The sequence below is a fragment of the Campylobacter sp. RM9328 genome, assembly GCF_012978615.1.
Map to the genome: position 1 here is coordinate 1 of NZ_LIWF01000007.1, position 57,671 is coordinate 57,671.

Sequence of the window (57,671 nt, forward strand, 5' to 3'; positions counted from 1 at the left end):
TTTGAGAAAATTTGAATTTTATTGGTTTTTATAGATTTGTATAGTGGAGAAATTTATTTTTAAAGCTATTTTGAGATTTTAATAAAATCATTTTTAGAATAATAGAAATTTGTAAATCTTATTTTTAAAGTTTTAAATTTTTGCTAATATTTTTAATTTATGAAATATGAAATATTATGTGAATTTGGTAATTTAAATTTATTTTTAGTTGTTTGCGAATTTAAATATTAGATAAATTTTTACTTTGCTAGAGCTAAAGTCTGTATTTGTGATGAAGTTGATAAAATTTAAAATATTAAAGATATTTCTTTTTTAAGTGGGAAGGGGTACCCCATTTATGGGGACTTTAGTGTTTGCTACTTTAGCACGGACTTTGTTCGTGCGTTAAAAGTAGATAAAAATAAAAAGCGCTTTTTTGGCAGATGAGTAGCGTAACAGCAAAACGATGTAAATCATCGTTTGCGATGCTACGAATAATAGTAACACAAACTTTCCCCTTAATAACCTCCTACCCCCCCCCCTGTAAAAGCCTTCTATTTTTTAACTTCGCTAGAGCTAAAGATAATCTTTGTGGCAAAATTTTCGTAATTGTTAAATAAGTTTGATTTGCAGTAGAAGTTTGGTTTTGGTAATTTTATGGTAGAATAAATTTATCTTAATCTGCGTTAAAACTCTATGCTCTCGGTAATTGGGATAGTGTCTTTGGTGAGATTTTTCTTGCTGCGGTTGTAGCTTTTGATTATTGGTTCGGTTGTAATTTCATATCCCTTAATCAAAATAGCAAAATAACCAAATTTAGCCCCATCTAATCTAGCATAGACAAGGTCGCCTACATTACACGCTGTGGAGCTAAAACCTTGGGCTTGTGATAATTTGCCATTGCTAGTATCGACAGATTCTATAGTGTATATATAGCCGTTAGAAACCTTGCTAATTGAGGTTATGGTGCCTTTGATATAGCTGTTTTTGGTGGATTTGACTTCGGTTTTGGTAGTTGTGCATCCAACTACCAAAAACACAAAAAACGCCAAAAATATACTACGCAGTAACATTAATAGCATTACCGCTAAGCTCCATAAGGGCTTGATTAATCCTATCTAGAGTTTTATTCATTGTTTGTTGTGAGATATCTGGCAAGGCCTGACCCCACATAGCTTCAGCTTGAGCGAAGCCATTTTTGACCCCTTCTAAACCGCTTCTTAGCTTCTGGGCATCGCCACCGGATCCATTTATGACAAAGTCGGCTATACGATTTGCGGTATTATTTATTCCGAAATATCCATTATCGCTTATTAGGTTGCTTGCCTCTTGTGAAGTTAAATCACCGATTGGCTTGCCGCTATAGCCTGTGATACCGATATTTTGATTTAATAGATCTTTTAGGCCTTGAGTAAAGCTATTTGCGGTGTTATTTTGATTATTTAAACTAAGGCTAGTAAGGCCAATTTGCATATTAAAATTGCCATTAGAATAGTCAAAGCTTTGTTGCATAAACTGCATATAATACCCGCTTGTTAGCTCTTTTGCGTTAATATTGCTAGTTGATTCTTTAATTTTATCAATATTAGATTTAGAATTTGGATTGATATTTAAAAAATCTAAGCTATTTGTGCTATTTACTTGCATCTTTTCTCCTTTTGAATTTATAATAAAATCGGATATTTAGAAAAATATTTTAACCTTAAAAATTATTAAAACTAATATGAATTTGACTAAAAACATAGCCAAATTCATATTATTGTCTTATTTTTTCATACTTAGATAGCTATTTAATGCGCTTACATAGGCTTTGGCGCTTGCCATCATCGTATCTATATCAAGGCCGTGTCCGATAAATGGAGGCTCGTCAGAGCCAAATGCTACTTTAACTGTAACTTTCGCAAGAGCATCTTTGCCTTGAGATACGGCTGAAACCTTATAATCTTTTAACTCACCAGCGACTTTGCTTATCCTATCAATTGCTTTAAATATCGCATCAGCCGTGCCATTACCAAGAGCTGCTTCACTGATAATCTCATCATTAAATTTAATACTAATAGCAGCGTTTGAGTGGCCTAGATTACAAGTGTTGGCACTTAATTTTTCAATAGTGTAAATTTCAGGAATTTTGATGATTTCACTACTAACTAACGCTCTAATATCATCATCGAAAATCTCTTTTTTCTTATCGCAAAGCAATTTAAAATTATTAAATGCTTCATTGATCTCTTCATCATTTAGATCAAATCCTAAATTTATAAGCTTATCTTTAAAGGCGTGGCGACCACTGTGTTTGCCTAAAACTAAGGCATTTTTCTTCGCACCGATATCTTCGGCTTTGATTATTTCGTAAGTTTGGGCGCATTTTAACATACCATCTTGATGAATTCCGCTCTCATGAGCAAAAGCATTTTTGCCTACGATGGCTTTATTTGGTTGTGGTTCGATACCTGTGATAGTGGCCACTAGGCGACTAGTAGGGTAAATTTCTTTAGTTACGATATCTGTATATAAGCCATCAAACTCATCAGACCTAGTCTTTAAGGTCATCACGATCTCTTCAAGTGCGGCGTTGCCGGCTCTTTCACCTAATCCATTTATGGTACATTCCACCTGTCTAGCACCGGCTTTGATACTTGCTAAGGTATTTGCCACGGCCAAGCCAAGGTCATTGTGATTATGGACTGAGATAATGGCTCTATCGCCCATATATTCGCTCATAACTCTAACCATATCGGCAATCTCATAAGGCAATCTAAATCCCACCGTATCAGGCAAATTTAAAGTTCTAGCACCTGCGCTCACTACTGCATCGCAAATCTCTTTTAAAAATGAAATATCACTTCTACCAGCATCTTCGCAACTAAACTCAACATCATCTACGAGAGTTTTAGCATATTGAACCGCTTCTATAGCTCTTTTAATCACCTCATCTGGATTCATTTTAAGCTTGTGTTCCATATGGATAGGGCTTGTGGCTATGAAGGTATGAATTCTCTTATTTTTAGCCGGAGCAATGGCATCAGCAGCTGCCTTAATATCACGCTCCAAAGCTCTAGCAAGACTAGCTACTTTGATAGAATTTACCTGTTTAGCAATTTGATTAATAGCATCAAAATCCCCAGGACTAGCAGCCGCAAAACCAGCCTCCATCACATCTACACCAAGTCTCTCTAACTGAAGTGCGATCTGAATTTTCTCTTCAGTATTCATTGAAGCACCGGGGCTTTGCTCACCATCTCTTAAAGTAGTATCAAAAACTATAATTTTATTTTTATCCATTTTATTATCCTTAAATTTATTATATTTTTATATTTTACGCACAAAAATTTGAATTAAAAAGAGCTACAGAGCAGATTAAGGAGAGAAAGCTTATAGATGAATATATAAATTTTTTTACTATTTGCTACCATTTTTGTTCCTTTATCTTGATATTCTTGGCGAAAAATCTCGCCCAAATCGCACGAATTATACCATATATAGTATAAACAGAAATCAAAGCAGTGGCTGATTCTAATGGATATAGATATAAAAGTGAAAATATAATCACTAATATAACAAGTGCTTTTATATATTTTGAGCGACCCAAATCCACCTTTTTAAAGCTCGGATATCTTACATTAGAAACCATCAATATCGAAAGTAGCCCCATTAATACTAAAAATACCCACTCATAGCCCTTTACAAACTCATATTTATTATAAATTCCAATCCAAAATCCTGCCACAATAGCAGCCGTAGGAATCGGTAATCCAATAAACATATTTGGCTCATTCTCATTAGTTGTGACATTAAATCTAGCCAATCTAATCGCCCCAAATACCACAAACATAGCCGTAATCAGTGAGCCAAATCTACCAAATTCACTGCCAATGCTAAAATAAAATAGCATAGCAGGTGCCACGCCAAATGCCACTAAATCAGCCAAACTATCAAACTCAACTCCAAATTTAGAAGTAGTTTTAGTAAGTCGTGCCACCCTACCATCCAAGCCATCTAATACAAGCGAGACAACAAGATAAAATATCGCCTTGCCAAACTCACCATTTGAACTAGCTAAAATACTAATAATACCAGTAAATGCACTACCTGCGGTAAATAAATTTGGGAGTATATATATCAATTTATTATTATTCATCTATATAACCTATAACGCTACAAGCTTTGATTTTATCACCTTTACTAAAAGCGATTCTAGTATTTAAAGGCATTAAAATAGCAACCTTGCCATCTTTTAAAAATCCGATTCTACGGCCTGATTTGACATATTTTAAATTCTCTAAATAAATTTTAGAAGTTAGCGCTGATGTGCTAATGCGAATTATAAAATCTTGATTTTTTGATATTATGGTTGCTCTATTGCTTAGTAAATTTAAATTTGGGTCGCTGCTATGGATATTAAGGCCATTACGCCTTTTAATCACAGAAATATCCATATCGCATATAGAACGCAACACACCAGAGTCAAATATTCTATTGCGGATTAGAATTTGAGTATAGGCACGGCCATTATAATTGGATTTTTTAATATCTTCTACAATCCCATCTATCGGTGATAAAATAGCCTTAGGATCTTCACTTTGTGGAAGTTTTTCTGGATTTTTATATATCCACAACGAGATAAGAAACAAAAAGCCAAAAATTAAAGGCCAAAAACTAAAAATCCAAGATAACACAAAAAGTACAAAAGCGATAAAAACACACTTATAGCCGTATTTGCTTATAATTCCTAGATTATCCATCTATTTTAATTCTCTTTTGCCTTTGCGATATCTGAATTATCATCTTCGATGTCAACTAAACGAGTAGGTAAGCCATTTGCCTCTTCAAATTCTTTGATAATAGCCCTTACCTTGCTACCTTCTATGGTCTCTTCTTCATATAAAGACTCCACCATCTTCTCTATAGCACCACGATATAACTCAAGAGTATTTAGAACAGCATTATATCTCTCATTTAAGAAGTTTTTAACAAATTCATCTAATTTTTGTGCCATATCATCGCTATAATCTTTTAATGACTGACCGCCATTTAAAAATAAATTTCGCTGTTTTTCTAAAACCATAAGCCCTGCTACATCGGTCATTCCATACATTGATACCATCGCTTTGATAATATCAGTAGCACGCTCAAGGTCATTACTAGCACCTGTGCTAATCTCTTTGATAAATACCTGCTCAGCGGCTCTACCACCTAAAAGGACATCAACTTTAGCGATAAGCTCATGTTTTTGCATTAAAAATTTATTCTCTTCTGGAGCATTTAGAGTATAGCCCAATGCTGCTATACCTCTTGGGATTACGGAGACTTTAGTAACCTTATCAGCACCCTTTGTAGTCTCAGCTATAAGGGCGTGTCCGCACTCATGATATGTGACTATCTTTTTCTCTTTTGGGTTTATGCGGCGAGATTTTTTCTCAAGTCCCGCTATTGCTCTTTCTACTGCTTCTACTAGATCTTGTTGATCAATTTTGGTTTTATTAGAGCGACCGGCTAAAAGAGCGGCTTCATTAATAATGTTAGCCAAATCCGCCCCAGCAAGACCAGCGGTTAAGCGACCTATCTCATCCATATTTACATCATTTGAGAGTTTAACCTCTTTACTATGTACCTTTAAGATATCAACACGCCCCTTAAAATCAGGTTTATCGACCAAAACTTGGCGGTCAAATCTACCCGGTCTTAAAAGAGCCGCATCCAAAACTTCTGGGCGGTTTGTCGCTGCTAGGACAATTACTGGACTCTTATCGCTATCAAAGCCATCCATTTCTGCTAAAAGTTGATTTAATGTCTGTTCTCTCTCATCATTGCCACCCATCATAGAACCTGCGGCTCTGCTTTTACCTATAGCATCGATCTCATCTATAAATACAATAGCTGGGGCCTCTTTTTTAGCATTTTCGAATAGATCTCTCACCCTACTAGCACCAACACCTACAAACATCTCTATAAAACTAGATCCCGAAACAGAGAAAAACGGCACTTCAGCTTCGCCAGCAACAGCCTTAGCAAGCAATGTTTTACCTGTTCCTGGAGGGCCTACTAGTAATACCCCTTTTGGAATTTTGGCACCAAGACGGATATATCGCTCAGGATTTTTAAGAAAATCTACAATCTCTTTAACCTCATCTTTGGCCTCTTCTACACCAGCAACATCATCAAATTTAACCTTTGGTTTTTCGCTATTTATAAGCTTTTTACTGCTTCCCATGCCTAAAATTCCGCTACCCATGTTTTTTTGCATCCTGCTAGCTAAAAACATCCAAATAGCAAAGAAAATAAATACCGGAATAACCCAAGAAAATATCATATCACTTAGCCAATTACTCTCGTTATAAGCACCATAACTTATGTTATTTTCCTCTAAAAGTGGCACTAAAGTTTGGTCATTTGCTACCTTTTTAACTACATAAGTTTGCGAATTTCCACTAGCTTTGATTGTGGTTTGACCGATTACAACCTCGTTTATCTGCTTTGATTTAATCAAAGATTTAAGCTCTGAATAGCTAATATTTTTTGAATTTCCGCCAGAAATTCCCATATCATCAGGGCTCATACTGCGAAAGATTAGCACCATAATAACCGCAAAAATCGCAAATACTAAGATAGGATTTTTATTAAAAAAATTACCATTATTTCCATTTGATTGATTTTTATTTTCCATTATTTTCCTTGATTTTTAAATACAAAACTCTCCCACTCATTTTGAGTTAAATTTTCCACCAACTCAAAATCGCTAAAGACATTTGTAATTCTGCTTTTATATTTTGTTAAAATTCCAGATAGTATGATTATACCGCCGGATTTGACCTTGGATTTGAGATCATTAGCAAGAAATAGTATAACATCGGCAATAATATTAGCCACCACCACATCATAACGATCTTTGCTATCTGTGACTGAGCCAACCCAAATTTGCTTTATGGATACCATATTTTTTTGAGCGTTATCAATCGTACTTTGGATCGCTAGCTCATCGGTATCGCAACTATAAACACTCAAACCTAGCTTAGCCATAGCTATACTTAAAATTCCACTACCGCAACCAACATCTAAGGCATCTTTATACTCTTTGGAATATTTAGAGATTAATTTTAAACATGAATTTGTACTCTCATGATGACCAGATCCAAAGGCAAGAGCTGGATCTATGATGATATCTATTAATCCGCTTTTTGGTTTTTCCCAACTTAGCCTAATGTAAAAATCACCCGCAATAACCGGAGTTACACCCTTTTTATACTCATTAATCCAATCTATATTATCTTTAATTATCAAATCAGTAGATATATCACAACCTAGACGACTAGCAAACTCTTCAAGTCCCCATTTAATATGATTTAGATCCTCTTCATCTCTTATGATAAAACCATTATCAATCTCTTCTATACAGGTAAATCCAAATTCAAATATGAGATCTTTTAATGGCTCTATTTGTGAAGATAAGACTCTTAATTCGTAGTATTTATCTTTCATTATCCAAGAACATCTTCAAGCTTCTCTTTGAGAACTTGAGGCGTAAAGGGTTTTACTATATAGTTATTTACACCAGCTTTTAATGCTGTGATAACCTCTGCTTTACCACCTTCTGTAGTCACCATTATAATAGGCATATTCTCATATTTAGACTCTGCTCTTACCTTTTTAACAAGCTCTAGGCCATTCATCTCAGGCATATTCCAGTCTGTAATCAAGACACCAATATCTGGATTTTGGCAAAGTAGATCCCAAGCCTCTACACCATGCTCTGCTTGTAATACATCCTTATGACCAAGTCTTTCTAATGTATTCTTTATAATTCTCCTCATAGTAGAGCTATCATCAACAACTAATAACTTCACTAACTATCCTTTCTCAACTTTGGCGGTATTTTATCTAAAATTACATTTAAAATAACTTTAATAACTAAAATTTATTTCCAAAAATATCATTAAGGCTGATTTTGCCTTCATAATATGCCTTGCCGATTATCACGCCAGATATGTCTGTTGCTTTGCTCGCAGCCTCTAAATCAGCCAAACTAGCTACGCCTCCACTTGCGATTATAGGCAAACCGCTAGCCTTGGCAATTGATGAAGTGAATTCTAAATTCAAGCCACAAAGCATTCCATCTTTGCTAATATCAGTAGCGATGATCGCTTCTACTCCAGCATCTGCGTATAGTTTGGCCAATTCCGTAGCTCTCATTTGGCTTATTTGTGCCCAGCCTTCAACTGCTACAAAACCATCTTTGGCATCGATACCTACAACAATTCTATATTTGTTAGACATCTCTTTTACAAAATCAGGATTTTTAAGCGCAACTGAACCTAAAATCAATCTAGTTACACCTGAGCTTAAATAGCTTTTTATACGCTCTTCATTACGAACTCCGCCGCCAATTTGTATATTTAAATTTGTTGCGCTCACTATCTTTTCAATTGTTTTTAAATTTATCGCATCACCAGCAAATGCTCCATCTAAATCTACAATATGTAACCATTTGGCTCCAGCATCGCTAAATTTCTTAGCTAATTCCCAAGGCTCATTTGAGTAAATTTTCGCACTATCCATAAGACCTTTAGATAGCCTAACTGCCTTGCCATCTTTTAAGTCTATTGCCATATATTTTTCCATTATAACTCCATAAAATTTTTGATAATTCTCAATCCATTTTCATGAGATTTTTCAGGGTGCGGCTGAAAGCCATAGACATTTTCATACTCAACAGCACTTACAAACTCATATCCATAATCTGTATAAGCTAGAGCGAATTTATTATCACAAACAGCGTGATATGAATGGACAAAATATAGATAAGCACTATCTTTTAATCCATCTATAATTTTGCTCTGTTTTGTGAATTTAGCCCTATTCCAGCCCATGTGTGGGACTTTTAAATGTTCATTAAATTTGGATTTATCAAACTCTACAATACTCCCTTTAATCACACCCAAACCGCTATGTTCGCCAAATTCATAGCTTTTATCAAACAAAAGTTGCATCCCAAGGCATATTCCTAAAAACGGCTTACCCTTAGAGATGAATTCCAAAATTGCGCTATCAAGATTATTTGATTTTAACTGCTCCATAGCCTTGCCAAAAGCCCCGACACCAGGCAAAAGCAACTTATCATAGCTTTTTAATCTATCTGCGTCGCTTACTAATTCGCTCTTAGCGCCTACAAACTCAAGAGCATTTTGGACGCTTCTGATATTTCCGGCACCATAATCAATTATCCCTATCAATACCACCCCTTTTTAAAACAAATAAATAACAACTCAAAGCAACCATCAAAAGCCCTACCCCACCGATGAGATAGATAGCATATATTATCTGACTTGGATCAGTAATAGCAAATTTAAACACAAGCATCAAAGACTCAATAGCTAGGGCTATAATAATACTTCCAATAAATCTCACCATAGTTCTGCTACCGCCGTTTTGATGGTGATTTGGCCTACCTAAAACCTCAGATTCAAATATCGCTTTGACAAGATCGAATATAGCAAGAGCCAAGGTCAAAACAATTGTAGATTCAAAAACTTCACTAATATTAATCTCATTAAAGCTTTTTAATACAAAACTTTTTATCCCATGGATAAATAAAACTAGCGAAATCACAAAAAGCGCCAAAGAGAAAATCGAGTATATAAGCTTTGTAAATTTGCCAAATATCCCATCAACCGATCCAGGGCTGATGATGGATAGAAGTTCGCTTAATCCGATGTCCATACAAGCTACATAAACTAGCTCTTTTTTATCATCATATATAGGCATTGATGCTGTAACGCAAAGCTGATTAGTAAGACTAGATGGATATGGATCGGTCATCACACAACGCTTTTCACGAACACTTCTGTAATAATATGCTTTGTTGCTTCTATTTATACCCTTTCCAATGCTGTTTTTAGGATCTAGGCTTATGGTGTTTTCTAGTTGAATTCCATTTTTATCCAAGATATAAAAAGCATCGAAAATATCAACTTCATGAGCGATTTTATCAAAGCCATCTTTAATGCTTTGTGCGCTTACACCTGGGAGGTTATTTGGTATATTTCTATTTAATAGATAACATAAATAGGCTCTAGCTTTATAGCGTATCTGACTAAACTCTTCAATCTCTTTAAATGTCACGATAAATTCCTAATTTTTATTATGGTTAAACTCTGGGACTATAGCTTTTAAATTCGCCTCTATCTCTTCATCGTTTTGGCTCTTTATTAGAGTTGAGATTTGAGAATTTAAGATATCTATATTGTATGGTTGGCTAGTGGTTACAAATATACTCTCAAATTTAGTCGCCACATCGCTAGGGTCTATTAACAGCTCTTCATATAGCTTCTCACCTGGGCGAAGACCGATAAATTTGATTCCCAAATGCTCTTTTGAGCTTAATTTTAACATTCTTTGAGCCATATCGGCAATTTTGACTGGCTCACCCATATTTAAGACAAAAAGCTCACCGCCTTTAGCTATACTAGCAGCTTGAAGAACCAATTGGCAAGCCTCGCTAACTAGCATAAAATATCTAGTGATATCTGGGTGAGTTACGCTTAGTGGCTCATTGGCTGCGATTTGGGCTTTAAATTTAGGTATCACGCTACCGCTACTACCAAGCACATTGCCAAATCTCACCGCCACAATCTCAGTAGAGCTGGTATTTGAATTTAACGCATATAACTCGCATACTCTCTTAGTCGCTCCCATAATGTTAGTTGGTCTAACGGCTTTATCTGTAGAGATCAATACCACTTTATGAGTATTATATTTTTTGGCTAAATCTACTACATTTTTAGTTCCAAGTATGTTATTCTCCACCGCAAACAAAGGGTTAAACTCACATAGCGGTACATGCTTATATGCTGCGGCGTGGATCACAATATATGGTTTAAATTTAGCAAATACACTCTCAAATTCATCTCTATGCGTGATATTTAGCATAATCAAGCGATTACGCTCATCAGCGTTTGTGGCTTCATTTATCTGATAGAGATTGTATTCGCTATGATCTATCATAATTATCTCTTTAGCGCCAAATTTTAAACACTGCTTACATATCTCGCTACCAATTGTCCCGCCAGCACCAGTAACCATCACGCTTTTACCGCCGATAAAACTCTCAACCACACTACTATCAAGGTCTTTTGGCTTTCTAGCTAGAAGATCTTCGATGCTAATATCAGTAATGCCCTCGCTCTTTTGTCCTATTAATGAAAATATCTTAATATCTTTAAATCCTAAGGTATCTAACTCATCATAAAGCTCTTTAAGCTCATTTGGCATAAGTGTTAGAGCTATTATAGCACTTTTTACCCCATCTTCTATATAGCTTTTTAGCTCATCTTTATGGCCTACTTGATATCCATCACAATATGTCCCCACAAGCTCATTTCTACCATCTACAACGCCTACTGCGTAGTAGTTCGCATAACCACTTTTTAGTCCTTTTAGAATTTGTAAAGTCTTAGAAGTGGAGCCAATAATCACGCATGGATTGCCATTTTTGCTCTTTTTAAAATCAAGCAAAACTCGCTTTGAAATTCTCAAACTACCAACCATTATAGCTGACAATAGAGCATCAATGATAATAACACTTCTTGGAAAAGGCGCAAAAAGCTCTTCATAAGATAAAAATATACCAAAAAATATCCCCGCACAAAGCAAAGAGGCTAAAACTATCTTTCTAGCTTCATTTAAACCAAAAAATCTCCACGGCACACGATAAATTTGAAACGCCCAAAGCAATGCTATCTTAATAACAATCAAAATCACACCACTATACACCATACCAGGGATAAATATCTCCGGGATATCTCCGCTAAATCTAAGCAAAAAAGCAAAATATATACTAAGGGCAAATATTATCACATCACATAGTAAAAAAAAGGCTATTCTACGCCTTTTTGTCGCTATAATCACAATGCACTCCTAACGATACTAGCGATTTTCTCCACTAGCTCATCACTCATATTAGCCCCACTAGGAAGGCAAATTCCCCTTGAAAAATACTCTTCGCTAGTGCCATCAACAAGGCATTTAGCCCCTTTAAATACCGGTTGAAGATGCATTGGCTTCCATAATGGTCTGCTCTCTATATCATTTTTATTTAAGGCTTCTATCACTTTTAAATGGCTATTTTTCTCTTTAAATAAAAGCGTAGTTAGCCATCTATTGCCGTATGAATTTGGAATTTCAGGCATAAATTCAGCTACATCGCTAAGCAAATTTGAGTATAAATCAAATATCTGCCTTTTTCGCTCTACCCTGCTTTTTAAAACCTCCATCTGCCCAACGCCAATAGCACCTAAAACATTACTCAATCTATAATTATATCCATAATCCAAATGCTCATAATGAAGTAGTGGTTCTCTTGCTTGAGTGCTATAATACCTTGCTTTGGCTACTAATTTTTCATCATTACTAACTAGCATACCACCGCCACTTGTGGTTATAATCTTATTACCATTAAAGCTATAAACCCCAGCATCACCAAAGGTTCCAAGAGCTTTATTATTATAAAATCCACCTAAAGCCTCAGCCGCATCTTCTATAACTTTTATATCTTCATTTTTACAAATTTCTAAAATTTCATCTATCTTAGCCGCTTGTCCATAAAGGTGTGTTAATATAAGGGCTTTTGGCTTTTTAGGGCTTTTGGCTATTGCTTGCTTGAGTAGTTTGGGGCTTAAATTCCAGCTCTCATCACTATCTATAAAAACTGGTTCGCATCTTTCATACATTATAGGATTTACACTTGCTGCAAATGTAAAAGTAGAAGCCAAAACAACATCCCCATCCCTAATCCCAAGTGTGCGAAGTGCTAGATGAAGTCCTGCTGTGGCTGAATTTAACGCTAAGGCATTTGAAATTTGACAATAATCTTTGATACTTTGCTCAAATCTATCGACAAACTCACCAAGTGGCGCTATATAATTACTCTCAAAGACCTCTTTTACATATCTTTCTTCATTACCGCCCATATATGGTGCGCTCAAAAAGATTCTAGGCATAACTATCCTTAAAAATTTTGGTTCATATTTTATCAAAGTTAGAATAAACCTAATATTAATATTAAGATAAAATCCAGTTTTATATGAAATTTTATCAATTCTATTATATATCAAGGTATAATTTGATAAATTATATTAAACATAATATTTAAATAAATTATTTAATACTATTTTTATTTTTAATAAAGTTTTGCTAGGCTACAATTTCCGCTCAAAATCAAAAATAGAAAGAGTATTTTGAAACAACTTAGTTTAGATAGAAATACATTAAAATTTTATTATCAGGTTATATCATCATCGCTTTATTAGGAGCTATAATCTTAAACTCAAGCTGGGCTAGTGTAGCACCAATAAGCTTTATCGATGCCTTTTTCACTAGCACTTCAGCTATTAGTATGACTGGACTTATAGTCAAAATACCGCTATGGATTTTACCTTAGCTGGTCAGATAATCATCTTGATCTTAATACAAATTGGCGGTTTGGGATATATGAGTATAGGGCTTTTTATCTATATATTAATACGCAAAAAATTTGGATTTAATGGCAAAAATTTATTAAAAGAGTCCTTACTATATCCATCTACTGAAGGGATATCTAAATTTTTTAAAAATGTCGTGCTTTTTGTCTTTTTGATTGAGCTAATTGGTGCTATACTCCTTACTATGCGTTTTATGCTTGAGATGAATTTTGCTAAGGCTTTGTGGTTTGGGGTTTTTCACTCAATTAGTGCTTTTAACAATGCTGGTTTTAGTATATTTGAAAGTGGCTTAACCCCTTATAAACATGATTTGGCTATAAATATCATTATAACATCTTTGATTATTATCGGTGGGCTTGGATACTTTGTCTTAGTTGAGCTATATTTTTTCCAAAAAAAGAGAATTCAAAATTTAAGCCTGCATACCAAAGTTGTAATCCTAGCTACAATTTCGCTTATTGTATTTTCAACACTTATTATCTTTCTTTTAGAGTATTCTAACCCAAATTCCATAGGTAACTTCTCTATTTTTGATAAAATTTTAAGCTCATATTTTACCGCTATCAACTACCGAACGGCTGGATTTAACACGCTTGATATGAATGCTTTACATGATGCGAGTTTGTTTTTTGGCTCTTTATTTATGGTTATTGGCGGCGCACCTGGTGGGACGGCTGGCGGAATGAAAATCACCACTTTAGTGGTGCTTTTATTCTATGTTTATTGGAGTATTCGCAATGGGCAAGTAAGGATTTTTAATCAAGAAATTTCACAAGAGACCATATCAAGAGCTTTTATTATAACTGTTGGATCAGCTGTTTATATAGTTATAGCTGTGATTTTGATATCTTTGTTGGAATCTAAATTTAATTTTATCTATATTCTGTTTGAGATATCATCAGCATTTGCTACAGTCGGAATCTCCGTAGGAAATGGCGGAACTCTCTCGCTTTGTGCGTTATTTAGCGATTCTAGTAAAATAATAATTATAATTATGATGTTAAGCGGCAGGATTGGTGTGTATGCCTTTTTATTATCTATTTTTAAAGAGGATAAAAGCACACATATTAAATTCCCTGAAGGAAAAATATATTTATAAAGGTAAGTTATGAAAAATATAAGTTATGGAGTTATAGGGCTTGGTAAATTCGGATCTGTAGTAGCAGATGAGCTCATCGCTAGCGGACACGCAGTCATCATCGCTGATAAGGATGAAGAGGCCTTAAAAAGTATATCAAATTCACCAAAATGCGCTTATATACTAGATTCTACCAATACTCTAGCACTTAAAGAAGCTGGATTTAGCGATGTAGAGATCGTGATTGTAAGTATAGGCGATAATGTAGAAAAATCCATCCTAACACTAATGGCGCTCAAAGATATAGGAGTTAAAACCATCGTAGCTAAAGCAACTTCTAATATCCATGGACAGATTCTATCTAAACTTGGCGCTTCAAAGGTTATCTATCCTGAAAAAGAGAGCGCCAAAAGATTGGTAAAAGATTTTTTCAACAAAAAAAGAAATTTTGAAATTTTCGATCTCTCAGCTAACACTATTAGGGCTGTCAAAATTACAATAGATGATGATTTAGCCGGTAATTCGCTCAAACATATCTCTAAAAATATGAGAGTTATAGCATATAAAAAATCAAATTCAAACTGGGAAATAATGCCAAATTTACAAACCACAATCGTCTATAGCGGAGATATTATAATGCTTTTAGGCACCGCTAAGGAGCTAAGCGAATTTGAGTCTAAAACTATGTAGAATTTTATAAATTATTTGGTATTAAAATCTAATTTATAATAAATATTAATTCAAAAATCTTGCTTACTTTAGGATTTCTAAAAACAGCAAAATAGTCTTTCCAAAGATCAAGAAAACCAATAATAAATTTAAAATAGATTAAATAAATAGAAGATATCAAATGGTGGTTAGAGGCAGAATCGAACTGCCGACACGCAGATTTTCAGTCTGCTGCTCTACCGACTGAGCTATCCAACCACCTTAAAAGTGAGTTGAAATTATATTAAAACAAAGCTTAAAATCAAATAAAATTCAACACAAAAATTAAAATTACAAAATCTGTGATATATACTCTTTAAATTTATCCCCACGCTGGGCATATGAACTAAACTGATCCAAGCTAGCACACGCTGGACTTAGCAAAGCCACATCATCTTTTTCCATCATTTTATCTATCAAATTTACAGCGTTTTCTAATGTCTTAGCATTATATACTGGCGCATTCAAAGACTTAGCAATCTTAGTTATCTCATCACAATTTGAGCCTATAGCATAGATCTTAGCGCCTTGATTTACCGCAGCCACAATGGCCTTTTTGATACTTACACCCTTATCATCGCCACCGAGTATTATGTGGATTTTTTCGCCTTTATATCTTGCTAAGGCTTGAAGAGTTGCGTCGATATTTGTAGCTTTAGTATCATTTACCCATAATCTACATTTGTTATCTCTTAACTCTTCTAACTTGTGCGGCTCAATGATAAATGTATTTAACAGATCTATACTCAATGTGCTAAATATGATATTTTCGATAGCCAAAGCCATAATCGCATCCATCAAAAATGGCACTCGAAAATCAATCCTACCAATATCAATATTAAATTTATTAGCCAGATCAATCTCATCTTCATACCCTATAATCTTAGCGTGAGATTTGATTTTTTCATAGCATTTTGGCACTATAGCCACGCTACCTTCCCTCATCATTGATAGTGGTTTTAGCTTGGCATTTTCATACTCTTTAGCACTACCATGCCAACTTATATGATCATCGCTAATAGGCAAAAGCGCATAGATATCAGGAGAGGCAAATTTGGTATAATGGATAGTAAAAGAGCTAGTCTCTAAAATCCAAATTTTAGCCTTCTTGCCCACTAAATCACCAAGTGCAATTCCCACATTACCACCCATAATTGCCCCACGATCCCTTAATAGATGCTCAGTCATTTTAGTCGTTGTAGTCTTGCCATTTGTACCACTAATCCAAATACTTTTTGGGGTGGAATTTCTAAAATAATCATACTCGCTTATGAGATTTTTAGCCGATTTTATCAGCTTATGAGATGGCGGAAATCCAGGACTTGGAATCTCCAATTCACTAAGATTAGGATCAAATTTATCAATCGGTAACAAAGCATTACCATACTCATCGCTACTAGCTACTTTAAATTTATCATCATAGATATTCCAGCCACCGCTTTTGGCGATAGATTTTGTTGTATTAGCATATCCAAATAGAGATTTTATCATTATTTTACCTTAATTTTAATGCGATTAAAGCGATTAAATTTGCCACCAAAGCTATCATCCAAAACCGCACAATAATCTTATTTTCGCTCCATCCTTTCATCTCAAAATGGTGATGTAAAGGCGCCATTAAAAATATACGCTTTTTTCTAATCTTAAAGCTACTAACTTGCAAAATCACAGATAGGGTCTCGACGACAAAGACAAATCCTATGATTATCAGCAAAAGCTCATTTTTTGTAACAATCCCCATATATCCGATAAATGCACCGATACTAAGGCTACCACTATCACCCATAAAAACTTCAGCAGGATAGCAATTAAACCACAAAAATCCTAGCAAAGCTCCTATCAAAGCAGTTACTAAAATCACTATCTCGCCTAAATTCACAACCTTAGGTAACAACAAATATGAACTATAAACAGCATGTCCCATCAAATAAGCAAAAATCCCCAAAGTCACAAGCCCCAAAATCGAAGGCACGCTAGCAAGCCCATCTAATCCATCAGTTAAATTCACAGCATTAGAAGAAGAAGTAAGCACTAAAACCCATAAAACAATAGAAAATATAGATATATCACAAATAGGATATTTATAAAAAGGCAGATAAAACATCGTATCTAATGAGCTAAAAAAGTATAAAAAACCAGCAGTTGCTACCCCTAATAAAATTTGAAATATAAATTTCACTCTAGCGGTGATCCCAGCGTGATTTTGCCTACCTACTATCTTGCTAAAATCATCATAAAATCCAAGCAGACAAAATCCAGCCAAGACAAAAAGTCCGATAAGAACAAAACTATTGCTTAAATTCGCACTAAATAGCGTAGCCACGATAGCACAACTTATAAAGACCACGCCACCCATTGTAGGGGTTTTACCCTTTTGCTGATGGGTTTTGGGAGCTAACTCATAAATTGGCTGATTGGCGTTTTTTACCCTAGCCCACGATATAAATTTAGGCATAAAAAACAGAGTTAAAATAAAAGCTAAAAAAAAGCTAATCTGAGCCCTAACCGTCAAATAGCTAAAAAAATTTATCCCAAAAATATCATAAATATAATAAAGCACCAAATTTCCTAAATGATTATTGAATTTTTAAGGCTCAATTATATAAATTTTTTTCTAAAAAATCGTTAAATATGAATAAAAATTCAAAAAAATTATGGATATTTATAAATTACTGATAAAATTACGGGCTAAATTTATATATTTGCTTAAAATCAGGAGGAATTAACCTAATGAGCAAAAAATCTATACTAGTTATAACCGATGGGATTGGATACAATCCTAATGATACATTTAACGCCTTTAACGCAGCTAAAAAGCCAACATATGAGTGGCTAGAGAAAAACGCAGCTAAAAATTATCTTAAAACCAGCGGCCTAGCAGTTGGATTACCTGATGGTCAGATGGGAAATAGCGAAGTCGGACACATGACGATAGGAAGTGGGAGAATCTTATATCAAAATTTAGTTAAAATTGATAAAGCTATACAAAATAACGAATTAAAAGAGAATAAAGCCCTAAAAGAGCTATTAAATAAGGTAAAAAGAGTCCATATAATCGGCCTATATAGCGATGGTGGTGTTCATTCTCACCTAAATCACTTTGATGCGATAGCTCAAATTTGCTTAGATGAAGGCAAGGTGGTCTATACTCACCCTATCACAGATGGTCGTGATGTAAGCCCAAAAAGTGGATTAAATTTCATCAAATCTCTACAAAACAAATTTACCATTGCCACAATCAGCGGTAGATTTTACGCTATGGATAGGGATAAAAGATGGGATAGAGTCAAACAAGCCTACGATGTAATAGCCAAAAACCAAAATATCCAGAGCATAAAACCAGATGAATATATCCAAAATTCATATAATAATGATATTTTTGATGAGTTTATAGAGCCTGCTAGTTTTGTCGATTTTGGCGGGATTAAAGCTGATGATGGAGTGATATTTATCAATTTTAGAAATGATAGAGCTAGGGAGATTTGTGCTGCTTTGGCTGTTAGTGAATTTAATGAATTCAAGCGTGAAAATATCTGCGAAAATTTAATCACAATGACAAATTATGATGATAAATTTAAATTTCCTATAATGTTTGAAAATGATGATATTAAAGATACTTTAGCCGAAGTAATAGCCCAAAATGGCCTACGCCAGCTCCACACAGCCGAAACCGAAAAATACGCTCATGTTACCTTCTTTTTCAATGGTGGAAAAGAGGATTTAGTAGAAAACGAATCAAGAGTCTTAATCCCTAGTCCAAAGGTCAAAACATACGATGAAAAGCCACAAATGAGCGCATATGAAGTTACTCAAGCTGTCCTTAATGGGATTGAAAATGGGATTGATTTCATCGTTGTCAATTACGCAAATGGCGATATGGTCGGCCACACGGGCAATTATGATGCTGCTATAAAAGCCGTTGAAGCTGTGGATGAGTGCCTTGGCAAGGTGATAAAAAAAGCTATTGAAAATGGCTACTCATATATGCAAATTAGCGATCATGGCAACTGCGAAGCTATGAAAGATAGTAGCGGCGAACTTCTTACAAATCACACTACATTTGATGTATTTAACTATATAATTGCCGATGGAGTAACACAAATAGAGTATGGCGGATTAAGCAATGTGGCGCCAACTATATTAAAATTGATGAATTTAGAAATTCCAAAAGTTATGGATAAACCACTATTTTAAAGGATAAAATATGAAATTTAGCGGAAAAAATGTATTAGTAACCGGCGGTAGTCGTGGGATTGGTGCTGAAATTTGTAAAGTTTTGGCTAGTTTTGGGCTTAAAGTTTGGATAAATTACAGATCAAATCCCGATATTGCTGATGCTCTAAAAGCCCAGATAGAAGCTGGTGGCGGTAGTGCTGCTGTAGTGAAATTTGACGCTACTAATGAGGCGGAATTTATCGAGGCTATAAATTTAATAGTTCAAAGTGATGGCGAGTTAAGCTACCTTGTCAATAACGCCGGGATTACAAACGATAAATTAGCTCTTAGAATGAGCGTAGATGACTTTAATAGCGTTATTGATGCGAATTTAAAAAGTGCTTTTATAGGCTCTCGTGAGGCATTAAAAGTAATGAGTAAAAAACGCTTTGGCTCTGTAGTAAATGTCGCTTCAATAGTTGGTGAAATGGGAAACGCAGGCCAAACAAACTACTCAGCTAGCAAAGGTGGTATGATAGCAATGAGTAAAAGCTTTGCCAAAGAAGGCGCTAGTAGAAATGTGCGTTTTAATAGCGTAACTCCTGGCTTTATCGCTACTGATATGACTAGTGAATTAAGCGATGAGATCAAAGCAAATTATTCGGCAAATATCCCACTTAAAAGATTTGGCGAGCCTAGTGAGGTAGCTAATGCGGTGGCCTTTTTATTAAGTGATTACGCAAGCTACATTACCGGCGATACGCTAAAAATAAACGGCGGATTATATATGTAGCAAACTTTAAGGCAAATTATAGTAAGATTACACTCATTTTTATTTTTTAGGAGAAAATTATGGCAATATTTGACGAAGTTAGAGATGTTGTAGTAGAACAACTTAGCGTTTCAGCTGATGCTGTAAAAATGGAGTCAAAAATCATAGAAGATTTAGGTGCTGATTCATTAGATGTTGTTGAGTTAGTTATGGCTTTAGAAGAGAAATTTGATGTTGAAATTCCAGATAGTGAAGCCGAAAAACTAATTAGCATCGCAGATGTTGTAAATTATGTTGAAGGTCTAAAAAAATAATTAAAATATTAAGTGATTAAATTTAAATTTTAGGAGAAGTAGCATTGAAAAGAGTGGTAGTAACTGGTTTAGGTATGATAACTGCGCTAGGTCTTGATAAAGATGTATCTTTTAAAAATATTTGCGATGGCAAAACAGGTGTAAAAAAGATAACCCTATTTGATGCTACTGATTTTCCAGTACAAATAGCTGCTCAAATAGATGATTTTGATCCAGCTACTATAATGGAGGCAAAAGAGATAAAAAAGGTAGATAGATTTATCCAGTTAGGCTTAAAAGCCGCTAAAGACGCTATGGATGATGCGAATTTTAAAGATTTTGATCCAAGTGAATTTGGCGTTAGCTCAGCTGCTGGTATCGGTGGCCTACCAAATATAGAAAAAAATTCTAATATATGTTTAGAAAAAGGCCCTAGAAAAATATCTCCGTTTTTTATCCCTTCTGCTTTGGTAAATATGCTTGGTGGATTAGTTAGCATAGCTCACAATCTTAAAGGTCCAAATTTATCTAGCGTAACAGCGTGTGCCGCATCAACTCACGCTATATGCGAAGCCGCCAAGACAATTATGATAGGCGAGACAAAAGCTATGCTAGTTATTGGTGCTGAGTCTGCTATCTGTCCTGTAGGTATCGGCGGATTTGCCGCTATGAAGGCACTATCTACAAGAAATGACGATCCAGCCGCAGCATCAAGACCATTTGATGCCAATAGAGATGGCTTTGTAATGGGCGAAGGTGCTGGAGCATTGATATTAGAAGAGTATGAGAGTGCTATAGCTAGAGGGGCTAGAATTTACGCTGAAATAGTCGGTTTTGGCGAGAGTGCAGACGCACACCATATCACAAGCCCTAGCTTAGATGGCCCACAAAGAGCCATGAGTAAAGCCCTATCAATGGCTGGAGATATCAAAATTGATTATATCAATGCTCACGGCACATCCACTTCAGCAAATGATGCTAACGAAACTGCTGCTATCAAAGCTGTATTTGGCGATAATATCCCAGCTATTAGCTCTACTAAGGGTCAGACAGGCCACTGCTTGGGTGCTGCTGGTGCTATAGAAGCGGTAATCTCTATCATGGCTATGAATCAAGGTATCATCCCACCTACTATCAATCAAACAGATAGAGCACCTGAGTGCGACTTGGATTATACCCCAAATTCAGCTAGAAAATCTGAACTAAATGCTGTTATGAGTAACTCATTTGGCTTTGGTGGAACTAACGGCTCAGTCATATTCAAAAGGCTAAAATAATGGCTAGCTATCTTGATTTTGAAAAAGGTATTCAACAAATTGATGAGGATATAGCTAACGCTAAGATTAAAGGCGATGAGCACGCTATTGAGATACTAAGTAAAAATTTAGAAAAAGAGATAGCAAAAACATATAAAAATTTAAATGAATTCCAAAGATTAAATTTAGCTAGGCATCCAGATCGCCCTTATGCGCTTGATTATATCAGAGCTCTTCTAACTGATAGCTATGAAATTCACGGCGATAGAACTTACGCTGATGATCCATCAATTGTCTGTTATAGTGGCTACATAGGCAATAAAAAGGTAATTGTCATAGCCGAACAAAAAGGCCGTGGAACAAAATATAAAATTATGAGAAATTTCGGTATGCCTCATCCTGAAGGCTATAGAAAAGCTTTGCGTGTAGCTAGATTGGCTGAAAAATTTGAAATTCCTGTAATATTTTTGATTGATACTCCAGGTGCTTATCCTGGTGTTGGTGCTGAAGAGCGTGGTCAAAGTGAGGCTATAGCTAGAAATTTATTTGAGCTTAGTGAGCTTAAAACTAGAACAATAGCAATTGTAATTGGCGAAGGTGGTAGCGGTGGCGCTCTTGCTATTGGTGTTGCTGATCGCTTAGCAATGATGAGAAATTCTGTATTTTCTGTGATATCGCCAGAGGGTTGTGCGGCGATTTTATGGAATGATCCTAGTAAAAGCGAAGCCGCTACTAAAGCTATGAAGATCACAGCCGATGACTTAAAAGAGCTAAATTTAATTGATGATGTGATAGATGAACCTATAATGGGGGCTCACAGAGATAAAGATGGCGCCATATCAGCAGTTGGTGAATATATCAGAAATCAACTTGAAGAGTTAGAAAAATTATCTATAGATGAAGTTGTAAGTGCTAGAATGGCGAAAATATTATCTGTCGGAGCTTATGAATAGTTGAGTATTTAGCCAAATTTGGTATGAAATTTGGCTTAATTTTAATCTATTTTTTCTATCCAACATTTTTATATCCAAATTCTACTAAACTAACTTATCAAATCCAAAATATCTTTAACTCTTTTAAATAATCTAAATTTCATTACTCTATGTTACTCATATCAATTATCTCTTGAACGCCATCTAAGAGATGATTTAATGGCACACCTAAAGTCTTAGGTATCTGTAAAAGATGAGCGATATTAAAATGCGCACCATTTAGACAAATTTCAGCAAAACTAACCACGCTTACAGATTTATATCCCATCTCTAAAGATAGAGATAGCTGCGAAACCTTACGCTCCTTTCTAGCTTTTGCTACATTTTGACCTATTTTCTTATAGACTTTTAAATTTTCTTTCTTACTAAGCAAAAAATACCTTATTATTATAAGTTATTCTTATTATTGCTTAATGTCTAACCTTATATCAACTTATTATAATAAGTTGAACTATATTTTGATTAATAATATTATTTGCCGCTTAAAAATCAACTAAAAATTCAACCTCTATAAAAATGACGGGGGTGTAAGCTAACTCCTATGAAAATATCTCTTGGGTAAAAAAGCAAAAATGTCTCTATTATCCACGCTTGGGGGCAGAATAATCACTTTTGGAATAACAAGCTTTGCGCTCTTGCTTGGCCATCTTAGAAAGTATATTATCAAAATTGACTAATTTAGGTGGAAGTGCCTACGAAAAAGGCTTTGTAAGCTTTTTAGAAGTGCCTGAAAGTGGCAAATAGGTGTTTTGGTATTTTGAACGAGTAGTTTTTTAGCTAAGAGAATTTCGCAAATAAAATTAGATAATCAAGAGATGATTATCGATATTGCTTTTGGCAAAAAAGGTTAAATTTTATCTAGCTTTCATTGAGGATTTTAGATTTTTTATCTATCCTAAATCGATTTTCACATTTATATTAGAGTGCGAGCATAAAGGCAAAATCACACAAAATCTCACTATACCAAGATCCGAGCTTGACAAAGCCTTAAAAGAGTTTATCAATAAAAACTTAATTTGATAAACTCTAAATCGCCATAAAGGCTTAGCCCTTTGGCTAAATTTATTTTTTGCTCTTTTGAGATCTTAAATTTCTAGCTAAATCGCAAGACTCATTTTCACCATTATTACAAGCGATTTGATAAATTGTAATAGCCGTATCAATATCTTTTGTTACGCCATCACCATAGACAAACATATCAGCGAGTTGCTTACAAGCAGGAATATATTGAAATCCATAACAGATCATATCATAGGCGATTGCAGCACTTTTAAAGTCGCCACTTTTATAAATTTCATCAACGAGTTTTTTACATTTTGATGGATTATTAAGTTTAGAGCACTCATTATAAAAGCTCTCTATCTTGGCTTCTATCTGTTCTTGGCTCACCTCTATTTGCTTTGGCTTGGTGGTGAGTGTGGTTTTTTGGAAACAACCAGCTAGGATAAATCCAGCTAAAATCGCTACAATAACGCCTCTCAACTCTCTCTCCTTACTATATAATATGTCTCTTTTGGGGTTAGTTTTTTGATTATAATTTTATATTTATTAGCCCATGATTGGACTATTTCGTTGAATTCATCTATGATTTGTGGTATTTGGCTTTCGCATTTTATTTTAAATTTATCTTCGCTATTAGATAGAGCTACAAAACCATCTAAATGCTTGATCTTTTCATGTAAATTTATAATATGCTCAATCTCTCTTTCATCAAAATCACAAGCCGATAAAACCCTTTTAACCTGCTCCAAAAGCGCCTCATTTACATTATATCCAAGCCCTGTTAATACTAATTCTAAACTCATTATATCCCCCTAATTTTGTGATTTTTGGCTGATTAAAACTGCTTCTATAATCTTTTTGATATCGCCATCTAGCACTGCATCAGCCTGAGAATATGCGATATTGCTTCTATTGTCTTTTACCTGTTTATATGGGAATAGGACATATGAGCGAATTTGATGCCCCCAACCCATTTCGCTCTTTTCTACTGAGTCGCTAGCGGCTCTTTGTCTCTCTAATTCAAGCTCATAAAGCCTTGATTTTAGCATTTTCATCGCTGTGGCTTTGTTTTTGTGCTGACTTCTATCATTTTGGCACTGGACTACAATGCCTGTAGGTATGTGAGTTATACGGACTGCACTCTCTGTTTTATTGACATGCTGACCACCTGCCCCGCTAGCTCTGTAATAATCTAGCCTTAAATCCTTATCTTCTATCTCTATAGCTATATCATCATCGACTTCAGGGCTTACCATTACACTTGAAAAGCTCGTATGACGCCTACCTGCGCTATCAAATGGGCTAGTTCTAACAAGGCGATGGATGCCATTTTCGGCCTTTAAATATCCATAAGCATTTTCACCTTTGACAATGAAGCTTACATCTTTAATACCAGCTTCATCACCCTCTTGAAAATCCAAAGTTTCTACCTTATAGCCCTCCCTTTCACAAAATCTCAAATACATTCTATAAAGCATACTCGCCCAGTCATTGCTCTCGGTCCCGCCGGCTCCAGGATGGATAGTAACAATAGCATTTTTATTATCATCTTCGCCGCTAAGCATCATAGAGACTTCTAAATTTGTAATTAAATCTTCTAAATTTTCTGAATCTTCAAATAGCGAATTTATCGTATCAAGATCGTTTTCTGAATTTGCTAAGTCAAATAGCTCGGTTGCGTCATTTAAAGCATTTTGAGCATTTTGGAATTTGCTTAGCATAGAATTTAGCTTGGTTTTCTCTTTACCGATTTGGCTAGCAAGCTCTATATCACTCCAAAAGCTCGGGTCTTGCTCTAAACTCTCAATCTCAGATAGCCTAGACTCAATGGATGAGGGATTTATAACCTTAGCGATATTATCAATTTTTATTTTTAAACTCTTTAAAAGCTCGTTATATTCGTAATTATCCAAAGTTTTGCCCTTTAAATTTTTGGCGAAATTCTATCTAAAATATGGTTAAAATTTGATTATTTATGGTAAATATTTCTCAAAATTTATGCTAAAATTACAGATTAAAAATTCCTAAAGAGAGTATAATGCAAATTTTAAAAACCATATCCCAACTGCGTGAGTTTAGATCTAAATGCTCTAGTAGTGTAGGTTTTGTGCCAACAATGGGGGCGTTACACGCTGGCCACGCAGAATTAATCAAAAGCTCCGTAACTCAAAATGATCATACAATTGTAAGTATATTTGTCAATCCAACGCAATTTTTAGCCGGTGAGGATCTAAATAGGTATCCTAGAACGCCTGAAGCTGATATCAAAATTTGTGAGTTGTGTCAAGTTGATGCGGTATTTATGCCTGAAGTTGATGAAATTTATAGCGAAGATGAGCCAAAGATTATAGCACCAAAAGAGCTTAGCAGCGTGTTAGAAGGCCATTCTAGGCCGGGGCATTTTGATGGAGTTTGTACTATTTTGACTAAATTTTTTAATCTTATTAAACCTACAAATGCCTACTTTGGTAAAAAAGATACCCAACAGCTTTTAATCGTTGAAAATATGGTAAAATCACTATTTATAGATATTAATATCATTGGGGTTGATATAGTAAGATCTAGTGATGGACTAGCCTTATCAAGTCGCAACTCATATCTAAATGATGATGAGCTAGCTCAAGCTCTTAAACTATCTAGGTCATTAATGAAAGCTAGTAATCTAATCAAAGCCAATCAGCTAAATTCCATTGAGATTAAAAAATCTATGAGTAGTATTTTGGAGCCTTTAAAGGTAGATTATATCGAAATTGTGGATAAAAACTTAAAGCAAATTCAAAATATAGAGCTAGGCAATAGCATTATTTTGGTCGCTGCGTATGTAGGCAATACAAGATTAATTGATAATTTGTGGGTGTAATGTGGCAAATTTATATTTAGTTTCCCTTGGGTGTAATAAAAATTTAGTTGATAGCGAGATTATGCTTGGTAGGCTGGGCGCTTATGATATAGTAGATGATCCAAATGATGCTGATGTGATGATAGTAAATACCTGTGGATTTATAGAAGATGCCAAGAGTGAGAGCATTAGCACTATTTTGGAGTTGGCTAATTATAAAAAGCCAAATTCCGTTTTAGTAGTGACAGGTTGTTTGATGCAAAGATATCGTGATGAGCTTATGCGTGAGCTTCCTGAAGTTGATATATTTACTGGTGTGGGGGATTATGCTAGGATTGATGAGATCATCCTTAAAAAGCAAAATTTATTTAGTCCCGATACATATTTACAACCTAAAAATACCAAAAGAGTAATCACCGGCTCAAGCTATCACGCATATATCAAAATTTCTGAAGGTTGTAATCAAAAGTGTAGCTTTTGTGCTATTCCAAGCTTTAAAGGCAAGTTAAAAAGTAGAGATATCGATAGCATAGTTGCTGAAATAAAAGAGCTAGTGGGTAGGGGTTATAGCGATTTTAGCTTTATCGCTCAAGATAGTAGCTCATTTTTGCGTGATTGTGGCAAGAGTCAAGGGCTAATTGATTTGATCGATGCAGTTGAAAAGATAGATGGGATTAATGCTGCTAGGATTTTGTACCTATATCCAACTAGCACTAATGAGAGACTGATACAAAAAATTATAGACTCAAAGGTCTTTGTAAATTACTTTGATATGCCTATTCAGCATATTAATGATGAGATGTTAAAGATAATGCGAAGGGGTGCTAATAAAGATAAAATTATAAATCTTTTAAATATGATGAGATCAGCGCCAAATAGCTTTTTACGAACTGGGATTATAATAGGCCATCCTGGCGAAAAAGATAGCTATTTTAATGAGCTTTGTGAGTTTTTGCGTGAGTTTAAATTTGATAGAATTTCAGCTTTTGCCTACTCTAAAGAAGAAGATACCCTAGCTTATGATATGGAGCAAATAGAACCTAAAATAATCACACAAAGACTCAATAAGATTGAAAAAATCATAAAATCCGTAATTGATGAGAGCTTCAAAGGCTTAGTTGGTCGCACTATCAAAATCCAAATCAATGGCGTAAGTAGCGAAGGGGAGATGTTTTATGGGGCTAAAGCTGTGATTTGGGATAGGGATATTGATGGTGAGATTTTAATAAATGATAGCCAAATACCAAATCCAAAAGTTGGGCAAATTTATAATTGTCAAATCACTGAATATGCTAAAGATAAATTGATTGGGCAGATCGTTTGCGATTAGAGCTTGAATATTTACAAAACAAAAAACCACTTCTAGCATTCTCGCACGGAGTTGATAGCACGGCGTTATTTTATCTATTAGATGATGCTGGGGTGAGCTTTGATTGTGCTATGGTAAATTATCAAACTCGCCCTACTAGCTTGAGTGAAGAGCTAAGTGCTAAGGAGTTATGCGAGAAATATCGCAAAAATTTATATATTCATAGGGCAAATTTAAAACTTGAAAACTCAAATTTCGAAAATAGTGCTAGAGATATCAGATATGAGTTTTTCGCTAAAATTATGTGTGAGTATGATTATGACGCACTTATTTTAGCTCATCAACTCAATGACTCTTTAGAATGGTTGCTTATGCAACTAAGCAAAGGTAGCGGCGCTGTGGGGCTCGCTGGTATGATGCCTAAGAGCAAAAAAAGAGTTAAATTCCAAAATATAACCAAAGATATAGAGATATTTCGCCCGCTTTTAGGGGTGAGTCGTGATGAAATTTTAAACTATCTAAATAGCAAAAATATAAGATATTTTATAGATAGCTCAAACCAAAATCTCAAATTTAAACGAAATAAAATTAGAGCTGAATTTAGTGATAAGTTTATATCGCAATTTGCTAGTGGAGTTAAGAGAAGTTTTGAGCTTTTAAGAGATGATGCGAATATATTATTAGGTGAGTTTGAGTATGATGATGGGGAGATTTTTGTGCTTCAAAAATCTTTGAATTCATCAAATTTAATAGATCAAGCTTGTAAAAAATTAGGTGTATTGATGAGCCAAAAGACAAGAGAGTTAAGCACCCAAAATGACTGCGTAATTTCTCATAAAATCGCAATCACATCAAACCAAAACTACTATTTCATCGCTCCATATATCAAAACAACAATGGATAAAAAGACAAAAGAGCGTTTTAGAATTTTAAAGATTCCGCCCCTACTTCGCCCATATCTATCACTAAATTCGCATAAACTCAACGCTCTTGATAGATTTTTATCACAAAGCTAGTCTCGATATAATCATCTTTGGATTCCATCTCTATGGGGAAATTTACATTAATTAGACTATCATAATTCTTTAAATCATTTATAAAATCATATAAATTTTGCGGATTTTTCATCTTAGCACTTACCCTAACTTGGTTAATTATATATCTAGGGTCATCATTTAAAATCGTAGGTCTAGATAGATAAACATTGCTAAAATACTTCCCGGCCATGCTGATAAATTTCATCTCATTAAAGCTGTTTTTTAGCACATTTAAGGCTCTTTGGTGTTCTGATTTAAGACTCTCATAAGCGGCTAAATTCTCATTATAAATTTGCTCTATTTTGGTTAAATTTATCTTTTTTTCGCTATTTATTTCACTTGCTTGTTTGTATTTATCAATAGTCGGCATCGCTATAGAAAATACCATAATAAGCATAAAAATAATAAAAATTAGGCTAAAAATCGTTAATTTAGTGATATCAATGTTATCTAAACTTCTATCTATTCTCATCTATTTCACTCTCCATCTGTGTGCTTATCTTGCTAATATTAACAAAGTTATACCATCCATTAGGAAGTTGATAAAATGTAGTATTAGATATGCTAAATATAGATTTTAGCGGTGCTTCAAATAGTAGTTTGAAGTGGTCTTGCGTCGGTGTTACGCCTTTGATTTTCAAAGCATTATCCTCTAAATATAGGCTATTTAGAGTTACTCCATCTGGCACAAGGTTAAATAAATTCATCAAACTCTTATTTAAAATCAAATTTTTATTATAGATATCTAAGCTCATATCTCTTTTTATCAAAGTGATTTTGGTCTCTTCTTCTATCTGCTTGATTGCTTTAAATGTCTCGTCATATTTGGCTTGTAGATCTTGGGAATTTGAGTTTATCACATAAACCCTCATACTTACAAACATAGCCCCAAATATAAACAAAATAGCCAAAATCGCCATCGCACAAAGCCAAATTTTGGTAAAGATAGATAGTATCGGCTTGATTTTAGGCTGGATAAAACTATAACTCATCGCTAATCTCTTTTATCATCATATTATTTAATAACTTATCAATATCGTGTTTATAAATTTTTGTATTTATCATTAGCTCATTTTCAGCCATCACTACAAACTCATTATCCAAGCTCAATCCATCAAAAATTACAATCTCTTCTATAAAATCTCCGCTATAAATTTTATTATGATAATACTCATTAATTGCTAGTTTGATATTGCTAATTATCGTTATCTCCTCGCCAATATCCCTTACGCTATCTTCTAGATTTTTGCTTGCTACTTCCATATCTTCTTGGTTGATATCTTCGAATTCGCCATTACCTAAATTCTCACTATCAAAAGAGTCAAATGAGCCAATATCACCTAAATTATCAAGCTGGCTTAATCTATCTTGCTCCTCTTCTATCACATTATCCAAATCTGCGCTCTCTTCTTTGCTAACAGCCTTATCATAATAGTTAAAATCTTCAATATCTTTTCTAGTATCAAAATATCCGCCAAATTTCATCTTATTACCATCAAAAATCATAATAGTATTACTATCGTCCATATTTAATAGATATAAGGTTATTCCATCTTTTAGGGATTCTTTGATTAAAGAGTGTAAAATAGCAAATGGTGAGTAGATCAAATCTGGCTTTACAGCTAACGAGTTTTCAAAAAGCTCCAACTCATTATCAGGTACCACGATACTCCAACCATCTAGCTTAACTTTATCAACTAAGTTATATTCTATATTAAATTTTTCAAATTCACTAGCACTAACTGCTGGCAAAGCCCACTGCTTAGGGCTATTTAACATAGCAGCAAAATATAGAGTATGATATTGTTTTGTGCGTTTTTTGAGATAATCTATAAGCTTAGAATCCACCACTCCATTGTCTATCTCAAATACCGCTTCACTGCTATTTAAGATTTTATCACCCTTAATAGCCCGTGAAAAAAGATAGCATTTGCCATCTTTGATAATAGCACTAACATACAAAATGGTCAAAAATCCACGAATCCAAGAGATTAAACCAGACATATTAAACCTTAAATTTTAAAAATTTTAGCCAATTTAGCTTTAAATTTAGATTATACTATCCACCTCATCAAATTTTTTGGCTATTAATGCCTTAGCCTCATTGATCTCTAATCCATCCACACTAAAACTATCACTAATATAATAGGTTATCTTGCTAAAAGGCTTTGGTAAAATCATCTTATCCCAGCTATTAAATTCCCAAAATTTACTAGCCTTATAACTCAAAATAACCATATTTACTCCAGTTTTTTGCGCTATTGTCACTGAGCCATCACTAATGCTATGCCTAGGACCCCTTGGGCCATCTGGCGTGATCGCTACATCGATGCCGTTATTTATGGATTTAATAGCTAATAAAAATGCCCTTAAAGCTCCTTTAGATGAGCTTCCACGGATAGAGCCGATACCAAAATGAGCGATAATATCAGTTATCATTTGACCATCTTTGTGATCTGATATTATCACATTTGCTTCTCGCCCATTCCAACATTTAGTAAATATAAAAGGCATAAAAGCAAGCTTTTCATGCCAAAAGAGAATCACAACAGGCTTATTTGGTAGGGTGTTAGTGATAAATTCTTTCTTGCAACTTAGATATATAAGCCTCATTAAAAAAACTAATAAATTTTCTATAATTTTATTAGCGAATTTGGACTTAAATAATCTGCCCATTTAATACCATTCTTCTTGGCTGGGTGATTTTGACATTAGCAAACTTACCCAAAAGCTCTTCACTCCCCTTAGCTTGGACTAAAAAGTTATTATCCGTTCGACCTGCTATCATCCCATCAGCCCTAAGCTCTTCGAAATATACTCTATAAATCTCACCCATCTTAGTAGCTACAATCTCATCTAAAATTTCATTATGTCTATTTTGTAATCTAGTAAGTCTAGCACCGGCTATAGCATCATCAATCTGATTTGGCATAGTTGCCGCTGGAGTTAGCGGGCGAGCCGAGTATTTAAACGAAAAAACTTGCTCAAATCTAACTTTTTCTAAAACATCCATCGTATCTTCAAAATCAGCTTCACTCTCACCAGGAAATCCAACTATAATATCAGTAGATATACTCACGCTAGGACAGAGCGATCTAAGCTTATTAGCCCGATCCAAAAACCACTCTTTAGTATATCCACGCTTCATAGCCTTTAAAATCACGCTACTACCACTTTGTAATGGCATATGCATGGATTTACAAATTTTAGAATTAGTGCTAAATTCATGTAAAAATTTATCATCCATATGAAGTGGATGCGGACTAGTAAAGCGAATTCTCTCCACGCCATCAATCTGGCTAATCATATTTAAAAGATCGCTAAAATCTATCTTTTGGCCATTAGAATTACTAAATCTTTTGCCATAGTTATTGACATTTTGCCCGAGCAAAAATATCTCTTTAGCTCCATTATTAGTAGCTTTTTTAATCTCATTTAAAATTATATCTTTTGGAATGCTTAGCTCATCACCCCTAGTGTGCGGGACTATACAATATGTGCATTTTTTATCGCATCCTATCATGATATTTACATAGCTTTTATATGGACTAGTGCGAAACTCGCCAAAGGCATACTCGCTCTCATCGTGATTGATATCTACGCTCACAAATTTAGGCGTTTTGACTGCGGTTTTGATCTTTGATACATTTCTAGCACCAAGGACAAAATCCACATACGGCGCACGCTTAAATACATCAGAGCCAAGATGGCTAGCCGTACAGCCACAAACACCTATTTTTGCTCCTGGTTTTTTGACCTTTTCAAATCCGCCAACCTCGCTAAAAAGCTTATGGACTGGCCTTTCACGCACTGAGCAAGTATTTATAAGTATCAAATCCGCTTCATCAATTTCACTAGTAGTCTCATACTCATCATCAAGTTCAGCTATGATATGTTCGCTATCACGGACATTCATAGCACATCCCAAAGTCTCTATAAATAGCTTTTTTTTACTAAATTCAGCGCTCAAAGTATATGCACCTCATACATATAATCATTTTCATCTAAGCCGTATTTGACCGTGCGATGATATACACTCAAGCCCTTATTTTCAAAATGCTCAACCAAAGCTATAAGCTGCTTATGTGAGTTATCACGATCAAAATAAAATATCTTTCCACCATCTTTTAACACTGCGCTCTCTATCTTTTCTAAGCTAATTGTTTTTGGTTTTGTATCTAATTCAGCTCTAGCTAATTTTAACTCCATATCTATCCTTTTTTGAGTGATTTTAACTTGCTAGTATAACAAATTTGCTATAAAATTTCGTTTAAATTATAAGCTAGAAATAATTTTAAAGATTATAAAAGCTAATATAAGGTAGAATACCAGCCTTTCAAATTTTAAATCTCAATAATTTATTATTTTGACAGATTAATCACAAAAGGCAGTTTTATGGAGAAGATATTAGATATAATTGAGTCAATCGCTCATGAGAAAAATTTAAGCATTGATGATGTAAAAGCTCGAATTTTAAAGGCTTTTGAATCAGCTGCTAAAAAGCTTTATGGCAATCAATATGAGTATGAAGCATCGATAGATCCAAATAGCAAAAACATAACTCTATATCAAAAAATTTTAGTTGTAGATGAAGATGATGAGAGATTAGATAATGAGCATTTTATAAGTCTTGATAAGGCTAGAGAGCTTGATAAAAGCCTTGAAATTGGTGATAGCTTAAACTATGAGATAAATATCGAAGATCTAGGCAGAAGCGCCGCTGGAGTGCTAAGCCGTGAGATAGAGTATCACATCCAACGCCTTATAGAAGAGAAAATTTTTGAAAAATACAATGCCAAGGTCGGCTCACTTGTCTTTGGAGCAGTGACAAGAGTTGATAGCGATGAAAATACCTTTATAGAAATAGATGAGATTAGAGCTGTGATGAGTATGAAAAACCGCATTAAAGATGAGAAATTCAAAGTCGGCGATGTGGTAAAATGTGTTATAAAAAGTGTAAAATTAGATAAAAAAGATGGGATAAAAGTCGAGCTATCACGCACTTCGCCTAAATTTCTTGAAGCTCTATTAAAAGCTGAAGTCCCAGAGATCAAAGATGGTGGAGTAATCATCCAAAATAGCGCTAGAATCCCAGGCAAAAAAGCCAAAATCGCCCTATACTCAACCACCCCAAATATCGATCCAGTCGGTGCTACAGTAGGTGTCAAGGGAGTTAGAATCAATGCTGTAAGCAATGAATTAAATGGCGAAAATATAGACGCTATCGAGTATAGCAATGAGCCATCAATATTTGTAGCAAGAGCCTTAGCCCCAGCCATCGTAAGCTCTGTAAAAATAGAAGGCGATAAGGCTATTGTATCTTTGGTGCCAGAGCAAAAATCCAAAGCCATCGGCGTAAGCGGTATCAATATCAGATTAGCAAGCATGCTAACCAAATATGAGATCGAACTACAAGAGTTAAGCACCCAGCCAAATCAGATAAACAACGAAGAGGGGCTAAAAAATCTAAAAGCGCTATTTGGCGATCTGTGATTTATGCTAATTTATCTTAATTTTAACCCAAAAGCACAAGCCAAGCGAGATAAAATTCATAACTAAATTTTATAAATATTTGAATTTATTAAGCTTGGCCTAAATTCACTCCATTATCAATTAATTATAAAATTTAAAATATTTTTGAATAAATTTTGATTATAATCTCGCAAAGATTTTAAAAACAGATAAAGGATAAAAATGATAAAAGAAGATAGCTTAATAAGCGATATTAAAGAGCATTTTAACACTCTTTTAAATGCTAGAAGCTTAGCAATTAGCAATGATGAGAGAGTTTTGGAGTTTTTGCTAGTAAAATCAAGCTTTAAAAATGAGTATAAAGAGAGATTTTTTCAGACACAATATGGGGCAATGATTTTTAAAAAAGATGAGTTTTTAAATTTTTTGGATTTGAGATTGCTTAGTCATAGCTACACAAGCTTTTCAAACAAAATAGGACTTGGAGCTAGCGAGAAAAAATTTCTTAAAAATAGCCAAGATATCGTGCTAAATTTCCCTTTTAAAGATTGTGTATTAAAAGGCGGACAAAGCAAAGATGATGATAAAAGCACGGAGCTATTTTTTAATAATATCTTAGCTAAAAGTGAGATTGATCTGCTTTTTGCCCCAAAAGTGCTAAATAAATTTGAGCTAATTGGGGGGGGGGATTTAGAAACTACTCTTAAAAATAGACCAAATTTATTAATCAAAGGCAATAATCTAATCGCCCTACACTCTTTAAAAGAGTATTTTCGCTACCAAAGCGAACAAAACAAAGTAAAACTAATCTACATAGACCCACCTTATAATACTGGAAACGATAGCTTTAGTTATAATGATAGATTTAATCACAGCACTTATCTAACCTTTATGAAAAATCGCCTTGAAATCGCAAGAGAGCTTTTAAGAGATGATGGAGTGATATTTGTCCAATGCGATGATAACGAACAAGCGTATTTAAAAGTTTTAATGGATGAGATTTTTGGGCGGGAAAATTTTGTGGCTAACATAATTCGCCGAGTTATTGAAGGTGGCAAACAAGACAGCAAACAAATTCAAACAATACACGATTACATTTTAATTTATGCAAAAAATATAAACGAATCTAGTTTCAACAAAATTGAACAGACAGATTTTGAACATTACACAAAAAAGGATAAATATTTTGCAGAGCGTGGAGCTTACTATTTAAAGCCATTAGAAAATATGGGTTTGGGTTATGTGGCTAGTTTGGATTATGAAATTATTTCGCCAAAAGGCAATAAAATTTATGCTGGTGGCAAACTTGGAGAGCCTTATCGTTTTGTGTGGAGTAAAGACAAATTTAACGAAGCATTAAAACTCGACTTAATAGAATTTATCACCAACTCAAAAGGCGAAGAGAAAGTTTATTATAAAACTTACGAAAAATTTAGCACAAAAGGCGAATTTATCGAAAGAAAAATTCCGCAAAGTAGCATAATTATGGATATGACAAATAGAGCTTCGTCAAAAGAAATAAAATTTATTTTTGGCGAAAAAGCGTTTAATTATTCAAAACCCGAAGCCTTAATAAAAAGAATTATAGAAATATCCACGCAAGAAAACGACCTAGTCCTAGACTTCTTTGCTGGTAGTGGAACGACTTTAGCAGTGGCGCATAAGATGAAAAGGCGTTATATAGGCATAGAGCAGATGGAGTATATAGAGAGTATCACCAAAGAGAGATTAAAAAAGGTAATTGAGGGCGAGCAAGGTGGGATTAGCAAAGCTGTAAGCTGGAGTGGCGGTGGAAATTTAATTTACTGCGAATTAGCTAGTTTAAATGCTAAATTTATAGAAAAAATAGAAAATTCAAGCGATGAAAATGAGCTAAATCAAATTTATGAAAATTTACAAAAATTAGCTTTTATAGATTATAGAGTGGATATACAAAATGATTTAAAAGATATGGAATTTTTAAATTTAGATTTTATAAATAAAAAGAGAATTCTCAAAAAATGCCTAGATAGAAATATGGATTATATCCCTTATGCTGATATGGATGATAGCGAGTATAAGATAGATGAGCAAACTAGAATTCTAAATGACATTTTCTACAAAGGTGGCAATGATGAGTAGAGAAAAACTAAGCACAGAGTTAGAAAATGCACTAAAATATGTAAATATTGAAATTCCAAGCTATATAAAAGATAATTTAAATAAAGAGTTAAGAGAGTATCAAAACGAGGCTTTAAAAAGATTTTTATTACAAAGAAAAAATCCAAGCACAAATCATCTAATGTTTAATATGGCTACAGGCAGCGGCAAAACGCTTGTAATGGCGGCTTTAATGCTTGATTGCTATAAAATGGGATATAGAAATTTTGTCTTTTTTGTCAATAGCACGGCGATTTTAGAAAAGACAAAAGCGAATTTTTGCGATATTTTCTCATCCAAATATCTCTTTACTAACGAGATAAATATAGATGGCAAAAGAGTAGATATAAGGGCGATTAGCAACTTTGATGAGAGTGATGAAAATGCTATAAATATCTATTTTAGCACTATTCAAGGGCTTTTTAGCCTTTTTAAAGATGAGAAGGAAAACTCTTTAACGCTTAAAGATTTACAAAATTATGAGATTGTATTTTTAGCTGATGAGGCTCACCACTTAAATAGTAAAACCAAAAATAAGCTAAGCTCAAGCGAACAAGATAACAAAGATGGCTGGGAGAGCATAATAAACAAAGCCTTTAATAGCCACGCAAATAACCTAATGCTAGAATTTAGCGCTACAATTCCAAATGATAGAAAAGTCTTAGCAAAATATGAAGATAAGATTGTTTATGAGTATGCTTTAAGGGAGTTTTGTCTAGATGGATACTCAAAGAGAATTTTTCTAGTCAAATATGATGATGCCTTGCTAAAAGCAAGGCTTTTGGGGGCTTGCTTGCTTAGTGCTTATAGGGAGCTTTTAGCAAGAGATAATGATATAGAGCTAAAGCCAATAGTGCTATTTAAAAGCGAAAGTATAAATCTCTCAAAAGAGAATCAAAAGCTATTTAATGAGACACTTCAAGAGTTAAATAGTGATGATATAAGCGAATTTTATAATAATGTGGGTAAAGATGATGAGCTGTTTAAATATAGCTTGGAGTTTTTTAAAAATAAATTTGGAAAAAGCTATACAAATATCTTAGAAAATCATATAAAAGAGTCATTTAAAGAGATTTATCAAATAAACGCAAATGATGAAAAGGAGATAAAAGATTATCAAATCAAGCTAAATACTCTTGAAGATAAAGATAACACAATAAGAGCGATTTTTGCTGTAGATAAGCTAAATGAGGGTTGGGATGTGCTAAATCTCTTTGATATAGTGCGTTTAGGCTCAGCCGTAGTCAAAAATAGCTCAAAAACAACTACCAAAGAAGCCCAACTAATAGGCCGTGGAGCTAGATACTATCCATTTGGAAAAGGCGAAGAGAGATATAAACGAAAATATGATGATAAGCAATTTAGCGAGCTTACAATGCTAGAGCGCCTTAGCTATCACGCTTTAAATGATGTAGAGTATATCCAAAAGATAAGAAATGAGCTAAAAGAACAAGGCCTAATAGACAAAGACAAGGGCATTACAGAGCTAAAACCTAGCCAAAAAGCCAAATCAATCACAGATAAAAATGAAATTTTTTATGTGAGTAATGAAAAGATATTTTTAGACAAAATCTCTCTTTTTAACAAAGAGAATTTTAAAATATCCTTAGAGTCCATCAAAATACCATATATAGGGCATAAAATTAGCAATAACGAAGAGAAATTTGATTTTGTTGAAGAGCTAAACACAAATTCTCAAAAAGTCTTTAAAATAGGCGATAAAATTGAATACAAAATCTTTGCTAAGGCTATGAATATCTTACAAATAGATATAAATAAGCTAAAAATCTATGATGAGAGCTTAAAAAGCAAAGTGGAATTTTACAGCGATATCATCGCACCGCTAAATTTGGTATTTAATAAAAATCAAGATTTTACAGACCCAAAAATACGGCTAGAAATTGCCAAATATATCCTTAATTGCTACAAAGATGAGCTAAATACAGAGAGCAAAAACTTTGAAATAACTGAATTTAAAGCTCAAAAATTAGCTAGTATCGGCAGTAGAAAAATAGTCAAAAATGTGGAGTATAATGAAAATAATGAGCCAATTTTTAAAAATATAGAAAATAGCCCCTATGAGTGGCTTTACTATGATAAATTCTCTACTGATAGCAATTTAGAGCTGGAATTTTTAAAGTTCATAGACGCAAATAAAGAGAGAATCAACGCCAAATTTAGCGAATGGATAATTATGCGTAATGAGGGCTTTGAGGAGTTTAAAATTTATGATAATAGAGTGGGTTTGCCTACTTATGGCGAGGGTTTTGAGCCTGATTTTATATTTTTTGGTAAGCCAAAAGAGCATACAAGCACAGACCATCTATCAACGCAAATAATAATAGAAAGCAAAGGCGATGTGTATTATCAAAAAGATGAATGGAAAGAAAAATTTATCTTAGATAAGGATATTTTAAACGAAAAAGTATTTAAAGCTACGAAAGATTTTAACGGACAAATAGGGCTTAAAGTCTATGCTTTGCCATTTTTCCTTGATGAGAATAAAGATAAGAATAAAAATATAAAATTCAAAAGGCAATTTGATGAATTTTTTAAAATTTAGAGTTTTAATAAAATTTTAAACATTGATTTTGGCAAAATTAGCTACTATTTTCATACCAGAGTGCTCACAGCCCCAGATATCATCTGCGAATTGGGGCGGACTCTTATGAATTACCCAAAACCTTTTAAAGAAATAGGCAAACTTTTAGAAATATTAAAAATCGTAGATTGAATATCAGTGATAATTGACAAGAATACAAAATATATTTATATTTTGTATATATAGAATTTACTTATTATTTATGGGGGGGGGTAAAATAGCTCCATATTTCATACAATTAGGAGTATTCAATGAAAAAATTGGTAATTAGCACAATGGTTGTGACTACTTTGCTCTCAACGCTATTAATGGCTCAAACAGAAAAAAGCGATAGCACAAAAGTAGATAAAATGACTGATAAAATGACTGATAAAGTTGTTGAAAAAAGCTCAAATATGCTAGATAGAGCTTCTGACAAGTTACTAGATAAATTATTTAATTAATATCTGCTTAAAATGGACTATTTTTAGTCCATTTATTGCTCTTTTTTATTAAATTCCAATCAAATTTCGTTTTTGTAAAATTTCGCAATAGCAAAATAAGCTTAAATTTATGGCGAAAATTTGGAATGTTAACAATGGGGTACCCCACGAAGTGGGGCTTTAGTGCGAGGTCAAGCCGATGGGGCTTGTCGCAAAGCTGGGCTTTGCTTCGTCTTGCGAAGTCAAAGATAAGTTAATTTAAGGGGGAAGGGGGACGCTTTTTGGCAGACGCTACCCCTTCCCCCTTAACAACCCCTAACCCCTTGAAAAAGCCTTTCAATGGGTGGCTTACGCCACGGATTTTTATAGGGGTAACCGTGTGGAGTCAAAACCTAAATTCAATCCGCTTTATCGGATGGATAACTTTAGATAGGTCAAGAGGGAATTTATCTAAAATCTAAAATCCACAAAAAATAAAATAAATTTAATACTCACTCCATCCCAAGCTCTAAGGCTAGGAATTTTCCGGTATATGAGCCACTTTTTTTATATCCTTTGGCTAATTCTACTGGACTGCCTTTGGCGATCACCTTACCGCCACCCGCACCACCTTCTGGCCCCATATCAATGATATAATCGCAATTTTTAATTACATCTAGATTATGTTCTATCACCACAACTGAATTTCCTAATTCAACAAGATGATGAAGCACACTAGTAAGCCTATCTACATCCTTAAAATGCAAACCCGTAGTAGGTTCATCTAAGATATAAAGAGTAGAGCCGGTGTCTGTGCGACTAAGCTCTTTGGCTAGTTTAATGCGTTGAGCCTCACCGCCACTTAGCGTAGTAGCGGGCTGTCCTAGTGTGAGATATCCTAGGCCAACAGAGCAAATGGTTTTGAGTTTAGAATGGATTTTAGGCACCTTAGAAAAAAACTCCAAAGCCTCATCAGCACTCATCTCCAAAACCTCTGATATATTCTTGCCTTTGTATTTGATCTCTAAAGTTTGAGCATTATATCTGCTTCCCTTACACGCATCACAAACCACGCTAATATCGGGCAAAAAGTGCATCTCAACCTTTATCTCGCCCTCTCCACTACACTTTTCGCATCTACCGCCTTTGACATTGAAGCTAAATCGGCCGATTTTATACCCTCTGATTTGCGCCTCTTTTGTAGCAGCAAATAGCACTCTTATCTCATCCATCACGCCTGTGTATGTAGCTGGATTTGAGCGTGGAGTTCTGCCTATTGGGCTTTGGTCTAGATAGATGACCTTATCTAATTGCTCTAAGCCCTCTATCTTCGCCCCTTTTAAAATTTGGAATTTCCTAGCTCTATTTAATGCTATTTCAGCCGCTGGAAGTAGAGCTTTAAGCACTAATGAGCTTTTACCGCTACCACTCACACCAGTAACGCCTACAAGATTACTAAGTGGGAATTTGACACTTAAATTTGAGATATTATTTATAGTTATACCACTCAAATTTAACCATTTTTTTTGTTTTCGGCCTTTATAGTAGTTTATCTCTTTTTGACCATTTAGGTATTGTGCGGTTTGGGTTTGTGAGTTTAATAGCTCTTTATATGTCCCTTGAAATACCACTTCTCCGCCATAAACTCCAGCCCCAGGGCCGATATCTACTATATAATCAGCTGCTTCAATAGTCTTTTTATCATGCTCTACGACAATTACGCTATTGCCCTTTTCTTGTAGATTTCTTAAGGTTTTAATAAGCTTTAGAGTATCTCTCTCATGAAGTCCGATACTAGGCTCATCTAGCACATACATAACCCCGCTTAATCCACTGCCTATTTGACTAGCTATTCTTATTCGTTGAGCCTCACCCCCACTGATAGTTCTAGCATCCCTACCAAGGCTAATATAGCCAAGCCCAACATCATATAAGAAAAATAATCTCTCATTTATCTCTTTTAAAATCGGTGTAGCGATCAAGCTCTCTTGAGCGCTTAAATGAGCGAAATTATCACTATTGCTAAAAAATTTAGTAGCATTTTCTATGCTCATATTTATGATTTCGCCTATTGATTTAGAGGCTACTTTGACAGCTAGGCTATCAGCACACAATCTATCACCACCGCAACTTTCGCATAATTTTTCAGTCATATACTCGCTAAAATCTTTATCATCTTTTAAAATTTCATAAGCAACTTTTAAAACCCCTTCAAAATGCTTATTAATCCTATGTCGTTTCCATAAAAATTCGATATTTTTTACATTTCCATAAAGTATAAGTCTCTTAGAATCATCATCGAGCTTGGAGTATGGAGTTTTGATATCAATGCCATTTTGTTCACAAAATGCTATTAAAAATTTATAATAATAGCTCTTATTAAATCCATACATAACCTTTATCGCACCATCTTCAATGCTTAAATTATCATCAATTATCTTATTTAGATCCAAGCTAAATCGAATTCCTAGCCCATCACAGCTAGGACAAGCACCCTTAGGTGAGTTAAAGCTAAAACTAAGTGGCTCAAGAGCATTAAAGCTAATTTTACAATCAAAACAAGCATTATGCTCGCTAAAATGTATATGAGAGTTATCTAAGCCAAGCTCATCAGCGTTAGATATCTCAATCTCAAGCTCACCAAAACTCTCATAAAGTCCCTTTTGGACATCATCTGCTATCCTAGAAGCGTTATCGCTATTTACTACAACCCTATCAATTACGGCTTTTATAGTGTGCTTTTTGGTCTTTGATAGCTCTATATCTTCATCTAATCTCACCATCACGCCATCTATCATAGCCCTTATAAAGCCTTTGTTTTTCAAGCTCTCTAAAGTATCAGCAAAACTACCTTTTTTCTCTCTTACAATTGGAGATAAAATCGTGATTTTAGAGCTTTGCGGGAGTTTTAGAATTTGATCTATTATATCATTTGCGCTCATTTTAGATACTATTTTAGAGCATTTTGGGCAGTGCTGGATACCGATCCTAGCATATAATAATCTTAAATAATCATAAATTTCAGTTATCGTCCCCACTGTGGAGCGTGGATTTTTGCTAGTGCTTTTTTGGTCAATTGCGATAGCTGGCGTGAGCCCATCTATATGATCTACATCGGGCTTTCCTACCTTATCAAGAAACTGCCTAGCGTAGCTTGAGAGTGATTCTATATATCTTCTTTGTCCCTCAGCATATAAGGTATCAAAAGCCAAAGTACTCTTGCCACTACCGCTAAGACCTGTAAATACAACTAATCTATTTTTTGGGATATCTAGGTTAATATTTTTTAGATTATGCTCTTTAGCGCCTCTAATTTTGATAATGTCATTCATTTGTAATCCATAATTTAAATAAAATTAGGATTATATCTAAATTTTAATAATACGATAACTAACTAAGCATAAAATCCAAATTTCACCCTACTTTCTATCCTAAGAGTAGATGGCCAAAGAGCATAAAACCTAACACCCTTATACTCTAACTCCACCTTATAAAACATCCCCATAAAGCTCTTATCTATCACACTAGCCTCAAACTCTCCACCCATATAAATTTCGCTATAAGCAAAGATATTATTGCGACTTTTGATCCACTCAAAAAACTTATCACCATCTAAAAGATCTTGCTCTATATAGTTTAATCCGCCTAGCATCTTGGCTGATTTTGGATTTTTCACACTATAAAATAGCTCCTTAGCCGGCCCAATATCCAATATCTCACCCCTATCAAATAGAGCGATTTTATCACTTAGATAGTAAGCATCGTCAATATCATGAGTAACCAAAATCGCCGATAGATTTTCATCTTGGATCATCTGTTTTAACTCCGCTCTTAAGCTCTCTTTTAACCCCTGATCCAAATTCGAAAATGGCTCATCTAAAAGCAAGAGCTTCGCACCAGCCGCAATAGCCCTAGCAAAGGCCACCCTTTGAGCTTGTCCGCCTGAAATTTGATCTGGCTTTTTATCCCTTAAAGCCTCTATACCAAATTTAGCCAAAAGCTCATTAACTCTATTTTTAATCTCATTTTTATTAAATTTATTTAAGCCAAAAGCGATATTATCATATACGCTAAGATGTGGAAAAAGAGCGTAATTTTGAAACATAAATCCAATATTCAAATCACAGCTAAACTCATCATATTGACCATTCTCCAAACCAGCTATACAACGCAAAAGCGTGCTTTTACCACTACCGCTACTACCTAAAATAGATAAAATTTCATTATCATTAAGAGTTAAATTTATACCCTTTAAAACCTCATTTTGACCAAATTTTTTACGCAAATTCTTAATTTTTAGCACTTTTTGCCCTTATAAATATCTTGGTAAAAATCAATATAAATAGCGATAATACCACTATCATCAAAGATGGCAAGGCACTATCATAAATTCTTTCATCACTCGCATACCAAAACGCCTTAACACTCAAAGTCTCAAAGCTAAATGGTGATAGCATTCTAGTAAGTGGTAACTCCTTTATAGTATCTATAAAAACAACCAAAAATGAGAGCAAGAAAAACTGCTTCAAAAGTGGCATATATAGCTTAATCATCAAGATAAAATAGCTCGGTCTTAGCATATATCCAGCCTCATCAAGTGAGTCGTGAATTTTCGCAAATCCACCATCAATTGAGTAGATAGCAGTAGCCAAAAATCTCACCACATAAGCAAATATCAAAACTCCAAACGATACCCCCAAAATCCCAACACCAAAGAATTTACCCACAAAGGCCGCTGCTATCATTAAGCTCACACCGATAGCCGCTCCAGGGATAGCATATCCAACTGAGCTAGCTTTAAGTAGCCAAAAGCCAAATTTACCACCCTTGCTAACTCTAGCTACAAAGCACAATATAAAAGCCAAAATAGTAGTAATAACCCCAGTAATCCCAGCTAGGATAAGAGAATTTAAACTAAGCATATAAAAATCAATCTCAAATAACTTATAATCTCTAAGCCCCCAATATCCAAGCCACAAAAACGGCAATATAAATCCGATAAATAAGATTATCAAGCAATAAACCATCGCTATGATGGATTTAAATCTATTTAAATTTCGTTTAGCAATAAAGTCGCTTATATCTTGATTGAAGCTAAATTTGCTCTTTTGACGCTGCTTATACTCTATATACATAAGCATAAAGACAAAAATCATCAAAATCGCAGATAAAGCACTAGATGAGTAGGCATCTCCAAGGTCATACCAAGTCTTAAAAATCCCCGCACTAAATGTATCCACGCCTAGATACGCACTAGCTCCATAATCGCTTAAAACCTCCATCAAAACAAGCATAAGCCCAGCTAAAATACTTGGCATTGCTAATTTGATACTTACCTTATAAAATATGCTAAATTCGCTATATCCGTTAATTTTGCCAACTTCATAAATCGCTTTTGACTCACTCTTAAAAGCTGTTTTAGCCAATAAATATACATATGGGTATAGCGACATACTAAGCACAAAAATCACACCATAAATATTAAAAATATCAATCCTAAATCCAAAAATGCTTTGAAATTCCCCACCATAATCCATAATCCCCACATAGACAAAAGCCAATATATAAGCAGGAATAGCAAGTGGCAATATAAGTAAATTTTCTAAAATTTTAGATAGATAGAAGTTATAATTGCTTATCAAATAAGCCGTGCTAACACCCAAAATAGCACAAATCACAAGAACGAAAAAGGCTACTATAAATGTATTTTTGACAAATCTCAAAAATAAAAAATCAAAAAAATGATTTAAATTTCTAGATATCTCATCAAGCCTTGTAGCATCGCTACTAGCAAGGGCTTGATATAGATAGATGCCAAATTCAATAAAAATACTAATAACAGGGATAATCACCAAAAAAGCTAATAAAATTCCTAAGAATTTTATAGCTTTTGTGCGTTTTTTCATCTAAATCCTACTTCATCATATATAAGCACAGCATCTTTGACATTATCAGCGATCTTTGATACCTCAATGCTATCTTCTTTAAATTTACCAAATTCCTTCACAATATCCGAAGGCTCCACATCCGAGCGAACTGGAAATTCGTAATTTATATTTGTTAGCATAGCTTGAATATCTTTGCTAAGCATAAACTCCATAAATTTCTTAGCTGCGTCTTGGTTTTTGCTAGAAGCTGTCATGGCTATACCGCTCACATTTATATGTGTTCCACGGCCATCTTGATTTGGAAAAATTATACCAATAGAGTTACCAACTTCTCTATCCTTTGGATTTTTAGAAGTTTTCAAAAGCCCTATATAATATGTATTCATAACCGCAAATGGCGCCACTCCTGCTATCATCTGTCTAGCCTGATCCCTATCACCGCCTTTTGGTGCTATAGCTAGATTATCTAGCACACCTTTGGCCCATTTTTTGCCTTCATCTTTGCCATCATTTGCGATAATTGATGCTAAAAGTGTCTTAGAGTATGGTGCAGTCGCACTTCTCATGAGTACCTTACCTTTTAGCTCTGGCTTAGCTAAATCTTCATAAGTTTTAACCAAATTCAGATCCACATTAGCATTTTTGTTATAAGCGATGATTCTAGCTCTTTTAGTGATAGAAAACCACATATCATCTTTATCTCTTAAATTTGATGGAATTATATCTTTTAAAACCTTAGAATCTACAGGGGCTAAAATATTTGCGTTTTTAGCTTCGTTTAAATTTGACACATCAGCAGTGATAAATATATCAGCTGGCGAGTCTTTGCCCTCTAATTTAAGTCTTTTTATAAGCTCTGGCGCTTGTGCTGTTGTGTGATTTATCTTAATTCCTGTTTGAGCCTCAAATTTTTTATATATCTCAAAATCCGCATCATAATGCCTAGCTGAATATATATTAAGCTCAGCACCTATTAAGGCTGACGCACTAAGTAACGCAGTGATGATAACCTTTCTCATATTTTCTCCCACATTTTTTAAATTCGATTGCGAAATGATAGCGACATAAAGTAAATAATCAATAAATGATAATGGTTATTAATTTCTATAAATGTATAGAATTTGGATTATTCTTAGATAAAACTTAATTATTAAAATTTAAAAAAATTTATAATAATGTGTTACATATTTACACATTTTTATAAAAAATTTAATTAAATTAATATAAATATTTTTAAATTCAATAAATTATTGTTATAATGCAATTTTAAATAATTTCATAATAAAGGTTAAAGATGTCCAATCCAAACATCCCTATTGACAAGCAGACAAATGCTATTCAATTCATCGGCTTAATCGGTGGTGTTATAGCTGCTATGCTTGTTTATTACATTATGCCTAGCAATGCTGGCGAGATAGCTTTAGCAGCTGCAAATGGCAAAACACTCAATGTAAATGCTCTTCCTATAGTTGCCGCTGTGGCTGTTTTAATGGGTATATGGTGGATGACTGAGGCTATCGCACTTCCTGCTACGGCTTTGCTTCCTATGGTTTTGTTCCCTATTTTGGGTGTAGATACATTTAAAAACGCCGCCGCTCCATACGCAAGTGATACTATATATCTATTCATGGGTGGTTTCGTCTTAGCCCTTGCTATGCAAAAATGGAATCTCCATACTCGTATAGCTCTTGGAATTGTCTTGCTAGTAGGGACTAGCCCTAGAAGACTTGTAGCTGGATTTATGATAGCTTCTGGCTTTATGTCTATGTGGGTTAGCAATACCGCAACTGCTGTTATGATGCTCCCTGTTGGTCTATCTGTGCTTCATCTAGTTAGCAAACTAACAGGCAAAGATAATGAGCTAAAACAAGTCGATGCAAATCATATGGATGAAGTTGCTCGTCAAGGCACTCAAGGCGGATTTGCAAGTGCTGTTATCCATAAAGGAAAAGATGTAGTAAGCGAAATCAAAGACAAAACCGCAGCCTATACTTCAAATTTCGGTATTGCTTTAATGCTTGGTATAGCTTACGCCGCTTCTGTCGGCTCTCTTGGCACTATTATCGGCACTCCGCCAAATGCGCTTTTAGTAGCTCATATGAAAAATGAATTTGGTATCGAAATTGGCTTTGGTGAGTGGATGTTGATGGGTGTTCCTCTATCTATTATTATGCTGATTGCTTGTTGGGCGCTTTTGGTTTATGTATTATTTAAACCTGAAATTAGTGAAATTCCAGGCGGCAAAGAGGTAATCCATCAAGAGTATAAAAAGCTAGGTACGATGAGTAGAGCTGAGTGGCTAGTAGGCGGGGTGTTTGTCTTGGCTGCGCTTTGTTGGATATTCCTTGGATTTATCTTTAAACACTATGGGATTAAAGTTGCTAGTTTGGATTCTGTTATTGCTATGAGTGTTGCTGTGTTGCTCTTTATAATTCCAGCAAATTCAAATCATGAGAGATTGATAGATTGGGATACAGCCAAAAAATTGCCGTGGGATATCTTAATATTATTTGGCGGTGGTCTAGCGCTTTCAGCTCAATTTAGCAAAACAGGCCTATCTCTATGGATAGGACATCAAGTTTCAGCTCTTGGTTTTATGCCAATTGTGCTTATTATATTGATTGTTACTGCTCTTGTAATATTCTTAACAGAGATTACATCAAATACAGCTACCGCAGCAGCGTTCTTGCCTGTTATAGCCGGTGTGGCGATCGGTCTAGGATACGAAGGACAAAATATAATGCTATTTACAGTTCCAGTCGCACTTGCTGCTACTTGTGCATTTATGCTACCAGTGGCCACTCCACCAAATGCTATTGCTTATGGCTCGGGATATGTGAGAATTAGTGATATGATTAAAGCGGGTTTGTGGCTAAATATCATAGCAATATTCTTAATCACTTTAACAATTATATTCCTTACAACTACGGTATTTGGACTAAATATATAAAACTTAGCTAGGCAAATCTGCCTAGCTATTTCAAATTAAATAATCTTTATTAACAAACTATAAAATTCAGTAAATATTTTTACAATTTTATACGAATAAAAATAAAAAATATGATATAATTAAAAATCATAATAAATCATAGAAATATTATTAAAATTAATAAGAGTTGAGGTATGAAAATTTTATTTTATATTTTTTCGCTTGTTTTAATCGGCTATTGTAAATGCGAATTAATCCAAAAATCTAATACCGATATCAATAGCGCCTCTTTAAACTCTGCTCAAATCTCATATAGTGATAGCAAAAATCTATATACGCTAAATTTAGCAACTAATAAAATCACGACCAACATACAACTAAAAAGCGATAAAATAAATACAATTAAATTAAATAATGAAAATCTAATAGCTGGATTAGATAGCGGATATCTCATACAAATCAGCCCAAAAGGCGATAAAGAAATTTTGATAGATCCTATCAAAACTGGTATAATAGACTCCATCACATCTATAAATTTTATAAAAGATAAGATAATCCTTACTATCGGCTCTAATCATCTAATAATATATGATGAGATAAACAAAATCTACAAAATATCAAATTTAAATCTAAAATCCAAAATCACTACCACGCATATAATCAATGATAATCTATATATCTCTACTTTTGATAGAAATATCTATAACATAAATTTACACAACCTTACAATAGATAAAATTTCAACAACACCAAGTATCCCAACTGCTATTCATAGCGTAAATAATGAGATAATAATTGGCTTGATAAATGGCGAATTAATCTACAAAAATCAAATTTATAAAGTTTCAAATAACCAAATAAGCGCAATAAAAATTTATAAAAACAACATATATATCGCAGATTGGAGCTCAAATTTATATATTTATGATTTTAATTTAAATTTAAAAAATAGCATAAAGATTGGCAATGACGCAATTATGGATATGTTTATAAATACAAATAGCCAAATAATCTTATGGAATCGTGCTATTTATTCTTGTGGTATTGAGTAATTGATACAAATTTTATAAAAGGAGAGTCTTATGTATAGTTTTATCCAAAAGCCTTTGCTATTTGGTGCTGGCTTATGCTTAGGCTTATCTAGCCTTTTTGGTGCTAGTGAGCTTGAAACTATCATGAAAGAGCGAAACTTGAGTGAAAAAGATGTCTTAGCAGCAGCTAAAACATATCAACCAAGTGGTCGCAAAGATGAGTATATCGTCTTTAGTTCTGGCGGTCAAAGTGGCCAAGTAATCGTATATGGCGTCCCATCTATGAGAATTTACAAATATATAGGTGTATTCACTCCAGAGCCATGGCAAGGCTATGGCTATGATAGCGAGAGTAAGGCTGTATTAAAAGGCGGTGCTATCAGAGGCAAGGATATCACATGGGGTGATACTCACCACCCAAATTTCACTGAAAAAAATGGCGAATATGTAGGAGATTATCTATTTATAAATGATAAAGCCAATCCAAGAACAGCCGTTATAAATCTTAGTGATTTTGAAACTACTCAAATAGTAGTAAATCCAATTATGAAAAGCGAACACGGCGGTAGCTTTGTAACCCCAAACACAGAATATGTAATAGAAGCTAGCCAATACGCAGCTCCATTAGATGATAATTATCACCCAATCGAAGAGTATGAGTCTGTATATAGAGGTGCTATAACATTTTGGAAATTTGATTATCCAAAAGGTAAAATAGATGAGAAAGCTTCATTTTCACTTGAACTTCCTCCATATATGCAAGATCTAAGCGATGCCGGTAAAGGTGAGTCTATGGGTTGGGCATTTACTAATAGCTTTAACTCTGAGATGTATACAGGTGGTATAGAAAAAGGCTTACCACCATTTGAAGCTGGTATGAGTAGAAATGATACAGACTATTTACATATGTATAATTGGCAAATTTTAGAAAAATTGGCCAAAGATCCTAAAAACTACAAAATTATAAATAACCACAAAGTTATACCTATTAGCGTAGCTGTGGCAAATAATGCGTTGTTTTTAATCCCTGAACCAAAATCTCCACACGGCGTAGATGTAAGCCCTGATGGTAGATATATCTTAGTTGGTGGCAAGCTAGATACTCACGCTAGTGTCTATGACTTTAGAAAGATTAAAGCCTTAATAGACAAAAAAGAATTCGCCAACAAAGATCCATTTGGAATTCCAATCCTAGATATGCAAAAATCCCTACACGGACAAGTAGAGTTAGGCCTTGGGCCACTTCATAACGCTTTTGATTCTAAAGATGGTGTGGTATATACCTCTTTATATGTCGATAGCCAAATCGTAAAATGGGATTATAAAAATTTAAAAACTCTAGATAGAGTAAATGTCCATTATAATATCGGCCACCTTGATACTATGGAGGGTAAATCAGCTAAGCCTGTTGGTAAATATGCCCTAGCATTAGATAAACTCTCTATAGATAGATTCAATCCTGTAGGCCCACTTCATCCACAAAATCACCAACTCATCGATATTGCTGGAGCAAAAATGGAGCTTATATATGATATGCCTATACCATTAGGTGAGCCTCATGATGTCGTATCTATATCAGCTAGCAAATTAAAACCGGCAATGACTTATAAAATGGGAACTAACTCAAGAACAGGCGAGCAATCAGTCGGTATGACTCTAGCTGGTCAAGAGAGAGTCGAGAGAAATGGCAAAAATGTGACCGTATATGCGACCTTAGTAAGAAGCCACATAAATCCAGAGCATATTGAGGTAAATAAAGATGACAATGTAACAATCTATCTAACAAACCTTGAACGAGCCCAAGATGAGACTCACGGCTTTGCTATAGATCTATATAATGTCCATGCATCAATCGAACCAGGCAAAACAGCTAGTGTAAATTTCGTAGCAGATATGGAGGGTGTATTCCCTTATTATTGTACTGAATTTTGCTCTGCTTTACACCTTGAAATGATGGGGTATTTATATGTTAAAGATCCAAACAAAAAATATGAATCCATCAAAAAAGCCAAACTAAAAGAGCTAAGCCCAGCAGAGCTACAAGCAGAGTATAAAAAAGTTATCGCTACAAATAAAGCCACAGATGATGTTATACAAAGTGTTGTCAAATTCTTAAAAGAGAAACACTTTGAAAAATATCCAAAAGTCAAACAACTTGTTGATGATGCTCTAGATCAATATAGCAAAATTCCTGAAGTCAAAGCAAAAGCCGATGAAGCTTACAAAAAAGGTGATATAAATGGCGCAATACTTTGGGAGTATCAAGTATGGCAATATATGGTTAAAACCGCCGATGTCGGCCTAAGAGCTAAAAACAATCTTACAAAAGCCCTAGCTACGCCTATGACTGCCGTACAAGCCCGTGGGGAAGAAGCCTATTTAAAAGGTGGATGTAATGGCTGCCATGTTATCGGTCAAGTAAGCTCTGGCCCGGATCTAACAGGAGTCTTGCTAAGACATGAAAACGCTGAAAAATGGGTATTTGAATTCATCAAAGATCCGGCTAGCAAATATGAAGAAGATTATGTAAAAGCTATGATTAACTTCTTTAATCTTAGAATGCCAAATCAACATATGAGCGATCAAGAGATCAAAGATATTATAGAGTATCTAAAATGGATCGATGAAAACGCTGGGTTGTATTAAAATAAATGGGGCGGATTTTCCGCCTCGATAGTTAAATTTATTATCCGCCCTTATGGACTGATAATAAATTTAACTTAAGGATTAACAATGAAAAAATATCAATTATATACCATATTAGCTCTAATTTTGATGACTATAGGTTTTAGTATTCCTGTTATTGCCTATCACGGAGTGGTTAATAAGATTAAAAATAACACACAAATCCCAAGCTATGTCTATCCAATATATAATTTTTATACCAAATTTCAATACAAAAATCATCTAATCCCTACTGAAATTAAAAACGATCTAGCCAAAATGATAGACGCAAGAGTCGAAATCGGAGTGCCTAGTTTGCCTGTTTGGTATGTATCGCTTGAAGCACCAAATTATCCCAAAGAGGCCTTTCCCGATGGAATTCCAGTATATTTTCATGTAGATGGATATAGTGGTGATGTTCACGAGATGAATACCATAAATCACTATATCGGAATGTATCCTATGGAGTATGGTGGTAATGTAGAAAGAGCCATAGCACCATACTATTTGCTGATTGCTACAATATTTATGCTCTTATACCTATACTACAATGGCAAGGGGAATTTTCTTTTATTAATTCCTACTATTATAGCGCCAATTTTATTTATGAGTGCGTTTGTTGGTTGGCTATACTGGTATGGGCACAATATGCAAGAGTGGGGAGCATTTAAAATAAAGCCATTTATGCCAACAGCACTAGGCGATGGCAAGGTAGCACAATTCACCACTCACTCATATCCTGCTATAGGATTTTGGGTGATGATTACTATGAGTGCTCTATCTATTTTGGCGATATTTTCTAAAAACAGATATCTTAAGGGTAACTCATGAGAAAACTCTACTTAATAGCTATATTATTCATCTCTACTTTTGCTAATGAGCTACAAAATGCGATAGATAACGCAAATAGCGGAGATATAATAGAGCTTGGTAGTGGAGTCTATAATGGAAATATCATAATCAATAAGCCACTTACCATTGATGGAAAAGATAGAAGCGCTATCATTAAAGGCGATGGAAATGGCGATGTGATAAAAATCAATAGCTCAAATGTAAAAATATTAAATTTAACCATTGAAAATAGCGGTAATTCTCACACTACTATTGATTCAGCTATAAGTTGTGATAGCGCTAGTGGGGTTGAGATTATTAACAATGCTATCAAAAATTCGCTTTTTGGAGTAAATTTCAAGCAGTGTAATGGATCTAAAATAGTTGATAATTTTATCACTTCAAAGCCTGTTGATTTAGGACTTAGAGGTGATGGAATTCGCCTATGGTATAGCCATGACAATATAGTACAAAACAACCATCTAAGCAAGAGCAGAGATATGGTAGTATGGTATTCTAGCAATAACCAAATTCGCAAAAATTATGGCGAGTATGGTAGATACTCACTTCACTTTATGTATGCGGGTAAAAATTTGGTTGAAGAAAATATATTTAAATACAACTCTGTTGGTATATTTTTTATGTTCTCTTCTGGGACCACAGCTAGAAAAAATCAAGTTTTAAACTCCACTGGTACATTTGGGGTTGGTATTGGGATGAAAGATACGAGCGATTTTATCATACAAGATAACATTTTAGCTTATAATGCTAGGGGACTTTATATAGATCAATCCCCATTTCAACCTGGCACCACAAATATCTATGAAAGAAATGAGATAATTTATAATACTATTGGAATTCAATTTCACGCTACGCAACACAAAAGTATATTTAATAACAATGATTTTATAGGTAATATGGAAGTCGCTATCAACGACACGCCCGGATCTAAAATAGATAAAAATGAGTGGCACCAAAACTACTTTGATGATTATATAGGTTTTGATAAAAACAAAGATGGAATCGGTGATATTGAGTATAAAAATTTCACATATATCGACTCTCTTTGGCAATACTATCCGAATTTAAGGCTATTTTATGGAAGTGCGGTTATGAGTATTTTAAATTTCATCGCCAAAATTGCGCCATTTTCTGAGCCACAACTACTAATCACAGATACAAATCCGCTAATGGAGCCATATAATGAATAGAAGAGAATTTGGCATATTTAGCCTTATTGCAATTGGTGGTGCTGTAGGTGGTGGGATGGTGATAAATAAATTTTATGAGCCCAAATCTCATCTTAGGCCACCTGGAGGTGTTGAGAATTTCGAATCTCTATGCATCAAATGCGGTCAATGCGTCCAAGTATGCCCATATCATAGTATAAATTTACTTGGATTTGATGATGGGATAAATTTAGCCACTGCTTATATAGACCCAAACAAAAGAGGTTGCTATTTATGCGATCTTTTCCCTTGTATTTTGGCCTGTCCTAGTGGAGCCTTAGATCATAATACAAATTCCATCAAAGATATTAAAATGGGAGTTGCTATAATCAAAGATATAGATAGATGTTACGCTAATAAAAAAATAAGCAAAAGCGATGTTAGTAGCTTATTAGAGCGTAAAACCTATAATCAAAGAGAGCATGATGCTAAACAAATTATAGAAGATAATATTGACAAAACCTGCTCACTATGCGTAAGCTCTTGCTTGGTTGATAATGCGATAAACTTTATCAAAATCAATGATAAAAATATTGTAAATATCAGTCCAAACTGCGTAGGATGTGGCGTTTGTCAAGAGGTATGCTTCGCTAATGTAATAGAAATTTTGCCAAATAAAAGTTATAAAGATATATATGGAGATTAAAATGAAAAAATCAATTATTATGCTATTAGGTGCTATTATATTTTTAGGATGCTCGGATCAAAAAGAGCAACAAAATGAGCTAGTTGAACAAAACACAACTACAAACTCAATCACAATAAAAAAAGGCAATAGCAATAACTCAAATTTGTCCGATGAGTGGGCTATCTATGATATAGATGGTAAGAAAAATATCAAATTTGGAATTGGCGAATCAAATCAAACCACCAAATCCATAGGCGCCATAGCCTTAAGAAGAGCACCACTTCAAAGTATCAATAAAGCTCTATTAAAAGGTCAATTAAGCAAAAATTTTATCACCAAATGTTCAGCTTGCCACGATGATTATGCCAATGGAATTATCGGGCCATCTTTATTAGATAAGACAAATAAGCAAATATATGATATGATAATTGCTTATCGCACCAAAACCAAAACAAATATTCTAATGAGCGATCTTGTCAATGCTATGAGCGATCAAGAGATAAAAGATATCGCTAATGAGATTAGTGAATTTAACAAACAATTTAGGAGTAAACAATGAATCTAGGCAAAGCTATAACCATATTTTTATCTATTTTAATCGTTATTTTAATGATATTTATGTTAGCTAACACACCTAGCCAACCAACGCAACAATCCACAATAGAGCCAAACCAAAATATCAAAAACGACGAAAATAACCAAAATAGCGAGTTTGAAGCTGAATTTAATAAGATAAAAGAGTTAAAACAGAGTATATCATCCAACAGCGATGGAGTTAGCAAACTATATCTACAAAGCTGTGCTCCTTGCCATGCTAAAGATGGCTCTGGAATCATCGCTCCATCAATTATCAAAAAGAGCAAAGAGGAGATTCTAGCTAGATTATATGATTATAAAGATGGAAAAATAGAAAATAGCTTAATGAAAGGACTTTTAGATAATGTCAGTGATGAAAATTTAACAATTCTAGCTGAAGAGATATCTAAATTTAAATAATATTATGGATAAATATAAAGGTCGTCAAACTATAGCCAATGCTGGGTTTTTCTCTACTTTTATAACTACTACAAAAAGTGGCAAAAAGCGTCCTAGCATAAGATTTTATCGATATTTTACTATGATTTTAATCCATCTTTTATTTATTTTATCTTTTGTAGCAGATATCCAAGTAATCGAAGGTGATATAACTGGTTCTAGAATGCTAGGATTTCACTTAGCTGATCCATTTATAACCATACAAATTATCCTTAGTAGAGCAGAGCTACCTGTAAATCTACTCATTGGGGCTTTTACTATTTTGGGATTTTATATATTTTTTGCTGGGCGTGCCTTTTGCTCTTGGGTCTGTCCATATAACTTTTTTAGCGAATTTGCCGAGAGATTAAACGCTAAATTAATTAGCAAAAAAATAATCAAAAAAAGAGAATTTGATACCAAAATTAGATATATATTTTTGCTAGTTTTTGCTACTTTGAGCCTTAGTAGTGGATATTTGATATTTGAAATTTTCAATGTTGTAGGTATAATATCAAGATTTATAATCTATGGTTATAGTGCGGCGATTTGGTGGGTTGTTTTGGTTTTTTTGGTTGAAGTATTTTTTAGTAGGAGATTTTGGTGTAGATATATCTGCCCTATTGGGACGCTATACTCTTTGCTATCTAAATTTAGAGCTATAAAAGTAAGCTGGAATAAAGATAGATGCGATCACTGCGCTGTTTGTATGGATGTTTGTATCGTCCCAAAAGTATTAGAGATAACCAAAACAAAAAACAAAGATAACCCAAAAGATAAATTTAGCGTAGTAAGTGGCGATTGCACTATGTGTGGTAGATGTATTGATGTATGCCATCAAGATGCTTTAAGCTATGATAATATGCTTAAAAAACTTTTATAAGGATAAGTATTGATAAAAATAGAAAATATCACTAAAAAATTTGGCTCACAAACCATATTAAATAGCATAAATTTAGATATCTCAAATGGCCAAAAACTCTTAATAATAGGCCAAAACGGAGCAGGCAAATCTACATTAATGAAAGCAATCTTAGGTGAGATAATCTGCGATAATGGAAGTATATTAATAGATGGCATAAACCCCATTAAAGATAGAAAAAACGCCCTAAAATACCTAAGCTTTGTCCCACAAACTCCGCCACCGCTTAAGCTTAGTATTGCTCAACTTTGTCAATACTCAATCAGCTCAACAAAATCAAATTTAAACGATATAATAAGCTATCTAAAAGAGCTAGATCTAAGCTATGAAAAAGAGCATAAAAAGCCATTTTATAAACTCTCAGGCGGTATGAAACAAAAGGTATTAATAGCCTTAGCACTAGCTAGAGAGTCAAAAATTATAATGTTTGATGAACCAACAGCCAATCTAGACCCAGATGCTAGAGAGAAGTTTATAAATATTTTAAATTCTAAATTCAAATCTCACACATTAATATTTATCTCACATAGATTAAGCGAAGTTAAAGGTATTGTAAATCGCATTGTAGAGATGGATTTAGGCAATATAATCACAGATAGCGAGGTATAGAGTGAAAAATTTATTACTAATAGCAAAAATTGATATCAAAGAGAGTTTCGCCTCAAAATGGTTTTTGTTTTACCTACTTACATTTGCTGGACTTATAGCTCTGTTTTTTGTAACTGGCGTTATAGATAGCAGAGTTGCTGGATTTAGCGGACTTACTAGAATGCTTTTACTCTTTATACAAATTTCTATAATTATTTTGCCTATATTTATCCTAATCACCACAGTAAGAAGTATAAACTCAGATAGAGAAGTTGGTGCATTAGAGTATCTACTTAGCTTTCCAATTTCGCTTAAAGAGTATTATTTTGGCAAGGCATTAGGGAGGGCATTTACCGTCTTTTTACCTATATTATTAGCTCTTATTTTATCTTTATTTATAGCTATTTTCAAAGATACTAAGATACCTTGGGGAATATTTTT

53 protein-coding genes, 1 tRNA gene and 1 pseudogene (1 of these 55 running past the window's edge) are annotated in these 57,671 nt (G+C 34.3%); 25 read left to right on the forward strand and 30 right to left on the reverse strand.

Annotation, left to right across the window (positions count from 1 at the left end; translation table 11 throughout):
- Positions 1–665: 665 nt before the first annotated feature.
- From CCAL9328_RS05815 to pglE, 13 genes are all read right to left on the reverse strand, one after another.
- Positions 666–1,052, reverse strand: coding sequence for a hypothetical protein (locus CCAL9328_RS05815; protein ID WP_096014017.1), 387 nt, complete (start codon positions 1,050–1,052; stop codon positions 666–668).
- Entirely contained in the window at positions 1,039–1,626 is a 588-nt protein-coding gene (locus CCAL9328_RS05820; protein WP_096023942.1) for a hypothetical protein, read from the reverse strand. Before CCAL9328_RS05820 ends, CCAL9328_RS05815 begins: the two co-directional genes overlap by 14 nt.
- Before the next feature lie 117 nt (positions 1,627–1,743).
- Positions 1,744–3,261, reverse strand: coding sequence for a 2-isopropylmalate synthase (locus CCAL9328_RS05825; RefSeq protein WP_096024552.1), 1,518 nt, complete (start codon positions 3,259–3,261; stop codon positions 1,744–1,746).
- A 124-nt stretch (positions 3,262–3,385) separates the two neighbouring features.
- Positions 3,386–4,117, reverse strand: a complete 732-nt coding sequence (gene pssA, locus CCAL9328_RS05830; protein ID WP_096024551.1) for a CDP-diacylglycerol--serine O-phosphatidyltransferase — start codon at positions 4,115–4,117, stop codon at positions 3,386–3,388.
- Positions 4,110–4,721 carry a phosphatidylserine decarboxylase gene (locus CCAL9328_RS05835; protein ID WP_096021650.1) on the reverse strand — a complete coding sequence of 204 codons (612 nt, stop codon included), beginning with the start codon at positions 4,719–4,721 and terminating at the stop codon, positions 4,110–4,112. The genes pssA and CCAL9328_RS05835 overlap by 8 nt, the downstream gene beginning before the upstream one ends.
- A 5-nt stretch (positions 4,722–4,726) precedes the next feature.
- On the reverse strand, positions 4,727–6,643 hold the full coding sequence (gene ftsH, locus CCAL9328_RS05840; RefSeq protein WP_096019096.1) for an ATP-dependent zinc metalloprotease FtsH: 1,917 nt from the start codon (positions 6,641–6,643) through the stop codon (positions 4,727–4,729).
- Positions 6,643–7,455 carry a 50S ribosomal protein L11 methyltransferase gene (locus tag CCAL9328_RS05845; RefSeq protein WP_170000244.1) on the reverse strand — a complete coding sequence of 271 codons (813 nt, stop codon included), beginning with the start codon at positions 7,453–7,455 and terminating at the stop codon, positions 6,643–6,645. The genes ftsH and CCAL9328_RS05845 overlap by 1 nt, the downstream gene beginning before the upstream one ends.
- A complete protein-coding gene (locus tag CCAL9328_RS05850; protein ID WP_086237958.1) occupies positions 7,455–7,820 on the reverse strand; it encodes a chemotaxis response regulator CheY in 366 nt (121 codons plus the stop codon). Before CCAL9328_RS05850 ends, CCAL9328_RS05845 begins: the two co-directional genes overlap by 1 nt.
- A 64-nt stretch (positions 7,821–7,884) precedes the next feature.
- Positions 7,885–8,595, reverse strand: coding sequence for a 1-(5-phosphoribosyl)-5-[(5-phosphoribosylamino)methylideneamino]imidazole-4-carboxamide isomerase (gene hisA / locus CCAL9328_RS05855; RefSeq protein WP_170000245.1), 711 nt, complete (start codon positions 8,593–8,595; stop codon positions 7,885–7,887).
- The gene (gene hisH, locus CCAL9328_RS05860) at positions 8,595–9,206 is read right to left on the reverse strand and encodes an imidazole glycerol phosphate synthase subunit HisH (RefSeq protein ID WP_096014025.1); all 612 of its coding nucleotides are present in this window, start codon (positions 9,204–9,206) and stop codon (positions 8,595–8,597) included. The genes hisA and hisH overlap by 1 nt, the downstream gene beginning before the upstream one ends.
- Positions 9,190–10,095, reverse strand: coding sequence for a PDC sensor domain-containing protein (locus CCAL9328_RS05865; RefSeq protein ID WP_096019826.1), 906 nt, complete (start codon positions 10,093–10,095; stop codon positions 9,190–9,192). The genes hisH and CCAL9328_RS05865 overlap by 17 nt, the downstream gene beginning before the upstream one ends.
- A gap of 9 nt (positions 10,096–10,104) precedes the next feature.
- The gene (pglF, locus tag CCAL9328_RS05870) at positions 10,105–11,883 is read right to left on the reverse strand and encodes a UDP-N-acetylglucosamine 4,6-dehydratase (configuration-retaining) (RefSeq protein ID WP_096023945.1); all 1,779 of its coding nucleotides are present in this window, start codon (positions 11,881–11,883) and stop codon (positions 10,105–10,107) included.
- Entirely contained in the window at positions 11,877–12,971 is a 1,095-nt protein-coding gene (pglE, locus tag CCAL9328_RS05875) for a UDP-N-acetylbacillosamine transaminase (protein WP_096015572.1), read from the reverse strand. Before pglE ends, pglF begins: the two co-directional genes overlap by 7 nt.
- Positions 12,972–13,208: 237 nt before the next feature.
- Here pglE and CCAL9328_RS05880 point away from each other — a divergent pair.
- A pseudogene (locus CCAL9328_RS05880) lies at positions 13,209–14,550 on the forward strand (TrkH family potassium uptake protein).
- Between the two features lie 9 nt (positions 14,551–14,559).
- Positions 14,560–15,219 carry a potassium channel family protein gene (locus CCAL9328_RS05885; RefSeq protein WP_096015571.1) on the forward strand — a complete coding sequence of 220 codons (660 nt, stop codon included), beginning with the start codon at positions 14,560–14,562 and terminating at the stop codon, positions 15,217–15,219.
- Between the two features lie 161 nt (positions 15,220–15,380).
- On the opposite strand, the gene CCAL9328_RS05890 is transcribed toward CCAL9328_RS05885, so the two are convergent.
- The 3 genes from CCAL9328_RS05890 to mraY all read right to left on the reverse strand — a co-directional run bounded on the left by CCAL9328_RS05890 (position 15,381) and on the right by mraY (position 17,797).
- Positions 15,381–15,456, reverse strand: a tRNA-Phe gene (locus CCAL9328_RS05890).
- Between the two features lie 72 nt (positions 15,457–15,528).
- Positions 15,529–16,728 (reverse strand): UDP-N-acetylmuramoyl-L-alanine--D-glutamate ligase, encoded by a 1,200-nt coding sequence (gene murD / locus CCAL9328_RS05895; RefSeq protein ID WP_096021656.1) that lies wholly within the window; start codon positions 16,726–16,728, stop codon positions 15,529–15,531.
- Positions 16,729–16,732: 4 nt separating this feature from the next.
- Positions 16,733–17,797 carry a phospho-N-acetylmuramoyl-pentapeptide-transferase gene (gene mraY / locus CCAL9328_RS05900; RefSeq protein WP_170000246.1) on the reverse strand — a complete coding sequence of 355 codons (1,065 nt, stop codon included), beginning with the start codon at positions 17,795–17,797 and terminating at the stop codon, positions 16,733–16,735.
- Positions 17,798–17,967: 170 nt separating this feature from the next.
- Here mraY and gpmI point away from each other — a divergent pair, with 170 nt between their 5' ends.
- The 5 genes from gpmI to CCAL9328_RS05925 are packed head-to-tail and all read left to right on the forward strand — an operon-like array spanning position 17,968 to position 22,666.
- On the forward strand, positions 17,968–19,431 hold the full coding sequence (gene gpmI, locus CCAL9328_RS05905; protein ID WP_170000247.1) for a 2,3-bisphosphoglycerate-independent phosphoglycerate mutase: 1,464 nt from the start codon (positions 17,968–17,970) through the stop codon (positions 19,429–19,431).
- 10 nt (positions 19,432–19,441) lie between these two features.
- Positions 19,442–20,185: a 3-oxoacyl-ACP reductase FabG gene (gene fabG, locus CCAL9328_RS05910; RefSeq protein ID WP_096025315.1), complete on the forward strand. Its 744-nt coding sequence runs from the start codon at positions 19,442–19,444 to the stop codon at positions 20,183–20,185.
- Between the two features lie 59 nt (positions 20,186–20,244).
- Complete coding sequence (acpP, locus tag CCAL9328_RS05915; RefSeq protein WP_096014038.1) at positions 20,245–20,478, forward strand: acyl carrier protein; 234 nt, start codon at positions 20,245–20,247, stop codon at positions 20,476–20,478.
- Positions 20,479–20,522: 44 nt separating this feature from the next.
- Positions 20,523–21,734, forward strand: a complete 1,212-nt coding sequence (locus CCAL9328_RS05920) for a beta-ketoacyl-ACP synthase II (protein WP_096019835.1) — start codon at positions 20,523–20,525, stop codon at positions 21,732–21,734.
- Entirely contained in the window at positions 21,734–22,666 is a 933-nt protein-coding gene (locus CCAL9328_RS05925; RefSeq protein ID WP_096014040.1) for an acetyl-CoA carboxylase carboxyltransferase subunit alpha, read from the forward strand. Before CCAL9328_RS05920 ends, CCAL9328_RS05925 begins: the two co-directional genes overlap by 1 nt.
- A gap of 142 nt (positions 22,667–22,808) precedes the next feature.
- Here CCAL9328_RS05925 and CCAL9328_RS05930 read toward each other — a convergent pair whose 3' ends face one another.
- The 4 genes from CCAL9328_RS05930 to prfB all read right to left on the reverse strand — a co-directional run bounded on the left by CCAL9328_RS05930 (position 22,809) and on the right by prfB (position 25,620).
- The gene (locus CCAL9328_RS05930) at positions 22,809–23,078 is read right to left on the reverse strand and encodes a helix-turn-helix domain-containing protein (protein WP_170000248.1); all 270 of its coding nucleotides are present in this window, start codon (positions 23,076–23,078) and stop codon (positions 22,809–22,811) included.
- A gap of 689 nt (positions 23,079–23,767) precedes the next feature.
- On the reverse strand, positions 23,768–24,187 hold the full coding sequence (locus tag CCAL9328_RS05935; protein ID WP_096014043.1) for an SEL1-like repeat protein: 420 nt from the start codon (positions 24,185–24,187) through the stop codon (positions 23,768–23,770).
- Positions 24,184–24,510: a type II secretion system protein gene (locus CCAL9328_RS05940; RefSeq protein WP_096021660.1), complete on the reverse strand. Its 327-nt coding sequence runs from the start codon at positions 24,508–24,510 to the stop codon at positions 24,184–24,186. Before CCAL9328_RS05940 ends, CCAL9328_RS05935 begins: the two co-directional genes overlap by 4 nt.
- A 9-nt stretch (positions 24,511–24,519) precedes the next feature.
- Complete coding sequence (prfB, locus tag CCAL9328_RS05945) at positions 24,520–25,620, reverse strand: peptide chain release factor 2 (RefSeq protein WP_096015775.1); 1,101 nt, start codon at positions 25,618–25,620, stop codon at positions 24,520–24,522.
- Between the two features lie 125 nt (positions 25,621–25,745).
- Here prfB and panC point away from each other — a divergent pair, with 125 nt between their 5' ends.
- From panC to tilS, 3 genes are read left to right on the forward strand one after another with little or no spacing between them, the layout of a single operon-like run.
- On the forward strand, positions 25,746–26,567 hold the full coding sequence (gene panC, locus CCAL9328_RS05950; RefSeq protein WP_170000249.1) for a pantoate--beta-alanine ligase: 822 nt from the start codon (positions 25,746–25,748) through the stop codon (positions 26,565–26,567).
- A 1-nt stretch (position 26,568) separates the two neighbouring features.
- Positions 26,569–27,876 carry a 30S ribosomal protein S12 methylthiotransferase RimO gene (gene rimO / locus CCAL9328_RS05955; protein WP_170000250.1) on the forward strand — a complete coding sequence of 436 codons (1,308 nt, stop codon included), beginning with the start codon at positions 26,569–26,571 and terminating at the stop codon, positions 27,874–27,876.
- Positions 27,867–28,871: a tRNA lysidine(34) synthetase TilS gene (tilS, locus tag CCAL9328_RS05960; protein ID WP_096025320.1), complete on the forward strand. Its 1,005-nt coding sequence runs from the start codon at positions 27,867–27,869 to the stop codon at positions 28,869–28,871. The genes rimO and tilS overlap by 10 nt, the downstream gene beginning before the upstream one ends.
- Here tilS and CCAL9328_RS05965 read toward each other — a convergent pair.
- Genes CCAL9328_RS05965 through CCAL9328_RS05990 form a run of 6 tightly spaced genes read right to left on the reverse strand, consistent with a single transcriptional unit; the run spans position 28,837 to position 33,101 of the window.
- The gene (locus CCAL9328_RS05965) at positions 28,837–29,364 is read right to left on the reverse strand and encodes a hypothetical protein (protein WP_096025321.1); all 528 of its coding nucleotides are present in this window, start codon (positions 29,362–29,364) and stop codon (positions 28,837–28,839) included. The genes tilS and CCAL9328_RS05965 overlap by 35 nt on opposite strands.
- Positions 29,351–29,884, reverse strand: a complete 534-nt coding sequence (locus CCAL9328_RS05970) for a PilN family protein (protein ID WP_096015780.1) — start codon at positions 29,882–29,884, stop codon at positions 29,351–29,353. The genes CCAL9328_RS05965 and CCAL9328_RS05970 overlap by 14 nt, the downstream gene beginning before the upstream one ends.
- Positions 29,874–30,896, reverse strand: a complete 1,023-nt coding sequence (locus CCAL9328_RS05975; protein ID WP_170000251.1) for a DUF8341 domain-containing protein — start codon at positions 30,894–30,896, stop codon at positions 29,874–29,876. Before CCAL9328_RS05975 ends, CCAL9328_RS05970 begins: the two co-directional genes overlap by 11 nt.
- Positions 30,897–30,941: 45 nt before the next feature.
- On the reverse strand, positions 30,942–31,568 hold the full coding sequence (locus CCAL9328_RS05980) for a lysophospholipid acyltransferase family protein (RefSeq protein WP_096014052.1): 627 nt from the start codon (positions 31,566–31,568) through the stop codon (positions 30,942–30,944).
- The gene (gene miaB, locus CCAL9328_RS05985; RefSeq protein WP_170000252.1) at positions 31,552–32,862 is read right to left on the reverse strand and encodes a tRNA (N6-isopentenyl adenosine(37)-C2)-methylthiotransferase MiaB; all 1,311 of its coding nucleotides are present in this window, start codon (positions 32,860–32,862) and stop codon (positions 31,552–31,554) included. The genes CCAL9328_RS05980 and miaB overlap by 17 nt, the downstream gene beginning before the upstream one ends.
- Positions 32,859–33,101: an HP0268 family nuclease gene (locus CCAL9328_RS05990; protein ID WP_096017570.1), complete on the reverse strand. Its 243-nt coding sequence runs from the start codon at positions 33,099–33,101 to the stop codon at positions 32,859–32,861. Before CCAL9328_RS05990 ends, miaB begins: the two co-directional genes overlap by 4 nt.
- 186 nt (positions 33,102–33,287) lie before the next feature.
- Between CCAL9328_RS05990 and nusA the strand changes: the two genes are divergently transcribed.
- From nusA to CCAL9328_RS06010, 4 genes are all read left to right on the forward strand, one after another.
- Positions 33,288–34,385, forward strand: coding sequence for a transcription termination factor NusA (gene nusA, locus CCAL9328_RS05995; RefSeq protein WP_096019113.1), 1,098 nt, complete (start codon positions 33,288–33,290; stop codon positions 34,383–34,385).
- A gap of 201 nt (positions 34,386–34,586) precedes the next feature.
- Complete coding sequence (locus CCAL9328_RS06000; protein WP_170000253.1) at positions 34,587–36,485, forward strand: site-specific DNA-methyltransferase; 1,899 nt, start codon at positions 34,587–34,589, stop codon at positions 36,483–36,485.
- Positions 36,478–39,066, forward strand: coding sequence for a DEAD/DEAH box helicase family protein (locus tag CCAL9328_RS06005; protein ID WP_170000254.1), 2,589 nt, complete (start codon positions 36,478–36,480; stop codon positions 39,064–39,066). The genes CCAL9328_RS06000 and CCAL9328_RS06005 overlap by 8 nt, the downstream gene beginning before the upstream one ends.
- Before the next feature lie 290 nt (positions 39,067–39,356).
- Positions 39,357–39,548, forward strand: a complete 192-nt coding sequence (locus tag CCAL9328_RS06010; protein ID WP_096023460.1) for a hypothetical protein — start codon at positions 39,357–39,359, stop codon at positions 39,546–39,548.
- A gap of 470 nt (positions 39,549–40,018) precedes the next feature.
- On the opposite strand, the gene uvrA is transcribed toward CCAL9328_RS06010, so the two are convergent.
- The 4 genes from uvrA to CCAL9328_RS06030 form a co-directional block, all read right to left on the reverse strand.
- Complete coding sequence (gene uvrA, locus CCAL9328_RS06015; protein WP_170000255.1) at positions 40,019–42,838, reverse strand: excinuclease ABC subunit UvrA; 2,820 nt, start codon at positions 42,836–42,838, stop codon at positions 40,019–40,021.
- Between the two features lie 62 nt (positions 42,839–42,900).
- Positions 42,901–43,809: an ATP-binding cassette domain-containing protein gene (locus CCAL9328_RS06020; protein ID WP_170000256.1), complete on the reverse strand. Its 909-nt coding sequence runs from the start codon at positions 43,807–43,809 to the stop codon at positions 42,901–42,903.
- Positions 43,796–45,412, reverse strand: coding sequence for an ABC transporter permease (locus CCAL9328_RS06025; RefSeq protein WP_170000257.1), 1,617 nt, complete (start codon positions 45,410–45,412; stop codon positions 43,796–43,798). The genes CCAL9328_RS06020 and CCAL9328_RS06025 overlap by 14 nt, the downstream gene beginning before the upstream one ends.
- The gene (locus CCAL9328_RS06030) at positions 45,409–46,413 is read right to left on the reverse strand and encodes a Fe(3+) ABC transporter substrate-binding protein (RefSeq protein WP_170000258.1); all 1,005 of its coding nucleotides are present in this window, start codon (positions 46,411–46,413) and stop codon (positions 45,409–45,411) included. The genes CCAL9328_RS06025 and CCAL9328_RS06030 overlap by 4 nt, the downstream gene beginning before the upstream one ends.
- A 275-nt stretch (positions 46,414–46,688) precedes the next feature.
- On the opposite strand from CCAL9328_RS06030, the gene CCAL9328_RS06035 reads away from it, so the two are divergent.
- The 11 genes from CCAL9328_RS06035 to CCAL9328_RS06085 form a co-directional block, all read left to right on the forward strand.
- A complete protein-coding gene (locus CCAL9328_RS06035; protein WP_096014062.1) occupies positions 46,689–48,344 on the forward strand; it encodes an SLC13 family permease in 1,656 nt (551 codons plus the stop codon).
- A gap of 173 nt (positions 48,345–48,517) precedes the next feature.
- Positions 48,518–49,375, forward strand: a complete 858-nt coding sequence (locus tag CCAL9328_RS06040; RefSeq protein WP_096014063.1) for a hypothetical protein — start codon at positions 48,518–48,520, stop codon at positions 49,373–49,375.
- Between the two features lie 30 nt (positions 49,376–49,405).
- Positions 49,406–52,000 carry a Sec-dependent nitrous-oxide reductase gene (gene nosZ, locus CCAL9328_RS06045; RefSeq protein WP_096015251.1) on the forward strand — a complete coding sequence of 865 codons (2,595 nt, stop codon included), beginning with the start codon at positions 49,406–49,408 and terminating at the stop codon, positions 51,998–52,000.
- Positions 52,001–52,087: 87 nt separating this feature from the next.
- Positions 52,088–52,849 carry a cytochrome C gene (locus CCAL9328_RS06050; RefSeq protein ID WP_170000259.1) on the forward strand — a complete coding sequence of 254 codons (762 nt, stop codon included), beginning with the start codon at positions 52,088–52,090 and terminating at the stop codon, positions 52,847–52,849.
- Positions 52,846–54,060 (forward strand): nitrous oxide reductase family maturation protein NosD, encoded by a 1,215-nt coding sequence (locus CCAL9328_RS06055; protein WP_096014066.1) that lies wholly within the window; start codon positions 52,846–52,848, stop codon positions 54,058–54,060. Before CCAL9328_RS06050 ends, CCAL9328_RS06055 begins: the two co-directional genes overlap by 4 nt.
- Entirely contained in the window at positions 54,053–54,724 is a 672-nt protein-coding gene (locus CCAL9328_RS06060) for a 4Fe-4S dicluster domain-containing protein (protein WP_096019120.1), read from the forward strand. The genes CCAL9328_RS06055 and CCAL9328_RS06060 overlap by 8 nt, the downstream gene beginning before the upstream one ends.
- A gap of 1 nt (position 54,725) precedes the next feature.
- On the forward strand, positions 54,726–55,265 hold the full coding sequence (locus tag CCAL9328_RS06065) for a c-type cytochrome (RefSeq protein ID WP_096014068.1): 540 nt from the start codon (positions 54,726–54,728) through the stop codon (positions 55,263–55,265).
- Positions 55,262–55,702 carry a c-type cytochrome gene (locus tag CCAL9328_RS06070; protein WP_096014069.1) on the forward strand — a complete coding sequence of 147 codons (441 nt, stop codon included), beginning with the start codon at positions 55,262–55,264 and terminating at the stop codon, positions 55,700–55,702. The genes CCAL9328_RS06065 and CCAL9328_RS06070 overlap by 4 nt, the downstream gene beginning before the upstream one ends.
- Positions 55,703–55,706: 4 nt before the next feature.
- Complete coding sequence (locus tag CCAL9328_RS06075) at positions 55,707–56,603, forward strand: NapH/MauN family ferredoxin-type protein (protein ID WP_096023466.1); 897 nt, start codon at positions 55,707–55,709, stop codon at positions 56,601–56,603.
- 9 nt (positions 56,604–56,612) lie between these two features.
- On the forward strand, positions 56,613–57,251 hold the full coding sequence (locus CCAL9328_RS06080) for an ATP-binding cassette domain-containing protein (protein ID WP_096014071.1): 639 nt from the start codon (positions 56,613–56,615) through the stop codon (positions 57,249–57,251).
- A 1-nt stretch (position 57,252) separates the two neighbouring features.
- Positions 57,253–57,671, forward strand: the 5' portion of a protein-coding gene (locus tag CCAL9328_RS06085) for an ABC transporter permease (protein ID WP_096021675.1). It continues 409 nt past the right edge of the window; only the first 419 of its 828 coding nucleotides appear in the window; it begins with the start codon at positions 57,253–57,255; its stop codon lies beyond the right edge, outside the window.

Coding starts and splice junctions, on each gene's coding strand:
- CCAL9328_RS06055 (WP_096014066.1), top strand. CDS start 52,846: ATGAGAAAACTCTACTTAATAGCTATATTATTCATCTCTACTTTTGCT.
- CCAL9328_RS05885 (WP_096015571.1), top strand. CDS start 14,560: ATGAAAAATATAAGTTATGGAGTTATAGGGCTTGGTAAATTCGGATCT.
- CCAL9328_RS06010 (WP_096023460.1), top strand. CDS start 39,357: ATGAAAAAATTGGTAATTAGCACAATGGTTGTGACTACTTTGCTCTCA.
- CCAL9328_RS06030 (WP_170000258.1), bottom strand. CDS start 46,413: ATGAGAAAGGTTATCATCACTGCGTTACTTAGTGCGTCAGCCTTAATA.
- CCAL9328_RS05925 (WP_096014040.1), top strand. CDS start 21,734: ATGGCTAGCTATCTTGATTTTGAAAAAGGTATTCAACAAATTGATGAG.
- CCAL9328_RS05820 (WP_096023942.1), bottom strand. CDS start 1,626: ATGCAAGTAAATAGCACAAATAGCTTAGATTTTTTAAATATCAATCCA.
- CCAL9328_RS06025 (WP_170000257.1), bottom strand. CDS start 45,412: ATGAAAAAACGCACAAAAGCTATAAAATTCTTAGGAATTTTATTAGCT.
- panC (WP_170000249.1), top strand. CDS start 25,746: ATGCAAATTTTAAAAACCATATCCCAACTGCGTGAGTTTAGATCTAAA.
- CCAL9328_RS05845 (WP_170000244.1), bottom strand. CDS start 7,455: ATGAAAGATAAATACTACGAATTAAGAGTCTTATCTTCACAAATAGAG.
- CCAL9328_RS05835 (WP_096021650.1), bottom strand. CDS start 4,721: ATGGATAATCTAGGAATTATAAGCAAATACGGCTATAAGTGTGTTTTT.
- pssA (WP_096024551.1), bottom strand. CDS start 4,117: ATGAATAATAATAAATTGATATATATACTCCCAAATTTATTTACCGCA.
- CCAL9328_RS05940 (WP_096021660.1), bottom strand. CDS start 24,510: ATGAGTTTAGAATTAGTATTAACAGGGCTTGGATATAATGTAAATGAG.
- CCAL9328_RS06050 (WP_170000259.1), top strand. CDS start 52,088: ATGAAAAAATATCAATTATATACCATATTAGCTCTAATTTTGATGACT.
- pglE (WP_096015572.1), bottom strand. CDS start 12,971: ATGCCTAGAATCTTTTTGAGCGCACCATATATGGGCGGTAATGAAGAA.
- CCAL9328_RS06070 (WP_096014069.1), top strand. CDS start 55,262: ATGAATCTAGGCAAAGCTATAACCATATTTTTATCTATTTTAATCGTT.
- CCAL9328_RS05975 (WP_170000251.1), bottom strand. CDS start 30,896: ATGTCTGGTTTAATCTCTTGGATTCGTGGATTTTTGACCATTTTGTAT.
- CCAL9328_RS06075 (WP_096023466.1), top strand. CDS start 55,707: ATGGATAAATATAAAGGTCGTCAAACTATAGCCAATGCTGGGTTTTTC.
- CCAL9328_RS05965 (WP_096025321.1), bottom strand. CDS start 29,364: ATGAGAATAGATAGAAGTTTAGATAACATTGATATCACTAAATTAACG.
- CCAL9328_RS06000 (WP_170000253.1), top strand. CDS start 34,587: ATGATAAAAGAAGATAGCTTAATAAGCGATATTAAAGAGCATTTTAAC.
- CCAL9328_RS06005 (WP_170000254.1), top strand. CDS start 36,478: ATGAGTAGAGAAAAACTAAGCACAGAGTTAGAAAATGCACTAAAATAT.
- CCAL9328_RS06060 (WP_096019120.1), top strand. CDS start 54,053: ATGAATAGAAGAGAATTTGGCATATTTAGCCTTATTGCAATTGGTGGT.
- CCAL9328_RS05980 (WP_096014052.1), bottom strand. CDS start 31,568: ATGGGCAGATTATTTAAGTCCAAATTCGCTAATAAAATTATAGAAAAT.
- CCAL9328_RS06035 (WP_096014062.1), top strand. CDS start 46,689: ATGTCCAATCCAAACATCCCTATTGACAAGCAGACAAATGCTATTCAA.
- CCAL9328_RS06065 (WP_096014068.1), top strand. CDS start 54,726: ATGAAAAAATCAATTATTATGCTATTAGGTGCTATTATATTTTTAGGA.
- fabG (WP_096025315.1), top strand. CDS start 19,442: ATGAAATTTAGCGGAAAAAATGTATTAGTAACCGGCGGTAGTCGTGGG.
- acpP (WP_096014038.1), top strand. CDS start 20,245: ATGGCAATATTTGACGAAGTTAGAGATGTTGTAGTAGAACAACTTAGC.
- gpmI (WP_170000247.1), top strand. CDS start 17,968: ATGAGCAAAAAATCTATACTAGTTATAACCGATGGGATTGGATACAAT.
- CCAL9328_RS05970 (WP_096015780.1), bottom strand. CDS start 29,884: ATGAGTTATAGTTTTATCCAGCCTAAAATCAAGCCGATACTATCTATC.
- murD (WP_096021656.1), bottom strand. CDS start 16,728: ATGATAAAATCTCTATTTGGATATGCTAATACAACAAAATCTATCGCC.
- CCAL9328_RS05815 (WP_096014017.1), bottom strand. CDS start 1,052: ATGTTACTGCGTAGTATATTTTTGGCGTTTTTTGTGTTTTTGGTAGTT.
- CCAL9328_RS05990 (WP_096017570.1), bottom strand. CDS start 33,101: ATGGAGTTAAAATTAGCTAGAGCTGAATTAGATACAAAACCAAAAACA.
- nosZ (WP_096015251.1), top strand. CDS start 49,406: ATGTATAGTTTTATCCAAAAGCCTTTGCTATTTGGTGCTGGCTTATGC.
- CCAL9328_RS06040 (WP_096014063.1), top strand. CDS start 48,518: ATGAAAATTTTATTTTATATTTTTTCGCTTGTTTTAATCGGCTATTGT.
- nusA (WP_096019113.1), top strand. CDS start 33,288: ATGGAGAAGATATTAGATATAATTGAGTCAATCGCTCATGAGAAAAAT.
- ftsH (WP_096019096.1), bottom strand. CDS start 6,643: ATGGAAAATAAAAATCAATCAAATGGAAATAATGGTAATTTTTTTAAT.
- CCAL9328_RS05825 (WP_096024552.1), bottom strand. CDS start 3,261: ATGGATAAAAATAAAATTATAGTTTTTGATACTACTTTAAGAGATGGT.
- uvrA (WP_170000255.1), bottom strand. CDS start 42,838: ATGAATGACATTATCAAAATTAGAGGCGCTAAAGAGCATAATCTAAAA.
- hisA (WP_170000245.1), bottom strand. CDS start 8,595: ATGGAAAAATATATGGCAATAGACTTAAAAGATGGCAAGGCAGTTAGG.